General features: G+C 60.0%; 51 protein-coding genes and 1 pseudogene. 37 read left to right on the forward strand and 15 right to left on the reverse strand.

From position 1 onward, the window contains the following. The first annotated feature begins 4 nt into the window (after positions 1-4). A complete protein-coding gene (locus tag ASD36_RS09065) occupies positions 5-1579 on the forward strand; it encodes an iron ABC transporter permease (RefSeq protein ID WP_060509058.1) in 1575 nt (524 codons plus the stop codon). A gap of 3 nt (positions 1580-1582) precedes the next feature. Here the strand turns inward: ASD36_RS09065 and ASD36_RS09070 are convergent, their stop codons facing one another. Beyond that, entirely contained in the window at positions 1583-2359 is a 777-nt protein-coding gene (locus ASD36_RS09070) for a glutaredoxin (RefSeq protein WP_060508961.1), read from the reverse strand. A gap of 76 nt (positions 2360-2435) precedes the next feature. Here ASD36_RS09070 and ASD36_RS09075 point away from each other — a divergent pair, with 76 nt between their 5' ends. Then, positions 2436-2843: a MerR family DNA-binding protein gene (locus tag ASD36_RS09075; RefSeq protein WP_060506911.1), complete on the forward strand. Its 408-nt coding sequence runs from the start codon at positions 2436-2438 to the stop codon at positions 2841-2843. A gap of 8 nt (positions 2844-2851) precedes the next feature. Here the strand turns inward: ASD36_RS09075 and ASD36_RS09080 are convergent, their stop codons facing one another. The 4 genes from ASD36_RS09080 to ASD36_RS09095 all read right to left on the reverse strand — a co-directional run bounded on the left by ASD36_RS09080 (position 2852) and on the right by ASD36_RS09095 (position 6438). Further along, the gene (locus tag ASD36_RS09080) at positions 2852-3817 is read right to left on the reverse strand and encodes a hypothetical protein (protein ID WP_060508963.1); all 966 of its coding nucleotides are present in this window, start codon (positions 3815-3817) and stop codon (positions 2852-2854) included. Further along, positions 3814-4431, reverse strand: coding sequence for a PAS domain-containing protein (locus tag ASD36_RS09085; protein WP_060508964.1), 618 nt, complete (start codon positions 4429-4431; stop codon positions 3814-3816). The genes ASD36_RS09080 and ASD36_RS09085 overlap by 4 nt, the downstream gene beginning before the upstream one ends. A 4-nt stretch (positions 4432-4435) precedes the next feature. Then, entirely contained in the window at positions 4436-5542 is a 1107-nt protein-coding gene (locus ASD36_RS09090) for an aminotransferase class I/II-fold pyridoxal phosphate-dependent enzyme (RefSeq protein ID WP_060508966.1), read from the reverse strand. Positions 5543-5631: 89 nt separating this feature from the next. Next, a complete protein-coding gene (locus ASD36_RS09095; RefSeq protein ID WP_060508968.1) occupies positions 5632-6438 on the reverse strand; it encodes a class I SAM-dependent methyltransferase in 807 nt (268 codons plus the stop codon). A gap of 121 nt (positions 6439-6559) precedes the next feature. Between ASD36_RS09095 and ASD36_RS09100 the strand changes: the two genes are divergently transcribed. The 11 genes from ASD36_RS09100 to ASD36_RS09150 all read left to right on the forward strand — a co-directional run bounded on the left by ASD36_RS09100 (position 6560) and on the right by ASD36_RS09150 (position 21365). Next, entirely contained in the window at positions 6560-7693 is a 1134-nt protein-coding gene (locus ASD36_RS09100; RefSeq protein WP_060508970.1) for an ABC transporter substrate-binding protein, read from the forward strand. A gap of 3 nt (positions 7694-7696) precedes the next feature. Continuing rightward, positions 7697-8764, forward strand: a complete 1068-nt coding sequence (locus ASD36_RS09105) for an iron ABC transporter permease (RefSeq protein WP_060508972.1) — start codon at positions 7697-7699, stop codon at positions 8762-8764. Next, positions 8758-9513, forward strand: coding sequence for an ABC transporter ATP-binding protein (locus tag ASD36_RS09110; RefSeq protein ID WP_060506904.1), 756 nt, complete (start codon positions 8758-8760; stop codon positions 9511-9513). Before ASD36_RS09105 ends, ASD36_RS09110 begins: the two co-directional genes overlap by 7 nt. A 334-nt stretch (positions 9514-9847) precedes the next feature. Next, a complete protein-coding gene (locus tag ASD36_RS09115; protein ID WP_060509060.1) occupies positions 9848-11374 on the forward strand; it encodes an ABC-F family ATP-binding cassette domain-containing protein in 1527 nt (508 codons plus the stop codon). A 367-nt stretch (positions 11375-11741) separates the two neighbouring features. After that, entirely contained in the window at positions 11742-12974 is a 1233-nt protein-coding gene (locus ASD36_RS09120; RefSeq protein WP_060508974.1) for an extracellular solute-binding protein, read from the forward strand. Positions 12975-13221: 247 nt separating this feature from the next. Further along, complete coding sequence (locus ASD36_RS09125; protein WP_244489771.1) at positions 13222-14892, forward strand: ATP-binding protein; 1671 nt, start codon at positions 13222-13224, stop codon at positions 14890-14892. Continuing rightward, on the forward strand, positions 14889-16217 hold the full coding sequence (locus ASD36_RS09130; RefSeq protein WP_060508979.1) for a sigma-54 dependent transcriptional regulator: 1329 nt from the start codon (positions 14889-14891) through the stop codon (positions 16215-16217). Before ASD36_RS09125 ends, ASD36_RS09130 begins: the two co-directional genes overlap by 4 nt. 158 nt (positions 16218-16375) lie before the next feature. Beyond that, positions 16376-17695 carry an extracellular solute-binding protein gene (locus ASD36_RS09135; RefSeq protein ID WP_060508981.1) on the forward strand — a complete coding sequence of 440 codons (1320 nt, stop codon included), beginning with the start codon at positions 16376-16378 and terminating at the stop codon, positions 17693-17695. 155 nt (positions 17696-17850) lie between these two features. Further along, positions 17851-19527 carry an iron ABC transporter permease gene (locus ASD36_RS09140; protein ID WP_244489776.1) on the forward strand — a complete coding sequence of 559 codons (1677 nt, stop codon included), beginning with the start codon at positions 17851-17853 and terminating at the stop codon, positions 19525-19527. Between the two features lie 18 nt (positions 19528-19545). Then, entirely contained in the window at positions 19546-20646 is a 1101-nt protein-coding gene (locus ASD36_RS09145) for an ABC transporter ATP-binding protein (protein ID WP_060508986.1), read from the forward strand. A gap of 59 nt (positions 20647-20705) precedes the next feature. Then, a complete protein-coding gene (locus tag ASD36_RS09150; protein WP_060508988.1) occupies positions 20706-21365 on the forward strand; it encodes a histidine phosphatase family protein in 660 nt (219 codons plus the stop codon). A gap of 210 nt (positions 21366-21575) precedes the next feature. On the opposite strand, the gene ASD36_RS09155 is transcribed toward ASD36_RS09150, so the two are convergent. Next, positions 21576-22661: a LacI family DNA-binding transcriptional regulator gene (locus ASD36_RS09155; RefSeq protein WP_060508990.1), complete on the reverse strand. Its 1086-nt coding sequence runs from the start codon at positions 22659-22661 to the stop codon at positions 21576-21578. 195 nt (positions 22662-22856) lie between these two features. Here ASD36_RS09155 and ASD36_RS09160 point away from each other — a divergent pair, with 195 nt between their 5' ends. The 7 genes from ASD36_RS09160 to ASD36_RS09190 all read left to right on the forward strand — a co-directional run bounded on the left by ASD36_RS09160 (position 22857) and on the right by ASD36_RS09190 (position 30031). Beyond that, a complete protein-coding gene (locus ASD36_RS09160; protein WP_060508992.1) occupies positions 22857-23879 on the forward strand; it encodes an ABC transporter permease in 1023 nt (340 codons plus the stop codon). A gap of 29 nt (positions 23880-23908) precedes the next feature. Next, positions 23909-24919, forward strand: a complete 1011-nt coding sequence (locus ASD36_RS09165; protein ID WP_060508994.1) for a substrate-binding domain-containing protein — start codon at positions 23909-23911, stop codon at positions 24917-24919. Between the two features lie 93 nt (positions 24920-25012). Beyond that, a complete protein-coding gene (locus tag ASD36_RS09170; protein ID WP_060509062.1) occupies positions 25013-26563 on the forward strand; it encodes a sugar ABC transporter ATP-binding protein in 1551 nt (516 codons plus the stop codon). Then, positions 26560-27594: an ABC transporter permease gene (locus tag ASD36_RS09175; RefSeq protein WP_060508996.1), complete on the forward strand. Its 1035-nt coding sequence runs from the start codon at positions 26560-26562 to the stop codon at positions 27592-27594. The genes ASD36_RS09170 and ASD36_RS09175 overlap by 4 nt, the downstream gene beginning before the upstream one ends. 23 nt (positions 27595-27617) lie before the next feature. Next, complete coding sequence (locus ASD36_RS09180; protein ID WP_060508998.1) at positions 27618-28619, forward strand: dihydroxyacetone kinase subunit DhaK; 1002 nt, start codon at positions 27618-27620, stop codon at positions 28617-28619. A gap of 4 nt (positions 28620-28623) precedes the next feature. Continuing rightward, positions 28624-29271, forward strand: coding sequence for a dihydroxyacetone kinase subunit L (locus ASD36_RS09185; RefSeq protein ID WP_060508999.1), 648 nt, complete (start codon positions 28624-28626; stop codon positions 29269-29271). 292 nt (positions 29272-29563) lie between these two features. Beyond that, positions 29564-30031 (forward strand): truncated hemoglobin, encoded by a 468-nt coding sequence (locus ASD36_RS09190; RefSeq protein ID WP_060509001.1) that lies wholly within the window; start codon positions 29564-29566, stop codon positions 30029-30031. Between the two features lie 330 nt (positions 30032-30361). Here ASD36_RS09190 and ASD36_RS09195 read toward each other — a convergent pair whose 3' ends face one another. The 4 genes from ASD36_RS09195 to rpsU form a co-directional block, all read right to left on the reverse strand. Beyond that, positions 30362-31036, reverse strand: a complete 675-nt coding sequence (locus ASD36_RS09195) for a hypothetical protein (RefSeq protein ID WP_060509003.1) — start codon at positions 31034-31036, stop codon at positions 30362-30364. A 57-nt stretch (positions 31037-31093) separates the two neighbouring features. Then, positions 31094-31261 carry an AraC family transcriptional regulator gene (locus ASD36_RS30535; protein ID WP_112834629.1) on the reverse strand — a complete coding sequence of 56 codons (168 nt, stop codon included), beginning with the start codon at positions 31259-31261 and terminating at the stop codon, positions 31094-31096. 24 nt (positions 31262-31285) lie between these two features. Continuing rightward, complete coding sequence (locus ASD36_RS09200) at positions 31286-31741, reverse strand: hypothetical protein (protein ID WP_060509005.1); 456 nt, start codon at positions 31739-31741, stop codon at positions 31286-31288. Between the two features lie 121 nt (positions 31742-31862). Further along, positions 31863-32078, reverse strand: a complete 216-nt coding sequence (gene rpsU, locus ASD36_RS09205) for a 30S ribosomal protein S21 (RefSeq protein WP_060509007.1) — start codon at positions 32076-32078, stop codon at positions 31863-31865. On the opposite strand from rpsU, the gene ASD36_RS30540 reads away from it, so the two are divergent. The 5 genes from ASD36_RS30540 (at position 32013) to ASD36_RS09225 (ending at position 35934) form a co-directional block, all read left to right on the forward strand. After that, a complete protein-coding gene (locus ASD36_RS30540) occupies positions 32013-32483 on the forward strand; it encodes a hypothetical protein (RefSeq protein WP_162252444.1) in 471 nt (156 codons plus the stop codon). The two genes, rpsU and ASD36_RS30540, sit on opposite strands and share 66 nt — an antisense overlap. Next, positions 32474-33700 carry a glycine betaine/L-proline ABC transporter ATP-binding protein ProV gene (gene proV / locus ASD36_RS09210; RefSeq protein ID WP_060509009.1) on the forward strand — a complete coding sequence of 409 codons (1227 nt, stop codon included), beginning with the start codon at positions 32474-32476 and terminating at the stop codon, positions 33698-33700. The genes ASD36_RS30540 and proV overlap by 10 nt, the downstream gene beginning before the upstream one ends. A gap of 23 nt (positions 33701-33723) precedes the next feature. Beyond that, positions 33724-34608, forward strand: a complete 885-nt coding sequence (locus tag ASD36_RS09215) for a proline/glycine betaine ABC transporter permease (protein ID WP_112834628.1) — start codon at positions 33724-33726, stop codon at positions 34606-34608. 69 nt (positions 34609-34677) lie between these two features. Further along, positions 34678-35553: a glycine betaine ABC transporter substrate-binding protein gene (locus ASD36_RS09220; RefSeq protein WP_060509013.1), complete on the forward strand. Its 876-nt coding sequence runs from the start codon at positions 34678-34680 to the stop codon at positions 35551-35553. A 90-nt stretch (positions 35554-35643) separates the two neighbouring features. Continuing rightward, positions 35644-35934, forward strand: coding sequence for a helix-turn-helix transcriptional regulator (locus tag ASD36_RS09225; protein ID WP_060509015.1), 291 nt, complete (start codon positions 35644-35646; stop codon positions 35932-35934). Positions 35935-36068: 134 nt separating this feature from the next. Here the strand turns inward: ASD36_RS09225 and ASD36_RS09230 are convergent, their stop codons facing one another. Then, positions 36069-36989, reverse strand: a complete 921-nt coding sequence (locus ASD36_RS09230) for a LysR family transcriptional regulator (protein ID WP_060509017.1) — start codon at positions 36987-36989, stop codon at positions 36069-36071. A gap of 121 nt (positions 36990-37110) precedes the next feature. On the opposite strand from ASD36_RS09230, the gene ASD36_RS09235 reads away from it, so the two are divergent. The 9 genes from ASD36_RS09235 to ASD36_RS09275 all read left to right on the forward strand — a co-directional run bounded on the left by ASD36_RS09235 (position 37111) and on the right by ASD36_RS09275 (position 46964). Beyond that, the gene (locus tag ASD36_RS09235; RefSeq protein ID WP_060509064.1) at positions 37111-37740 is read left to right on the forward strand and encodes an RraA family protein; all 630 of its coding nucleotides are present in this window, start codon (positions 37111-37113) and stop codon (positions 37738-37740) included. Between the two features lie 38 nt (positions 37741-37778). Further along, a complete protein-coding gene (locus ASD36_RS09240; protein ID WP_244489772.1) occupies positions 37779-39293 on the forward strand; it encodes an ABC transporter substrate-binding protein in 1515 nt (504 codons plus the stop codon). A 114-nt stretch (positions 39294-39407) separates the two neighbouring features. Next, positions 39408-40325 (forward strand): ABC transporter permease, encoded by a 918-nt coding sequence (locus tag ASD36_RS09245; RefSeq protein ID WP_037101923.1) that lies wholly within the window; start codon positions 39408-39410, stop codon positions 40323-40325. 1 nt (position 40326) lies between these two features. After that, complete coding sequence (locus ASD36_RS09250) at positions 40327-41253, forward strand: ABC transporter permease (RefSeq protein ID WP_060509067.1); 927 nt, start codon at positions 40327-40329, stop codon at positions 41251-41253. After that, positions 41246-42877, forward strand: coding sequence for an ABC transporter ATP-binding protein (locus ASD36_RS09255; RefSeq protein ID WP_060509020.1), 1632 nt, complete (start codon positions 41246-41248; stop codon positions 42875-42877). The genes ASD36_RS09250 and ASD36_RS09255 overlap by 8 nt, the downstream gene beginning before the upstream one ends. Beyond that, positions 42874-43449 (forward strand): chromate transporter, encoded by a 576-nt coding sequence (locus ASD36_RS09260; RefSeq protein ID WP_060509022.1) that lies wholly within the window; start codon positions 42874-42876, stop codon positions 43447-43449. The genes ASD36_RS09255 and ASD36_RS09260 overlap by 4 nt, the downstream gene beginning before the upstream one ends. Then, a complete protein-coding gene (locus ASD36_RS09265) occupies positions 43442-43972 on the forward strand; it encodes a chromate transporter (RefSeq protein ID WP_060509024.1) in 531 nt (176 codons plus the stop codon). Before ASD36_RS09260 ends, ASD36_RS09265 begins: the two co-directional genes overlap by 8 nt. A gap of 833 nt (positions 43973-44805) precedes the next feature. After that, positions 44806-46278 carry a nucleobase:cation symporter-2 family protein gene (locus ASD36_RS09270; RefSeq protein WP_060509025.1) on the forward strand — a complete coding sequence of 491 codons (1473 nt, stop codon included), beginning with the start codon at positions 44806-44808 and terminating at the stop codon, positions 46276-46278. Between the two features lie 80 nt (positions 46279-46358). Then, a complete protein-coding gene (locus tag ASD36_RS09275; RefSeq protein ID WP_060509027.1) occupies positions 46359-46964 on the forward strand; it encodes a nucleoside deaminase in 606 nt (201 codons plus the stop codon). A 272-nt stretch (positions 46965-47236) separates the two neighbouring features. Here ASD36_RS09275 and ASD36_RS09280 read toward each other — a convergent pair whose 3' ends face one another. From ASD36_RS09280 to ASD36_RS09295, 4 genes are all read right to left on the reverse strand, one after another. Then, positions 47237-48256, reverse strand: coding sequence for a LacI family DNA-binding transcriptional regulator (locus ASD36_RS09280; protein ID WP_060509029.1), 1020 nt, complete (start codon positions 48254-48256; stop codon positions 47237-47239). 172 nt (positions 48257-48428) lie between these two features. Then, entirely contained in the window at positions 48429-49439 is a 1011-nt protein-coding gene (locus ASD36_RS09285; RefSeq protein ID WP_060509031.1) for a zinc-dependent alcohol dehydrogenase family protein, read from the reverse strand. An 11-nt stretch (positions 49440-49450) separates the two neighbouring features. Next, complete coding sequence (locus ASD36_RS09290) at positions 49451-50221, reverse strand: L-iditol 2-dehydrogenase (RefSeq protein ID WP_060509033.1); 771 nt, start codon at positions 50219-50221, stop codon at positions 49451-49453. Positions 50222-50358: 137 nt separating this feature from the next. Then, positions 50359-51672, reverse strand: a complete 1314-nt coding sequence (locus ASD36_RS09295) for a sugar ABC transporter substrate-binding protein (RefSeq protein ID WP_060509036.1) — start codon at positions 51670-51672, stop codon at positions 50359-50361. 288 nt (positions 51673-51960) lie between these two features. Between ASD36_RS09295 and ASD36_RS09305 the strand changes: the two genes are divergently transcribed. The 3 genes and pseudogenes from ASD36_RS09305 to ASD36_RS09315 form a co-directional block, all read left to right on the forward strand. Then, complete coding sequence (locus tag ASD36_RS09305; protein ID WP_060509040.1) at positions 51961-52953, forward strand: sugar kinase; 993 nt, start codon at positions 51961-51963, stop codon at positions 52951-52953. Further along, complete coding sequence (locus tag ASD36_RS09310; protein WP_060509041.1) at positions 52950-54227, forward strand: D-tagatose-bisphosphate aldolase, class II, non-catalytic subunit; 1278 nt, start codon at positions 52950-52952, stop codon at positions 54225-54227. Before ASD36_RS09305 ends, ASD36_RS09310 begins: the two co-directional genes overlap by 4 nt. A 118-nt stretch (positions 54228-54345) precedes the next feature. Further along, a pseudogene (locus ASD36_RS09315) lies at positions 54346-54512 on the forward strand (sugar ABC transporter permease); the annotation flags it as partial.

Below are 54512 nucleotides of genomic sequence, written 5' to 3' on the forward strand. Positions count from 1 at the left end.
GGTCATGCTGCCCATCGCCGCGCTGTTTCTGCAGGCGATCCAGGGTTCGGCCGGGCTCTGGTCGCATCTCGCGTCGACCGTCTTGCCAACCGCGCTGGTTGATACCGCCATTCTGCTTGGCGGCGTCGGTCTGATCACGGCCGTTCTCGGAACATCGACGGCCTGGCTGGTCACAGCCTATGCCTTTCCCGGCCGCCGCGTCCTCGAATGGGCGCTGCTTTTGCCGCTAGCGGTTCCCACCTACATCATCGCCTATGCCTATCTCGATATTCTGCACCCGATCGGCTCGATGCAGGGGGCGGTCCGCTGGCTGCTTGGCTATTCCAGCCCGCGGGAATTCCGCCTGCCGGATGTGCGCTCGATGACGGGCTGCATCCTGCTTCTGGGGTTCGTGCTCTATCCCTATGTCTATATCCCGACACGGGCGATGTTTCTGACCCAATCGGCCAATCTGATTGACGCCTCGCGCACGCTCGGCATTTCGCGCCGCGCCGTCTTCTGGCATGTCGCGCTGCCGCTGGCGCGCCCGGCAGTCGCCGTCGGTGTCAGCCTGGCACTGATGGAAACGCTCAACGATGTCGGCGCATCCGAATTTCTCGGCGTGCGGACGCTGACCGTCTCGATCTACACCACCTGGATTACCCGCACCGATCTGCCGGGGGCTTCCCAGATCGCGCTGTCATTGCTGATGGTCGTGGTGGCGCTGGTGGCTTTTGAAAAATGGGCAAGGGGCAAACAGCGTTACTCGACCGGCGCGCAGCGCAGCCGCGCCTTCGAACCGCGCCGCGTCTCAACGGCAAAGGGGCTGGCGCTTTTTTCCGCTGGGCTCCTGCCGATCCTCATCGGTTTTGGCGCGCCCGCGATCTACCTTGTGAACGAGGCGTGGAAACGCATCGAGTTTGCCGGGCTTTCATCACGATTCCTCAGCGAAGCCTTCAATACCATCGTGCTTGCATCGGCGGCCACGATCATCACAGTTCTATTCGGCTTGCTCGTTGCCTACGCCAGCCGCTTGCGGCCGGGGGCGGCGACGGCGTGGCTGCAGCGGCTTTCGACGCTCGGCTATGCGGCGCCCGGCACGGTTGTCGCCATTGGCGTCTTGATCGTGCTTGCCACAGTCGATGGTTTCATCGACCGCACGGCCGCCGCATGGTTCGGCGTATCGACAGGCTTGCTGTTCATCGGTTCGGGCGCCGCGCTGCTTTACGCCTATTCCGTCCGGTTCCTGGCCATATCCGCCGGCGGCATCGATGCTGGGCTGGCGCGCATCCCGGTGTCCTTCGATCACGCGTCCCGCGTCCTTGGCCAATCGGCAGCCGGCACCTTCCGCCATGTGCATCTGCCGCTGTCGAAGGCGGCGATCACGGCGGCTGGTCTACTGGTGTTCGTCGATTGCGTCAAGGAACTGCCCGCCACGCTGTTGCTGCGGCCGCTCAATGTCGAGACATTCGCGACACATCTGTACGGCGAGGCCGCGAGGGGCACCTATGAGGAGGCGTCCATCGCGGCTCTGGCCATCGTCGTCATCGGAATATTGCCGGTCATCCTGCTATCGCGGATGGGGCAGGCCCGCCACTAAGACTTACATGGTGTGGCCAATGCCGCTTCCGGTCAGGATCATCACCAGCATCCAGACCGCCATGGCGACCATCATCACGTTTTCCGTCAGCGAGACGAAGCCGAGCGGCACGTTGCTGTCGCCACCGACACAGGCGCATTTCAGCTCGCGCTTGTCGATATAGACGGCCTTGAACACCGAGACGGCCCCGATCGTGCCGATGAACAGTGCCACGGGGATCGAGATCCAGTTGAGCGCCCCGGCAATCATCAGGATACCGGCGCCCGCTTCCGCGAAAGGATAGATATAGCTGTAGCGGACCCAGCGCTTGGCAAGCAGGTCATAGTTGAGGAACATCGTTGAGAAACTCTCGATGTTCTGCAGTTTGAGGATCGCCAGCACCGCCATGGTGAAGGCGATGAACCATTCAGCCGAGCGCACGGTGAAAATGCTGCCATAGGCGGCATAACTGGTTGCCAGCGCCATCAGCGCGGTGACGGCAAACACGGCGATCACGGGCCGGTAGGTCACTGCTTTCGGATCGCGGATCGTCTTGCCGAAATACCGGCGCAGGTCGTCATAGCCACCGATACGGGCTCCGTCGATAAAGGTTTGCGGTGTCGTCTGAACACCTTGCTGCACCTTGAACGCGTCGGTCTGTTCCCGCGTCGTCAGCCAGCGATCATCAACCGTATAGCCCTGCTGTTCCAGAAGATCCTTGGCCTTCAGGCCGTAAGGGCAGGTGTGCTTGTCCATCACCATCCGGTAGAGAGTGGCGGTTTTCGATGTCTTGCCGGTCATATCGCAATCTTTCATTTCGCTTGGTTTGATCGATTGCAAGGACTATAACATCCGTACCATGATACGGAGTCAAGCGATGAAAGAGACGACGATTGCAGGGCTGGCGCGTGAGGGCGGCGTTGGCGTCGAAACGGTGCGCTACTATCAGCGGCGGGGTCTGCTCGGCACGCCGCAACGCACCGGCGGCACCGGTCTGGGCGGCGGCATCCGGCGCTACGGCGAAGACGATATCCGCCGTCTGCGATTCATCCGCACTGCCCAGACCGCTGGTTTTACGCTCGACGAGATCGGCGAGCTGCTGGCGCTGGATGCCGGCGAGGACCGGCATCGCGCTCATACATTGGCGCGGGAGCGTATCGTTGCGCTCGACGAGAAGATTGCCGAGCTGAGTGCTGCCCGTGCGTCGCTGCTCCGCCTTGCCGATGCTTGCGGCTCCACGTCAAAAGGCCCATGTCCAATCATCACGGCCTTCGACCTGGAGTGATGGGACCGTCAACGGTGTGGCGAACGCCTGTCGGCATCAAGGACCGAGTTTGCGATGGCGATATCCTGAACCGCAATGCCGGTGAGATCGACGATGGTGATATCACCGGGATGGATCCGCCCCGCGGCCTTGCCACCCAGAACAGCTCCAAGTTCGGCGCAGGTTTCGGCGGAAATGTCTCCAGCCCGGAACGCGGTGGAAAATTCGCCGTGGTCGAGAGACTGCGCCGCGCTGTCGCAGATGCGGCGGCTGGCGCGGGCCACCAGACCTGTCTCCAGTTCCTGCTTGCCGGGCGCATCGGCGCCGATTGCGGTAATGTGGGTGCCGGGCTGTATCCAGGCGTTGCGGATCAACGGCTCGCGTGAGGGCGTGGTCGTGATGATGATCTCGGCGCCACGGCAAAGGCGTTCCAGGTCGGAAGAGATGAGCACATCAATACCCTCGGCCTTGAGAGCATTCGCCGTTTCCCGCGCCTTGTCTTGCGAACGTCCCCAGATGGTGAAGGAAAACGGCGTTCCCGGCATTGCCCGCTGCAGGCAGCGGACCTGCCAGCGGGCCTGAATGCCGGTTCCGGCGATTGCCACCCGCCGCGCATCCGGACGGCACAGCGCCCGGGTGGCGATGGCGCCGCCAAGGCCGGTGCGCAGGTCGGTGAGAAAACCTTCATCGAGCAGGATCGCTTCGAGAATGCCGGTCTCGGCGGAGAAGACCAGCATCACACCGTTCGATGTCGGCAGGCCGATCGCCGGATTGCCGTAGAATCCGGCTGCGATTTTGACGGCGAAGGTGGGGTCGCCGGCAATATGACCGTATTTGATATGGCAATCGCCATCCTTGTCGGGAAACGCCAGATAACCGACTGGCGGCATCACGGCCCGGCCCTCGGACGCGGCGATATAACCTGCTTCGACGGCGGCAAGCGCATGGTCGAGATCGATCAAGGCTTCGATTTCCGGGCGAGGGAGGATGATCATTCGTCCGCCGATTGGTCCTGATTGAGATATTTGTAGACCGTTGCGCGGCCCATGCCGAGGATGCGTGAGATATAGGCGGCAGAGTTCTTGCCGCCGAAAGCGCCGTCGGCGGAGAGGTCCTTGACCACCTGCTGCTTTTGCTCGCGGGTCAGCCCGGCGATGATCAGGCCGCGTGATCCTGTCCAGTTCTGGATATATTCGTTGATGCGCTCATGCCAGTCCTCCTTGAACAGGCTGGCTGGCTTGGCATGATCGACGGGGATCGAGGCAAAGGCACTCAATGTCTGCATCACCGCATGAAAATGCGAGACATCGGCATTGATGCACATCACCGCGATCGGCCGCTCGCTTCCGTCACGCAGGATGATGCTGATCGACTTGATGCGGCGGCCGTCCCAGTTGACCTTTTCATAGGGGCCGAGAAGACGCTCGGTTGGACGGAAATCGATCTCGTGCAGCAGCGAGGGCTCGCCGATTTCGCGCCTGGAAAAATTCCCGGCGATATGCACGGCCGTCTCGGTTTCGAGATCGTGCAGCACGACCTCGACAAACGGCTGGAACAGCTGGGCGACGCCATCGCAGATGGCGGCATAGGAGGCGAGTTCAGGCTTCATCCCATCAGCCCCGCATGAAGTCCGCAAGGCGCTCGAGGCCTGCCTCCAGATGATGTTTCTGCGCGCCGATGCCGATGCGGACATAGCCGTCGAGGCCGTAGACGTCGCCGGGCACCAGCATGACGCTTTTCTGCTCCCGCACCCGATCGACCAGCACCGAGGAATTGATGTCACGGTTGTAGCGGACAAATGCCATGCCGCCGGCGCGTGGGGGCAGGTAGGAAAACAGATTGTTGTGCGCCTCGATCCAGGATGTCAGCAGAGCCCGGTTTTCCCGCAGCAGATGGCGGCTGCGGGACAGGATTTCGGCGCGCTTGGCCGGCTGCAGCACGATATTAGCGATATGTTCGCTGAGCGCCCCGGTGGTGATCGAGGTATAGTCCTTGCGCTGCCAGGTGCCGTAGATTTCCTTGGCCGGACCGGTCAGCCAGCCAAGCCGCAAGCCCGGAAGCGCCATTGCCTTGGAAAGGCCGGCGGTGACCACGGCCTTCTCGTAGAGGTCGGCGAAGCTGACGGTTTCTTCGGTGTCGAGTTCCGAGCCCTTGTAGATCTCGTCGGCATGCAGGTAGACGCCGTGTTCGCGGGCGATATCGACAAGCGCGTCCATCGTCTGGCGCGGCAACAGGCTGCCGGTCGGGTTGTTGGGATTGCACAGGCTGATCATCCTGGTTTTCGATGTCACGGCGGCGCGGACCTCGTCGAGATCCGGCAACCATCCCAGCTCCTCGCGCAGGACGATTTCCTTGACGGTGACATCAAGGGCCTTGGCCCAGCCGCGGATTTGCAGATAGTTCGGCACGAACAGCACCAGCTCGTCGCCGGGCTCCAAAAGGGTCATGACCAGAATGAAATTCGCTTCCGCCGAGCCATTGGTGACCATGACGTTGTCGCGGTCGCGACCCTTGTAGAGCCGGGCGATGGTGTCGCGCAATTCGACGCCGCCATTGGTCCAGCCGTAGCCGAGCTCCACCTCATGCAGGCCGAGCAGCTGGTCTGGCGTTAGCAGTTCCTTCAGCGAATAGGGATGGACGCCGCTGTCGGAGAGATTGAACTCCACCAGATTCTCGTAGAGCGACTGGATCCGTTCGAGCGTGAATTCCTCGATCTGCATGGCTTGACTTCTCCGTGATGGCTTTTCAGCTGTGTATCACGGAGAGCGTGGACGATAAAGTACATAATGGAAAATTTGTCTACATCGTTTTAAGCGGGCTTGATGGCCCGGATCGCATAGCGATGCTGTGTCCCGCGGGCGAGCCCTTTGAGAACGTTCCAATGTTTTGCCTGGGTGCGATGGATCTCGCCCAGACTGGTATCGATGACGATGTTTTCGAACCCGGCTTCGGCCAGCATAGCGGCCACGGCTTCGGCCCTTGCGCCTTGCGAGAAATAGACCCTGGAAATGATACTTCGATGGGTTTCCATCATGCCGGGCGGAGCATGCAGCGGATCGCTCTTCAGAAGACCGCAGCGCTGCCCCCAGCCGGCTGCCTTCATCAGCACCCGTTCGAACAGCGTCGTGTTGACGAAGTCGCCGTCGATCACCAGCAATGTCCCGCCGGGTTTCAGTACCCGCAACCATTCGGCAAAGGCATTCGCCGGATCGACCAGCGTCCAGACCAGATGCCGGTTGATGATCGCATCAAAATGATTGTCCGGCTCCATGGTGTTCTCCGCGTCGCCGATGCGGAAGGTAATGTTGCGGGTGCGGATTTTCGCCTTGTTGCGGGCGCGCTCCAGCATGGGCTCGGCCCAATCGAGGCCTGTCACCTTGAAGCCGAGATCATCCATCAGGTGCGAGACGACACCGGTGCCGCTGGCGAGATCCAGGGCGGAGCGGCCTTTCCCTTCGCCAAGATGTTTTACGATCAGCCGATGCCAGGCGGCGCGTTCTTCCTCGGAAAAGATCTCGTGTCCCGGTGATTGATCGAAGGTTTCGGCGCGCACCGACCAATAGGCCTTGATCTCGTCGCGCAGGTCATAGTTCGAGAGACGGGGCGTGTCGGTCATATTGGCCTACCTTGGATGAAGTATGAGCGAATGCTTTCTGGAATGCTTCTAAAAGATAAAACTTGACTGTCAATATCATGATAACTACGAAACGCACAGTTCCCCGATGGAGTAGATAACGATGGGTATGTTTGGCAAGGCGGCCTTGGTCGCCGTGGGTCTCTGCGCGCTTTTTTCCAGCGCGGTGCTGGCCGGTGAAAAGGTTGTCATTAAGGACATAACCGGCCGCGATGTCGAGGTCAGCGTACCCGTCGAGAATGTCATTCTCGGTGAAGGCCGGCAGATCTATTTCGTCGCCGCTCTGGACCGGGAAGCGCCGTTCAAGCGCGTCGTCGGCTGGCGGGACGACCTGTCCAAGGCTGACCCGGAAAGCTATGATGCCTATCTGGCAAAATACCCCGAAATGGCAAAGCTGCCGACATTCGGCGGCATGAAGGATGGCACGTTCGATATCGAGCAGGCCGTTTCACTGAAGCCCGATGTCATCATCATGAACCTTGATGCGAAAACATCGACCGAAGAGGCCGGCTACATTGAGAAGCTGGGCAAGGTCGGCATCCCGCTCGTCTATATCGACTTCCGCGAAAAGCCGATGGAAAACACAGAAGCCAGCATGCGTATCATGGGCAAGCTGCTCGGCCAGGAAACCAAGGCCGAGGACTTCATCAAGTTCCGCGCCGCCAGCATCGCCAAGGTGACCGACGTGCTGGCCAAGACCGACCTGGTCCGCCCGGTCGTCTTCGTCGAGCGCGCCGGCGGCTATTCCGACGATTGCTGCATGTCGTTCGGCAACGAGAATTTCGGCAAGATGGTCGAAATCGCCGGCGGCACGAATATGGCCAAGGACATCATCCCGGGCACGTTCGGCGCGGTCAATCCGGAACAGATCATCGCCTCCAATCCCGATCAGGTCATCATCACCGGCGGCAATTGGCAGGGTTATGTTCCCGGTGGCAACTGGGTCGGCGTTGGTTATGGCGCTGATCTCAAGGAAGCCCACCGTAAACTTGAGAACTTGACAATGCGTCCGGCCTTCACCGGTGTGAAGGCCGTCAAGGACGGTAATGTTCACGCCATCTGGCACCAGTTCTACAACAATCCGTACCAGTTCGTAGCGATCCAGGAGATTGCCAAGTGGCTGCACCCGGAACTGTTCAAGGACCTCGATCCGGAAGCCACATTCAAGGAACTGCATGCACGCTTCCTGCCGCTGGACTACAAGCCCGGCTATTTCGTCTCCCTGAAGGACGAATAATCGATGGCCATCGCCGCCGAACCGCTGGAAACGACAACAGGGCGCGCGCAATACCGCGCCCTGGCTTTGCGCCGGATCGTGCTGATCTGTGGCATGGTCGCAGCACTCCTCCTCAGCATGTCGATCGACATGGCGCTGGGGCCGGCCAATTACACCCTGAAAGAGGTGCTGACGTCGTTGTTTTATGCTGACGCGGTCAGCGATCAGTTGCGTGTCGTCATTTGGGATATCCGCATGCCCATCGCGCTGATGGCGGTCACCGTCGGCGCGTCGCTGTCAGTTGCCGGCGCGCAGATGCAGACTATTCTCGCCAATCCGCTGGCCAGCCCCTTTACACTCGGGATTTCCGCCGCCGCCGGATTTGGCGCGGCACTTGGCCTTGTCGGCGGCGTGGCGCTGTTTCCGGCCGCCGTGCAGTTCATGATTCCGATCAATGCTTTCCTGATGGCGATGGCAGCGGCCTTGTTCATTCATTTCGCTTCCACCATGCGTGGTGTCACGGTCGAAACCATCGTGCTGCTCGGCATCGCACTGGTCTTTACCTTCAATGCGCTGCTGTCGCTGCTCGAATACCTGGCCTCGGAACAGGCACTGGCTGCGGTGGTCTTCTGGACGATGGGCAGCCTCACCAAGGCGACCTGGCCGAAGGTCTGGATCACCGGCGCGGTGCTTCTCTTCGCACTGCCGCTGTTCGCCCGCCAGGCCTGGGCGCTGACCGCGTTGCGGCTCGGGGAAGACAAGGCGGCAAGCCTCGGTATCAATGTGCGCGGGCTGCGGCTGCAAACAATGATGACGGTCAGCCTGCTGGCTGCCATCCCGGTCTCCTTCGTCGGTACCATCGGGTTTGTCGGCCTGGTTGGCCCGCACATCGCCCGCATGCTGGTCGGCGAAGACCAGCGGTTCTTCCTGCCCGCGTCCGTGCTTTGCGGGGCGCTGCTTTTGTCGGCAACGTCGGTCGTGTCGAAGACGCTCATTCCCGGCGCCATCCTGCCGATCGGGGTGATTACCGCGCTGGTTGGCGTACCGTTCTTCTTCATCCTGATCTTCACCAATCGGAGGCGGGCATGGTAGGTCTGGCACTCAAGGGCGTCGGCGCCAAATACGGCAAGCACGTCGTGCTGTCGAACGTCGATACCGATGTCCTCAACGGCGGTGTCATGACCGCCGTCATCGGCCCGAATGCAGCGGGCAAATCCACCTTGTTCAAGCGTATCGCCGGGCTTGCCTCGGGGCCGGGCACGGTGGTCCTGTCCGATACGCTGAAAGGCCCGGAGACCATCTGCTACATGCCGCAGGACACGGGCGCCAATGCGGTTTTAACGGTTTACGAATCCGTACTTTTGGCCAGCAAGCAAGGTTCGAGCTGGAAGGTGCGCGACAGCGAGCTTCTGGAAATCGACCGTATCCTGCAGGCCCTGAGGATCGACGACCTTGCGTTTCGCGGTCTCGGCGAACTGTCCGGCGGCCAGCGGCAACTCGTTTCCATCGCGCAGGCTCTTGTCCGCAAGCCGGAAATCCTCCTGATGGATGAACCGACCTCGGCACTCGACCTGTTTCGCCAGATCGAAGTGCTGGGATTCATGCGGTCGCTGGCGGCAAAATCCGGCATGTCGGTGCTGATCGCCCTGCACGATCTCAATCATGCGCTGCGCTATTGCGACAATACTATCGTCATCGCCAACGGTGCGATGGTGGCTAGCGGCCCGACGGGCGATGTCATCACCGGAACGATGTTGCGCGATATCTACCGGGTCGAGGCGCGGGTCGAGACGTGCTCTCACGGCAAGCCCGTCGTCATCGTCGATCACTCCATCCTCTGACCGGTTCAATTTTCAACGCCTGCATCGCGGCACGATTGCGAATTCTAGAATCGGGTGTTATGAGAGACGCCTATCGAGAAAGGAGGGCTGCGCAATGATTACATTTTTCCGGCACCATCGCCAGCGTGGCCCCGTCAACGCCCTGCAAATGCGTTTGCAGGGCTGACCAAAGTCCGTTTCTCTTAAAAACCGCCTTCTGGTCTGCCCTTCGTGGCCCTGTAGCGCCGAGCCTATGGTTCGAGCGCCTGCGTTTTTCTACCCGCCGCGCGCATCGCATCGATGATGGCTTGAGAGCCCTCGATGGATGTCTGTGCGGCAAGACCAGAGACTGATCATGACCCTTATCAATATCCGCAATCTCGGCATCGTGCTGGGCAACCCGCTGTTTTCCAAACTCAACCTCGTCGTCAATGCTGGCGACCGCATCGGCCTCGTTGCCGCTAATGGCCGCGGAAAGTCGACACTGTTTCGCTGCATTTCCGGCATGCTCGAGGCCAACGAGGGAGAGATCACCAAATCGCGCGGCCTGACGGTCGGCTATGTTGAACAGAACGTCCCGTCTCGCCTGTTCGATCTGCCCTTCTATGCGGCCGTTCTGGACGCGCTATCGGCTGATCAGCAGGAAAGCGAGAGCTGGCGTGTCGATGTGGTGCTGGAGGAACTCGATGTGCCGGAGGCCCTTCGGCAGAGGCCTTTGAACCAGTTGAGTGGCGGATGGCAGCGTATTGCCATGCTCGCCCGTGTCTGGGTGACCGAGCCTGATGTCCTAATGCTCGACGAGCCGACCAACCATCTCGACCTCGGCAAGATCGCCATGCTCGAAGCCTGGCTGAATGCGCTGCCGCGCGACGTGCCGGTGGTCATCGCCAGCCATGACCGCGCCTTCCTCGATGCGGTCACCAACCGCACGCTCTTTCTGCGGGCGGAACAATCGCAGATCTTTCCGTTGCCCTATAGCCGGGCGCGGATGGCACTGGACGAGGCTGATGCTGCCGATGCGCGCCGCTATCAACGCGACATCAAGGTCGCCGATCAGTTGCGCAAGCAGGCGGCCAAGCTCAACAATATCGGCATCAACTCCGGCAGCGATCTGCTGGTGGTCAAGACCAAGCAGTTGAAGCAGCGGGCGGACAAGCTCGAGGATGCCGCCAAGCCCGCGCATCTGGAGCGCTCAGCCGGGGCGATCAGGCTCGCCAATCGCGGCACCCATGCCAAGGTGCTGATCACGCTGGAGGACGCGCCGGTTCAAACCCCGGATGGCACCGTGCTGTTCAGGACCGGTAAACAGTTCGTCTGCCAGGGCGACCGGATCGTTCTGCTCGGCGCCAATGGCGCCGGAAAGACCCGCCTTGTTTCGATGTTGCGCAAGGCAATCGAACAGCCTGATGTGGCGCAGGAGGGCATCAAGGCGACGCCGTCGCTAGTGCTCGGCTATGGCGATCAGGCATTGGCCGACCTGCGCGACAGCGACACGCCGATGGGAACGGTCATCCGCCGTTTTGATATCGGCGACCAGCGGGCGCGGGCGCTTTTGGCCGGAGCCGGCATGTCCGTCGAGCTTCAGGGCCGGCCAATAAGCCAGCTGTCCGGTGGCCAGAAGGCACGGCTCGGCATGCTGATCCTGCGGCTGACCAATCCCAATTTTTACCTGCTCGACGAACCGACCAACCATCTGGATATCGACGGTCAGGAAGCGCTGGAAGGGGAACTGATGGCGCATCAGGCGAGCTGCCTGTTCGTCTCGCACGACCGCAGCTTTGTTCGCGCGGTCGGTAACCGGTTCTGGCTGATCGACAAGAAGAAGCTGATCGAGGTCGACAGTCCGGAAGGCTTCTTCGCCGAGGCGGCCAGACAAAACTAGGAATTCTCCCGGCGCGTCACATATCTTTCGTTCGGATGCTGTGTTGCGTGCCGGGTTAAGGTCACAATCTGTAGCCAGCCGTTGGCTTGCCGCGCTACAGACGGTGAGGATACGCCGATTTCTTTGAGATCGCAGGCCGCAACTCCTCTGTCGAACAGAAGGAGCGATTGCTGCCCTTTTCATGTTAGTAGGAGGTTGGGTCGGAATAAGGACATCCGAGTCATGACGGGCATTGTCTTCCGCTTCGAGGTGATCCAGTGGAAGGTATATCGGTTGGAGGACCTTCAAGATTCGATCCGGCGCTAAAACAATTCTGCTGATTTTCCTGGGGCTATTGTGGGCGTTTCCCAGTGCCGCGGCAGCGCAGTTGTCGATAATTACCTCCTACCCGCCATCCTTCTACGAGCCGTTCCGCAAAGCCTTCGAAGCGCATCATCCCGATATCCGGCTGACGATCGTCCAACGCAATACCGGCAGCGCCAGCCGGTTCATTATCGACAAATCGGATGTCGCGGCGGACATCTTTTGGGCATCGGCGACCGACGCCTTCGAGCTACTGAAACGCAAGGGGGCATTGCGCGCAATCAAGCCAAGGCAGACCGGCGCGCCAGTGAAGGTTCTGGGCTACCCGCTCAATGATCCGGACAGTTTTTATCTCGGCTTTGCGCTCTCCGGCTACGGCCTTGTCTATAATCCCGCCTATCTCGCACAATACTCCTTGCCGGTGCCACAAAGCTGGCAGGACCTGCTGAAGCCGGTCTATGCCAGCCATATCGGCATTACCTCGCCATCGCGTTCCGGGACGACGCACCTCATCGTGGAGGCCTTGTTGCAGGCCTATGGCTGGGAACGGGGCTGGGCGCTTCTGTCAGAAATTGGCGGCAATCTCTCGACCGTTACGGCGCGCAGCTTCGGTGTCGCCTCGGGTGTTGCGCAACGCCGTTTCGGTATCGGCGTCACTATCGACTTCCTGGCCAATGCACCGGATGTTTCGGGCGGACAGAACGTTTTCGTGCTCACGCCTGACCCAATCTACGTGCCTGCCAGTATAGCGATCCTGTCGCGCGCGAAAAACATCGAAGCCGCCGAGCGCTTCGTCGACTTCCTGTTCTCCCCGGAAGGACAGGGCATCCTTCTTCACCCCGCCATCGGCCGAATTCCTGTCCGCGCCGAATTGAATGCAGCACTTCTGCCCGAGGAAAACACCGGCGGGCTTTTGACCGCGCGCGATTTCAACGCGCGCCTTTCTGCCGAACGCTACGGCATCGTCAACCTGATCTTCGACGACTATATTGTGCGCCGCCGTGCGACGCTGGCTCGTCTTTGGGCGCGTCTGCGGCTGCTGGAGGGGGAGAGCAGTGATGATGCGGCGCGGCGCGGCACGCTCGCGACTGTGCGTAAGCTGCTCGTTACGCCGCCGCTTTCGGCAGACATTGCGCAAAAACTCCCGGATGCTCTGAAGGGCGAATGGCCGCGCGGCATAAGCCGTACGACCGAACAACAGGCCTTGGCCCGCGATATTCGCGGCTTCGTGGAGCAGAACCTGGCGCAGGCCGAAAGTCTCCTTGTCTCGGTCTCGACCCCTTCCGGCCGGCGATGATAGAAACCGCACGATGAATCAACGCGATAGATCACGACAGAGATGGCCGAACCGGTGGCGCTTTGGCATCGGGGCACGTCTTGGTGCGGCTTTCGTGTTGATCGTCGGGCTCGCTGTTGGTGCGAGCCTCGTCGGCTGGTTTTCCTATCGGGAACTGTCCGGCGAGCTTTCGCGCATAGCCGAAGTGCAGATGCCCCAGCTCGCCTTCGCATCGCGGCTTTCCAAGGCCGGCGCAGATATCGGCTCGGTGACCGCAGCGCTGACAGGGGCTGAAACACGTGCGGAATATGACGAGACCCGGCGCGTCTATGCAGGGCGGCTCGCCGCCCTGCAAGCGCTTCTGGAAAGCCACGATCCGGAACCCTCCGTGCAGGCGCTGTCGCCGCTGGCCGTGGCGATCAACGACAACCTCGCTCAGATTGACCTTGCAGCCGGCAAACGTTTTACGTTGACCGAAGCGATGCGCGCCGACGTCGACGAATTGCGCTGGGTACAGGCCGATCTGATCGAGGAGGCCGACCCGCTCGTTGACGACATCCGCTTCAACATCGAAGCCGAGACCCGCAATGGCCGAAGCACAGCCGCGCTCGCCGAGCAGCGGCGCAGTGAGGCCTTGTTGACAGCAGTCTCCCAGGCGAACCTTGCAACAGGTTTGATCGCGCGCCTCGTCAGCAGCGCCACTGCCGAAGAGGTGCAGGAGGCCAATGCTTTCCTCGGCGACAGTGCGGACGAACTCGCGGCACGGCTGACGACATTGGAGGGCTGGCCGGACAGTCTCACCGTGCGCCAGCTCGCCAGGCGCATTCTGCAACAGTCCGATCCGGCGACGGGCACGCCGAACCGGAAAAGATCCGAAATGCGCGAGGCCGGGCGGCTCGCGGAACTGGCGCAGGAAAATGGACGGCTGGTCGGTGAACTTGGCAAGCGCATCGAAGCGGAGGTGGTGGCGATCCAAGCCAGCGCCGGTTTGGCGGCACAACGCGCGGCGGCGGCGATCGATATCGGGCGCAAACTGCTCGCCGCAATCGCCGTGCTGGCGGTCGTCGTCGCGCTCGTCATCGGCATCTTCTATGTCCATCGCAGCCTGCTCGTGCGTATCGACCAGCTCGCCCATGCAGCAACCGCGATCAGCGAGGGCAATCCAGCCGTTGCCATCCCGGCGGGGGGTGACGACGAACTGGCCGATCTCGCGCGCGCGCTGACACTCTTCCGGCAGACCCGCGACGAGCTGGTGCAGTCGGCCAAGCTTGCCGCGCTGGGGCAGATGGCCGCCGGCATCGGCCATGAACTGAACCAGCCGCTTGCGGCGATCCGGGCGCATATCCACAGCGGTTCCACGCTCATTGCTCGCGGCAAAAGCGAGCAGGCGCTCAACAACCTGGAAAAGATCCGCGCGCTGACGGGCCGCATGGCTGATCAAATCAGCCATATCCGGCGCTTCGCGCGCCGGCCGGATTCCAAGCTCCACCCCGTTGATCTCGCGGCCGTCGTCAATGAGGCACTCAGCTTGCTTGAACACCGGTTCGAGGAGGAGGGCGTTACACTCTCGCTGTCACTCTCACCAGACGTGCCAAAAGTCATGGCAGAGCCGGTGCGGCTTGAACAGGTCGTGGTAAACCTCGTCGCGAATGCGCTCGATGCCGTTGCCGAGCGGCCGGAACGGGTGGTTCGCGTGATGGCGGTGCCAAGCGATGACGGCGCGCTGCTAACGATCTCTGATACAGGAGCGGGTATTTCGCCAAACGACCGCGATGCGGTGTTCGATCCGTTCTTTACCACCAAGCCGGTCGGCACGGGCCTCGGCCTTGGCCTTTCCATTTCTTACAACATCATCAAGGATTTTGGTGCGGGTATCGCTGTGCTGGACACTGGGCCGGCCGGCACGCGCTTCGCCGTGTCCCTGAAAGGAGCGGAATGACCGCCGAAATCATTCTTATCGACGACGACGTCAATGTGCTCGACGCCTGCCGTGAGGTGCTGGAACTTGAAGGCTTTGGGGTGTCGCCGCACGCTTCGGTCGCCTCCGCCCTAAACGATCTTCGGGCTGATAGCGAAACGGTGATCGTCTCCGACGTCCGTATGCCGACGCAGGACGGTTTCGATCTGCTGGCATGCGTCCGCGCGATCGATCGGGACATTCCAATCGTGCTGATGTCCGGCCATGGCGATATTCCCATGGCGTTGCGTGCCATGCGGGATGGCGCCTGGGATTTTCTGGAAAAACCTGCCGATCCGGTACATCTCATCGAGACGGTGCGCCGGGCGCTTGACCATCGCCGGTTGCTCATCGAAAACCGCCGTCTGCGGCTCTCCATCGCGGCCGATGGCTGGGAGGCGCGGCTGATTGGCCATTCGGCGCCGATGGTCGTGCTGCGTGAGCGGCTGAAACGCATAGCCGGCGCGGCAACCGACATCCTCGTTCTTGGCGATACAGGTACCGGCAAGGAGGTGACCGCGCGAGCGCTTCATGATTTCAGTGGTCGCAAGGGTCGTTTCGTTGCCGTCAATTGCGGTGCGATCCCCGAGACGATGTTGGAGTCCGAACTTTTTGGCCACGAAGCGGGCGCGTTTACTGGCGCGCGGGAAAAGCGCGTCGGCAAGATTGAACATGCGCATGGTGGCACGCTGTTTCTCGACGAGATCGAATCCATGCCGCTGTCTGCGCAGGTGCGCCTGTTGCGTGTGCTTCAAGAGCGGGTGATCGAGCGGCTCGGCTCCAACGACGAGGTGCCTGTCGATCTTCAGGTCGTCGCGGCGACGAAGGCCGATTTGCATCAGCTTGGCCGGCAGGGAAAATTCCGCGAGGATCTAGCCTACCGGCTCGACATTGCCCGCATCGAAATCCCGCCCTTGTCGGCGCGGCGTGGGGATATCGGACTGCTTTTCCACCATTTTCTTGACCTCGCTTCCCGGCGGCAGGGCCGCGCGGCGCCGCGCGTTGAGGCAACATTCATTGCCGATCTCGATCGGCGGAACTGGCCCGGCAATGTGCGGGAGTTGCGCAACGTCGCGGAGCGCTATGTGCTCGGCCTTGAAGACATACCGGCCGGTGTTGGCGTCAAGGCTGGCGAAACGCTGGAGGCGCGTATGGACCAAGTGGAGCGTGCGATCCTGCTGGACAGTCTTGCCGAGCAGGATGGCCGCATCGGCGCGACAGCCGATGCGCTCGGCATCTCGCGCAAGACTCTATACCTCAAGATGCGCAAGCATGGTCTTGGCGGGGACAACGAAGAGGGGGAGTAACGTTACCGTTCTGACCCCGCCGACAGGACCGATGTTACCTTTCTTTCCCATTTCTGACGCAAGAAACCCGGTTTTCCGGCATTCGGCCAACTGGCACGGGGCTTGCTACGTTCTGGTAACCGCTGAATTTTCGGCGGTGCCATTGGGAGGAGACCAATATGCTCAAGACCATTGCTGCGGCGATGTTGATGTCGGCCGCCGTTTTTACGGTTGCCTATGCTCAGGACGGTGGAAAGGTCACCGTCATCACGTCCTTCTCCAAGGACGTCACTGATCCGTTCAAGGCCGGTTTCGAGGCCGCCAATCCCGGTTTTACGCTCGACGTACAGAACAAAAGCACCAGTGCCGGCGTCAAGTTCGTCGATGAGACGAAAGTCAACAACCAGGTCGACCTGTTCTGGGCATCTGCGCCAGACGCCTTCGAGAACCTGAAGGGCCGCAATCTGCTGGCCAAGTTCACACCCTCCGTCACCGGCCTGCCGGAGAAGGTTGGTTCCTATCCGGTCAATGATCCGCAGGGCTATTATTTCGGCTTCGCCGCATCCGGCTACGGTATCATGTCGAACGACCGCTATCTGGAGGCCAACAACCTGCCGCAGCCACGCGAGTGGGGCGATCTGCTGAAGGCGGAATATCACGACCATATCGCCATCGCAGCCCCCTCGCGTTCCGGCACGACACATTTGACGATCGAAACGATCCTTCAGGGCGAAGGCTGGGCGAAGGGTTGGGCGACGCTGACCGGTATCGGTGGCAACCTCCAGCAGGTCACCGAGCGCTCGTTCGGTGTTCCGGATGCGGTCAATTCCGGCCAGACGGGTATCGGCATCGTGATCGATTTCTTTGCCTTCTCGGCTCAGGCGAGCGGTTTTCCTGTCAGCTTCAGCTATCCGTCGGTGACGACCGTGGTGCCGGCCAATGTCGGGATCATCACCAATGCACCGAACCAGAAAGGCGCCGAGGCTTTCGTGAACTACCTCTTGTCGGAAAAGGGCCAGGCCGTGCTGCTGGAACCGGCGATCCGCCGTCTGCCTATCAATCCGGCGCTCTACGCCAAGGCTCCTGAAGGCTTTCCCAACCCCTTCGAAGATCCGCGCTTCCAGTCGATGATCACCTTTGATTCCGACATCTCCAAGAAGCGCACCGATGTCGTCGACACCCTCTTCGACCAGCTGATCACCTTCCAGCTGGATAACTTGCGCGGCGCGACGAAAGCGATCCACGAGGCCGACAAGGCGCTGGCAGCCAACGACCAGGCCGATGCCCGTGTGCTGATTGCGGAAGCGCGCCAGTTGATTTCCGCCATGCCGGTCACGGCGGACGAGGCGGCAAGCGATGAGACCCGCGCAGCCTTCACCGGTGGCGAGCAGAAGACCGCGCGCCAAGCGGAGCTTGAGCAGAAATGGGCCGCTTTCGCCAGCGAGAAATACGCCGCTGCCAAGGCGAAGGCCGAGCAGGCACTCGACCTGATCGACTGACGATAGCGCCCCCGGGCCGTCCGTGACAAAGCGGGCGGCCTCTTCCAATCCCATGTTCTCGCTGCCCCTGGCGCCGCTCGGCCGCCGGGCCGGCCGACCTCATTCCGGAGACTGCCGTCATGGCTTTCGCACTCTCATCCAACCCGATCCGGCGCATGACCGCCCGGCCCGGGCAGGTTCTGGCGGTGACGCTGATCGCGTTGTTCCTCGCGATCTTCCTCATTATTCCCGCGGGCACCGTCATCTACATCGCATTCACGGAGAAGGGCACCGGCGCGCTCACCGCGGTGAATTTCATCGACTTCTTCAACACCGATCTTTTCCGCCGCTCATTCTTCAACTCGGTTTACGTGTCGGCCATGTCTGTGGTCTGGGCGACAGTCATTGCGCTGCCGCTCGCCGTCCTGACGACACGCTTCGATTTTCGCGGCTCGCTGGTCATTCAGACACTCGGCTTCGTGCCGCTCATCATGCCCCCCTTCGTCGGTGCGGTGGCGATGCAGCTGCTGTTTGGCCGCAATGGCACTGTCAACCTGCTGTTGAACGACTGGCTCGGCATCCGCATTCCTTTCATGGAAGGACTGAACGGCGTCATCTTCGTGCAGTCGCTGCACTATTTCCCTTTCATTCTCATCAATCTGTCGACCAGCCTGCGCAATATCGACCGGTCGATGGAGGAAGCCGCGCAAAACCTTGGCTCGTCCGGCCTCCGGCTTTTCCGCCGCATCGTATTCCCGCTAGCCATGCCTGGCTATCTCGCCGGCGCTTCGCTCGTCTTCGTCAAGGTCTTCGATGACCTCGCCACGCCGCTGCTCCTGAACGTCAAGGACATGCTGGCACCGCAGGCCTATCTGCGCGTCACCTCTGTCGGTCTGACCGACCCGATGGGTTACGTCATCTCGGTCATCCTCATCGTCGTCTCGATCTTCGCCATGTGGCTTTCCGCTGTCGCGATGCGCGGCAAGGATTATTCCACGACGCAACGTGGCGGCGGTGGTCTGGTGCGCCGCAAGCTTGGCTTCGGCGAAAGCGTCATCGCCTACGGTATTGTCGGTCTCATCCTGCTGCTGGTGCTATCGCCGCATATCGGCTTGCTGCTGCTATCCTTCGCCACGGTTTGGTCATTCAGCCCGCTGCCGGACGCTGTCACGGTCGCCCATTACAGCCGGGTGTTCGGTGAAAGCTCGATCTATATCAAGAACACATTGATCTATGCTTCGCTTGCGGGCCTGATCGACGTGGTGGTTGGAGGGGCTATTGCCTATCTTGTGCTGCGCACCAAGATTATCGGACGGCGCTGGCTCGACTGGGCTGCGACGTCGGCGCTCGCCATTCCGGGCGTCGTCCTCGGCATCGGCTATCTGCGCACATTCTACGGTGTCACGTTGCCGGATGGCACGCCGCTCGCCACGCTCTGGATCATGGTCGTTCTGGCACTGGCCATCCGCCGTCTGCCCTATGCGCTGCGCGCCTGCTACGCTGCCCTGCAGCAAGTCTCTGAATCGCTCGAGGAAGCGGCAGAAAATCTTGGCGCGACCAAGCAGCGGACCATCCGCCGTATCGTGCTGCCGCTGATGACGGGCGGCCTTCTCGCCGGTTTCGTCACCAGCTTCTCCACCGCCGCAGTCGAACTGTCGGCAACGCTGATGCTGATACAGAGCAACTCCGACGCGCCGCTCGCCTATGGCCTCTACGTTTTCATGCAATCGCCCGCAGGGCGCGGCCCGGGTGCGGCACTCGGCGTCATCGCGGTCGTCATGGTCGCACTTTGCACGCTGCTGTCGCACTACGTCATCGAACGCCGGCAAAAGGCGCTGGGAATGGCGAAATAGGATTTGGGAGGAACAACAATGACAATCACTATCAACAATACCGAATTGGCCGTAAGCCCAGCAAAGGCGATCAGCATCCAGAACGTGAATCTCTGCTATGGTTCGCTGCATGTGCTGAAAGATATCAATCTCGAAATCCAGCCCGGCGAGTTCTTTGCCTTTCTTGGCCCGTCGGGCTGTGGCAAGACGACGTTGCTCCGCCTCATCGCCGGCTTCAACAATGCGCAGAACGGGCGTGTGGTGGTCGGTGGGCAGGACGTGCTTGAGATGCCGCCATGGAAGCGCGACATCGGCATGGTGTTCCAGTCCTATGCGCTCTGGCCGCACATGACAGTCGCCCGCAACGTCGCCTTCGGCCTTGAGGAACGGCGCCTGCCGCGCGCCGAGCTGGAAAAGCGCGTGGCGGCGGCGCTTGCACTCGTCGGCCTTTCGCATCTTGCGGAGCGCCGGCCCTCGCAACTTTCCGGTGGCCAGCAACAACGCGTGGCACTCGCCCGAACCATCGCGATCGAACCGAAAGTGCTGCTGCTCGACGAACCGCTGTCGAACCTCGATGCGAAGATGCGCGTCGAGGTTCGCCGGGAACTGCGCGAACTCCAGCAACGGCTGAAGCTCACCACCATCTTCGTCACGCACGACCAGGAAGAGGCGAATACCGTCTGCGACCGCATCGCCGTCTTCAACGAGGGGAGCATCCAGCAGGTCGGCACGCCGATGCATCTCTATGAGAAGCCGGCCAACCTTTTTGTCGCCAATTTCCTCGGTACAGCCAACATTCTGGACGGCAAGGTGAGTGGCGCAGGCTCCACGCGCAGCTTCGAGGTTGAGGGCGGCGGCAGCATCCCAGTGCCGGAGGGCGTGGAAGTTCCAGCCGGCTCGAAGCTCGTCTTCCGTCCGCAATATGCGACAATCGGCACGGTCGAGCCCGGCGCGGTGCCACTCAACGGCACAATAGCACACCGCGAGTTTCTCGGCGCGACGGTGCGCTACGGCGTCGAGGTAGGAACAGGGACGGTGCTCGTCGATGCTCCCTTCCATTCCGGTGATGCGTTGCTTGCTCCGGGCAGCCGGACGGTGCTGGGTATCAAGCCAGGCTCCGTCCTCTGGCTCGCTGATTGATTGGCAAGACCTTCGCCGTCTGGCGGCGAGGGTCTTTTTCGCATTAAGGTTCGACTGATATGACATCTTCTCTTCCACCTCTGCTTGTCATCCGCCACGGCGAGACACAATGGAATGTCGCTGGCCGGCTCCAGGGCCGCCGCGACACGCCGCTCACCGCCAATGGCACGCGCCAGGCACTCGCTGTGGCTGCGCGGCTCGCTGAAACCGTGAGCAGCCTTGAGGATGCGGCCTTCTGGGTCAGTCCACTTGGCCGCGCAAGGCAGACGGCCTCCATCCTCGCCGACGTCTGGTCTCTTCCCTTCGAGCAGTTTTCCGAGGTGCCCATGCTCGCGGAACGTGGTTATGGCGTCTGGGAGGGATGGGCGCATACCGATATCGAGCGGAACTTCCCGGAGCAGTATAGTGCCCATGCCGCAGACCCTTGGGACTATTGCATGCCGGAGGGGGAAAGCCGGACTGCGCTTACCGCACGGCTGCGCTCATGGCTTGCAACACTCGACGGCACCCGGCCACATATCGCAGTTACCCACAGCGGCTGCCTGCGCGCATTGCGTGGCATTTATACAAACGCCTCGCGCATCGACATTCTGGCATACAGCGAGCCGCAGACGGCTGCATTTCTCTTGACTGAGGGGAATGAGGTTCTGCTCGGGGTCGCTCCAGCCCTGCTGCGTGCAATAGGATGCGAGAATGAAGGCCGAACGGTATGGATATGAGCCGTTCTGGCATTCACAGAGCGCGTTTCGGCATGCAAGTTTATCGCGCCCGACCTTCGCCGCAAAGCATGTATTGCGCTTCAACCACGCCACCACCAATCTTGAAGATGCTCAAGCAACGGGGCAACGTTTAAATAACCGAACCTTTGCTATGTCAGCCCCTTCGAAAAGGACACCGCAATGTAAGGAAAGCGACCGGCGATCTGGGCATCACCCGTCCGGTTGCCGTACTTTCCGTCGGGGGCGGTCCTGGGTGGTCTTGGATACGTTGTGCTCGTGGCTTGCACGCAGAACCAGCTCCGCGCCGACGAGGATTTTGACCGGCGGCTGCGGTTCGGCGGCTGCGATCAGATCGTCGAGCACCGTGACGGCGAGGTAACCAATCTTGCGTTTCGATACGTCGATTGTCGTCAGGCCAGGTTCCATGGTCGCGCTCTGCGGCAAATTGTCGAAGCCGATGATCGAGACGTCCCGCGGGATGGAGATACCGTGCTCACGTAGGGCGCGGATGAAGCCATAGGCGATGATGTCGTTGGTGCAGAAATAACATTCCGCAAGATCGAGCCCGGTTGAGAGCAGCGCGCGCGTGTCGAGATAAGCCCCCTCAAAGGTCGATTCCACCGAGAGAATGTCGGCTGCGTTCACCGGCAGGCCCAGCCGTGCCATGTTTTTGAAAAAGGCTTCCCGCCGCAGGCGGAAGTTGGTGGTATCAACATGCGAGGCGACGAAGCCGATGCGCTCGAAGCCCTGCATCCGGAAGCGGGACAGCGCCTTGTAAACGGCATCCTCGTTATTCATGTCCACGAAGTTGGCATCGAGCACGTCGTAGAACGTATCGATAAAAACCGTGGGTAAGCCGAGGCCCTGGATGAGCCGGATATCGGCTTCAGTCAACTCTGTGCCCAGTGCGATGACGCCCGATATCGGCGCACCAGCCAGCGATTCCGCCACGGCGCTTATCGGCTGTCCCTCGAAACTTACGACTTCCAGCGTGTAGTTGCGTCGCGTCGCCTCGGCCGACATGCCATCGATATAATCGGAGATGAAGACGCTATGGTCGCGATTGACGGTGTGGCCGTGCTTGGCGATCTTCAGGAAGCGGAGCGTCTCGCCCGGCTCCGCTGTGCTTCGCGACGCGCGCGGCACGTAGTTGAGGTTTGCCACTGCCTCCAGTACGCGTGCTCGTGTTACCCCGGAAATCTCTCCCTTGCCGTTCAGCACGAGCGAAACCGTCGCGGGTGATACACCTGCAGCCTCTGCGATATCCCTGATGGTCAGTTTTCCTGGTTTTTTCATGCGGAGACAGGCTGCCCTTATGCTGCGGCTGCGAACAATTTTACTAAACGATTTAATTCACGTTTGCGAGACCTAAGGCAATCAGATGCCTTGCGCAACCGATATACGGCCCAAATAGGGCTTGTCAGTGTGAATTTCCTTTGATACCGTTTTAGTAAAGGAAGAGTTTGTTTAGTAAACAAATGGGAGGGGATCATGCAGAAAACCGGCGGACAGCTGGCAATGCTGCTTGTCATAAACGGGCTTTTGCTGATTGCGGGTTCGCTGATTTCCAGTGGCTCGTTCCTTTCCATTTTCAATCTTCAGTCAATGGCAAGCCAAGTGCCCGAAATCGGCCTTTTGGCCATCGGTGTCATGCTGGCCATGTGCGCTGGCAATGGCGGCATTGACCTGTCGGGTATCGCACTCGCCAATCTCTCGGGCGTCATGTCCGCCGTCATCATGTCGTCCTTCCTGTCGGCGACAGACAACGGGATGGCTTTCAGCCTCGCCTTCATCGCAGGCGCGATCCTCGTGGGTCTTGCTGGTGGCGTCATCAACGGCCTTCTCATCTCCCGGCTGAACATCACGCCGATCCTCTGCACGCTCGGCACGCAGATGGCCTTCATGGGGCTTGCGGTCGTGGTCTCCGGCGGCAAGGCCGTGATGGTTGGCACCCCGGCGCTACTTTCCAGCATCGGCAACGATATGATTGCCGCGGTCCCGATCAGCTTCCTGATCTTCGTGGTGGTCGCCGGCATGGTTGCCGCGCTGCTGCGGTTTACCCCTTATGGCCTGTGGCTGATGCTGATGGGGACGAACCCCAAAGCCGCGGTTTATGCGGGCTTTCCGAAGAACGGCGTGATCGTCGCCACCTATGCGATGTCAGGCATGCTTTCCGGTGTTGCTGGCATCATCATCGCAGCGCGCAACGTCAATGTGAAGTTTGACTACGGCAGTTCTTATCTGCTCATCGCCATCCTTATCACCGTGATGGCCGGCGTGAAGCCCGAGGGCGGCTATGGGCGCGTCGTCTGCGTCGTACTCAGCGCCATAGCCCTGCAGCTCATGTCGAGCCTGCTCAACTTCGGCGGCCTTTCCAACTTTGTGCGCGATTTCGCCTGGGGGCTGCTGCTGCTCACGTTTCTGGCCGTCGGCCGCTACGACATCGCTGGCTTCCTGTCGCTGGGTCGCCGCTCGCAAAACCCTTCGGTGCCTGTCCCTCAAACGCCGAAGTGAAGAAGGAGGGAAAATTCGTGGAGGAGAACATGAAGTCATTTTCGAAAAAGCTTTTGGCTGGAACCACGGTCGCGGCCGTGGCCCTGGTGGGGTCGATCGGCACGCTGGTCGCCCAGGAAAAGCCCGTCATCGCCACCGTGGTCAAGATCAGCGGTATTCCGTGGTTTGACCGCATGAACACCGGCGTGGTCGCCTATCAGGAAGCCAATTCTGATGTCGTTGCAACCCAAAGCGGCCCGGCAACCGCGGATTCTGCGCAGCAGTTGCAGATCGTCAACGACCTTGTTGCCAAGGGCGTCAACGCGCTTGCTGTCGTGCCGATGGATCCGGCAGTTCTGGAAGGCACATTCCAGCGCGCCATGGAGCGCGGTATCGTGGTCGTCACGCATGAAGCGGACAATCAGGTGAATACCAATGCCGACGTCGAAGCTTTCGACAATGCCGACTACGGCGCGGCACTGAATGAGCGCCTGGCCGAATGCATGAGCAAGGAAGGTAAGTGGACTTCCTTCGTGGGGTCGCTCGGTAGCCGCACGCACATGCAGTGGGTCGGTGCGGGCGAGGAGAACGCCAAGAAATATGCGGGCATGACGCTCGTCGATCCGAACAATGAGTCTTTCGACGATGCTAACGGCACCTATGAAAAGGCCAAGGAAATCCTGCGCAAGCACCCGGATATCAAAGGCTTCCAGACCTCGGCCGGCAACGATGTCTTGGGCGTCGGCCGTGCGATCGACGAAGCGGGCCTCAGCGGCAAGGTTTGCCTCGTTGGTACCGGTCTGCCGAACCCGTCCGCCGACCTTCTGGAATCCGGCGCCATTACGGCGATCGGCTTCTGGGATCCGCAAAAGGCTGGCATGGCAATGAACGCGGTTGCCAAGCTGCTGCTGGAGAAGAAGGAAGTGACCGACGGCATGGATCTTGGTGTCGCAGGCTATAACAAGGTCTCGGTCAAGCAGGGCGCCGGCAAGGGTCTGCTGATCCTCGGCAATGGCATGGTCCTCGCCGACAAGGCGACCTACAAGGAACACCTGTTTTAGTTCAGAAAACAGCCAACCGGCCGGGGCATGCCTCCGGCCGGAACCTCCGGCGCGACGATGCGCCGGTCAGCATTTTCGAGGACAATTTCCGTGGTGGCACAAGCACACACCGCGCAGCAATCGGCGGCGCTTCTTGAACTTAGGAACATCCAGAAATGGTTCGGCGGCGTCCATGCCTTGCGCGGCATCGATCTGACGCTGCAGCCGGGCGAAGCATATCATCTTCTTGGTGAGAACGGCTGCGGCAAGAGCACCGTCATCAAGATCATGTCTGGCGCCCATCCGCCGACCTCGGGCGAGATCGTGCTTGGTGGTCAGACTTTTTCATCGCTGACGCCGATCCAATCGCTCGCCGCCGGTATCGAGACCGTCTATCAGGACCTGTCGCTGCTGCCCAATCTAACGGTCGCCGAGAACGTAGCCCTGAACGAGCAGCTGGTAAACGCCAACGGCCGGCTTGCCCGCCTCTTCGACCGCAAGCGGTTAAGGGAAACGGCAGCGCGGGCGCTTGCCGCCGTAGGCCTTCCTACCGACCGCGCCTTTCTGAACACCATTGTTTCCGACCTACCTCTTGCGTCCTGCCAGCTCGTCGCCATCGCACGGGCGATCGCAACCCGCGCCAAGCTCGTCATCATGGACGAGCCGACGACCTCGCTCACGCGTCGCGAGGTCGACAATCTCATTCGTGTCGTCGAGCGCCTGCGCTCCGAAAACGTCGCCGTGCTCTTCGTCACCCACAAGCTGGATGAATGCTACCGCATCGGCGGACACGCCGTTGTCTTTCGCGATGGCCAGTGCGTCGCGCAAGGGCCGATCGAGAATTACAGCAAGAAGGAGTTGGCCGAGTTGATGACCGGCCGATCGATCGACGCGCAGCGCTATCGCACGAGCAAACCATCCGAGGTCGTCCTGCTCAAGGTGGATCATCTGGTCACCGATGGCGTACGGGGGACGAGCTTTTCCGTGAAGAAGGGCGAAATCCTCGGCATCACCGGCCTTGCCGACTCCGGCCGCAACGAGCTCGCCATGGCCCTGACCGGCGTCGTGCCTGCGGCCGGTGGCACCATGACGCTGGATAACAAAATCATCTCCGTGCGCTCGCCCGCCCGGGCAATCGAGCAGGGGATCGGCTATGTGCCCGAGGACCGGCTTGCCGAAGGTCTCTTCCTCGACAAGTCGATCTTCGAAAACGAGATTGCGCTTATCGTTTCGCGTCTTGCCAATTCCTTTGGCGTGGTCGATCGGGACAAGGGACGCGAGATTGCAGCCCGCCTTTCCGAAGAGATGCGGCTCAACACCAAGAACCTTGACCTGGCGGTCGGAGCGCTCTCGGGTGGCAACCAGCAGCGCGTGCTCATCGGCCGCTGGCTGAGCATCGCACCAAAGTTGCTCGTTCTGCACGGCCCAACAGTCGGTGTTGATGTCGGCTCGAAGGACACGATCTACCGCGTCATCCAGGCACTCGCAGAATCGGGGATGGGCCTCATCCTTGTCAGCGACGACTTGCCCGAGCTCCTGCAAAACACGGATCGCATCCTCGTCATGAACAGCGGACGCATCGTCGCAGAACTGGATGCGGCGCAGGCAACCGAAGACCAGCTTTACAAGGCTATGCTGGCAAACACGACGGAGACTGTGCAATGAACGCATCGCGAACCGGCGAACTCGACGGTGGCGCAGGCCCGTCGCGCTCCTTCAGCTTCGGTGAACTCGTGCGCCGCCGCCCGGAGACGATCACCTTCCTTCTGCTGGTGGCTATCTGCACGAGTGTTGCCATCGCCAATCCGGCCTTTCTGCAGCCGTCGACGCTCATCGACATCGGCCGCGCCAGCGTGGTGATGGGGCTTTTTGCGCTGGGCGTCTTCATCATCCTGGCGGCGGGCGGTATCGACGTGTCGTTCACGGCGATCGCGGCTTTCACGATGTATTCAATGACGGTCCTGGTGCAGAGCTACCTGCCCAACTTGCCGATTGTCGTCATCATTCTCATGGCAACGCTCGGCGGCGCGGCGCTGGGTATCGTCAACGGCCTGCTTGTTCACCACCTGAAGGTTCCCTCGCTGATCGTTACGATCGGCACACAGTATCTCTTCCGCGGCTTCCTGCTTTCGTTTATCGGCACGGTTTGGATCATGTCGCTGCCGCCGCAGATGGGTGCCTTCGGCCGGATGCCGCTGTTCCAGATCGAATCTGGCAACGGCGCGCTCATCACGCTGCCATTCTACTTTCTGGTCCTGCCCATTGCAGCGGGCGTGACCTGGTGGATACTCAATCGCACCTTGATGGGGCGCGCCATCTTCGCCGTCGGCGGCAACGCGGACATTGCTAGCCGTCTCGGCTACAGCCTGCGCACCGTTCATGTTTTCCTGTTCGGCTATGCGGGTGCACTCGCGGGTTTAGCCGGCATCATCCACGTCTGCGCCAATCGCCAGGCCAACCCCTTCGATCTGGTCGGCACGGAAATCAACGTCATCGCCGCCGTCGTGCTCGGTGGTGCCCGGATCACCGGCGGCACAGGCACCGTTCTGGGCACCATTCTCGGCGTGCTCCTGATCGTCGTCATCAACAGTGTGCTCGTCATGGTCGGTATTCCCAGTACCTGGCAGAGGCTTGTCGTCGGCAGCTTTATCCTGCTGGCCGCGGCCTTCTTCGTCACGCGTCAGCGCAGAAAATAACCACTCATTCCCGGAGAAAACCCATGAAGAAGTTCCTGAACGATCCCGTCAGTTTCGTCGATGAAATGCTGGAAGGCATCTACAAGGCCCACCCGGCCGTCACCTTTACGGCCGGTGACCTGCGTTGCCTCGTCACGGCGAAGATCAAGCCGGGCAAAGTCGGCATCGCCACCGGCGGCGGCTCCGGTCATCTGCCAACCTTCCTCGGCTTTGTCGGCGATGGCATGCTTGACGGTGCCGCAGTCGGCGGCGTTTTCCAGTCGCCCAGTGCCGAGCAGATGTACCAGGTGACCAAGCATATCGATCAGGGTGCTGGCGTCCTTTACATCTACGGCAATTACACCGGCGACATCATCAATTTCGACATGGCGGCGGAATTGACCGATCTCGATGGCATCGCGGTCAGGCAGGTCGTCGGCAATGACGACGTTGCCTCCTCGGTGGTCGGTGAAGAACACAAGCGCCGCGGCGTTGCAGGCATTTTCTTCATCTACAAGGCTGCTGGCGCGGCCGCCGCCGAAGGCCTTTCGCTCGACGAGGTTACGCGCCTTGCCGACAAGGCGCGCCTACGCACCCGCACTATGGGCGTCGCCCTTTCAAGCTGCGTCGTTCCGGAAATCGGCCATGCCACCTTCTCGATCGGCGAAGACGAGATGGAGATCGGCATGGGCATCCACGGCGAGCCCGGCATCAGCCGCAAGAAACTGGCGCCTGCCGATGCGGTCGTCGACGAGATGATGGACCGCATCTTTGCGGAAACGGACTACAAGCAGGGTGATACTGTTGCCGTGCTGATGAACGGCCTCGGCGGTACGCCGCTGGAAGAGCTCTACATCCTCTTCCGCCGCGTCTCGCAGCTTCTCGAAGCGCGTGGCGTCACGGCCAAGCATGTCTGGATCGGCGAGTTCGCCACCTCGATGGAGATGGCCGGCGCCTCGATCTCTATCCTTCACCTCGACGATGAGCTGGACCGTCTCGTCGCCGCCCCGGCAAATACACCGTTTTTCCAGCACATCGCGGGGTGATGCCATGATGCTTCAGACATTGAACGCAGCAAACCTCATTGACCTCTTCAGGACCTGGAAGGAGCTCTTTGCCAATCAGCGCGAGTTCCTCATCGCACTCGACGGCAAGGTCGGTGACAGCGATCTCGGCATTACCATGAGCAAGGCCTTCGCCGCTGCGGCAGAAGTCCTCGAAGCTGAAGGCGAAGCAGCAGGCATCGCCAAGCTTCTCCGTACCGCCGGAGCGACAATGGCGCGGACCGCACCATCCACCATGGGCACTTTGACGGCGACCGGCTTCCTCCGCGCAAGCAAGGTCGTGGAAGGCAAGGAGACGTTGAATACCGCTGATATGGCCGCATTCTGGCGCGCCTACCGTGATGGGGTCGCCGAACGTGGAAAGGCAAAGGTTGGCGACAAGACCTTGTTGGATGTGCTCGACCCGATCGCGACGACGCTGGAAGCGCAGGCCGCTGCAGGTGCGCCGCTTTCGGCTGCATTGAACGTTACGGCGGATGCCGCCGAAAATGCACTGGAGGTCACCAAGTCCATGGTTGCGCAGCATGGCAAGGCGGCGGCATTCCAGGAAAAGACCGTTGGACTGCAGGACGCCGGTGCGACGGTCGGAGCTTTCATGATCCGCCGCATGGCAGATTTTGTTGCGGGCCGATAGTTTTGGATTGTCCGCCCAGGCCAGTTTGGTGCTGCTGGATTCTTGACGCGTAGAGGCATCCGAATACCTGAACAATATCTATGCCTACGGGGGCGGCCCGCTCTATCGGCGTTTACATGGGAGATTGGTAACCGGGAAGGGATTGGTAAATCGATCCGGCAAACGGGAGTGAAAATCGGAACGGGAGCACGCTTCAACGACGTCACGGCGTCCTCCTGATGTTGACCGCTTGGTACGGCGGCCGCAATGACTATGTTGAGCTGCACCGATGGCACAAATACTGGGCGATAAAATGGACGACAAACTGCAGGGTGGCGCTGCCCATAGCGCGGCAATCCGCGAGCGCGCGCAAGCCGAGATGAAATCTATCGGCATCGATGACGTCTTAATTGGTGTGCTGGTTGATGCGTTTTATGCGCGGGTGCTTCCGCATCCGCAACTCGGGCCAGTCTTTGACGCGAGACTGGCGGGGCGCTGGCCTGAGCATTTGGAGAAAATGAAGAGCTTCTGGTCGGCCGTCGCATTCCGGAGTGGCGCCTATGGCGGAAAGCCGGTTCAAGCCCATCTTGGTGTCGCAAACATGACGCCAGAGCTTTTTCCGCAATGGCTGGAGCTGTTTTCTGCCACGCTCGACGACGTCGTTCCGACTGCGGAAGCCAGAGCCTGGTTTATGACAACCGCTGACCGCATTGCGAGAAGCCTGACGCTCTCGCTTTTCTATAACCCGGCGCTCGATGACCCGGCACTGAACCGGAAATGACGATCCGCAGCCCTAACTGTCGCAAAGATGGCCTGGTTGGGGGGGAGGGAAATCCGGTTGCATCCGCTCGATCAGCAGATACCGCTTGAACTGCGAGACTGCATCGAGCCCGTCAATATCCGGGCGGGGCGGTGAGATCGGCGCCACCAAGCGTGAGGCAACACACGGCGCGGCCTTCGTTGAAGTGCTTGCCAAGCTTTTCATCAGCACTATTTTTGCCTCATGGGCGCAATGCACATCTTCCTTCCAGATGCCTGAAAAGCATTGTCGATCAGCAAGTTTCTGGCGGGAGCTATGGGGCCAGCAGCGAGTGCGTCCGCGAACTTCGCGCTATGGCGCAGCGCCGTGCACTCTGGACAATCGGCGCAGAGACCCATTTTCGTGGACATGGCGGCCAGATCCGCCGGCGCCGGCGAGTGAAACGATCGCGTCAGCCACTGTCTCGGCGGGAATGGCTCCGTAACGCGAGAGAGGTCCGAACAGGAGCGGCGTAAGTGCTGCGAATACCTTCTGGCCGATCTCCTCCCATGCCCGCCGTTCGCTACGGCTGCCGATGAGGAAGCCGGGACGGATCAGATCCACCCGCTCGAAGCCGAGACCGATGACCGCCCGCTCAATAGCGCCTTTGGTCTGGAGATAGAAGCCGGGTCCGCCTGCGCCGGCTGAGGTCACCAGGATGAACTGACGCGCGCCGAGCGCCCGTACGCCCTTCGCGACAGCGAGAACATAGTCGTGGTCTACACGGAACATTGCAGGCTGCGACCCCGCCGTGCGGATGGTCGTGCCAAGGCAGGAGATGGCGATGCTTATGTCTTCAGGCACGAGGCGTTTCAGCAGCGCCTCTGGCGCTTCGCAGAGATCCTCGAAATCGACCGCTTGGCCGGATGCGGACGATCCCTGCCGGACGAGGCTGACAAGTCCGGTGTCGGTACGCCCGGAGATCCGGGCGCTCACGAGGCTGCCTACCAACCCGGTACTGCCGGCAATAAGAACGCGTTGGGTCATGCAGGAAGTTCCTTTGTTCCATGGATGGGTAACCGGTCTGCTCCGTGGTCAGTCCTGTCAACGAACGCCGATGCCATTCGTCACGGTAGCCGTGTTCAAGTGCATCTTGCGCCAGCGGTTCGGCGGCATGCCCTCCCGCTCGCGGAAAGCGCGATAGAAGGACGTGCTATCCTGATAGCCGGGCAGGCGGGCCACTTCATCGATGCCGGTTGCGGGGCCGATCAAGAGGTGGCGGCCGTCGCAGCTGGCTCAGCCTTGCGGTGCATCGGCTACGAACTTGCCTTCATACCGGACGCGAAAGTTGCGGCGTTCGGTCTCTTCCCGGAAGCACAGGAAAATCAGCTCAAGATCATTTTGGTTGTCGTCACGTCCGAGCAGGCAGAGAGTGACAACTGCTGTTTCCAGATAACCACCGCACAACTTGATTGCTGCATTTCTGATTTCGTTGATGCCGAGATCGTTGCGGCTGTCGCTACGCTGGTACGACAGCCAAAAACGTGTCTTCTGCCAGGTCGAGCGCAAGGCATCCGTCACCTGCTCTCTAAAGTCCGCGGCGTTCATGGCTGGCGTCCAGGAGACGGTAAGCTCATGGTCGTTGCCGTATACATTGAAGTACCCGTCGAAATCGCTTCCGCTCGACAGTCGTTGCTCAATCATCTCGAAAGCTGTGGCGTCGGTGATGGAATTTCTGAAAAATATAGCCATGGAACGCCAAAAATGCGGGACGGTAGAGGAAGGCTATGACGATCGGCGCTATGAACGGCGGCGTCACAACCGGAGAAAGACGGCTTTCGCTAAAGAATACCGCTCATAAAGCCGATTTCTTTCAGGGGCTGGTAATGAGGTCCTCTCGCTGAAGCCGCTTTCGAGCAAGCTTGCGCTGGCGGCTGATGGCCTCGGATTTCTGGCGCGCTTTCTTCACTGGCGGCTTCTCAAAGGCTTCCCGCAAACGCATTTCGGGGAATGCACCTTCGCGTTGAAGCTTCTTCTTCAAGACGCGAAACGCTTGATCAATATTGTTGTCGCAAACCGATACCTGCATTTGAAACCTTTTGAAGCTTGCAGTTCCGCACGGGGCAGGGGCAATCTATCGTTTTCGCCGGATTTTGCTAGCGGTGGCACCACGATTTTCCGCGATCAAAAGCGCAAGGATATGTCACTCTTTGCGCCACCAGGATTGCATTGCGCCGATCATTTGGATGATAAAATATTCCCAATTGCAGGTGAATTGGAAGTCAATAGAGAATTATTTTCTTTTTTTGTGGACATTTTTGTGGGTGCGTGCCATACAATAGCCAAATTGCGACGTGGCATCGTGTTTGCGAACTTCAAACGCCGGACGATGCGCACAGTCTACCACTGCGGCGGAATACCCGCCGCCGGGATCGAACAGAACGAAGGAGCGCGCCCTGCTTCCGGAGCCGGGCCTAATAAAATATGGCTTTAAAGAATGACCCGTCGAACCTGGATCGCCCGGTCAAAATCAGCATTAGAAATGTTTTCAAAGTTTTTGGCGAGCGGCCTGAAAAGGCCCTTGAACATCTGAAATCTGGCAAGACCAAATCGGAAATCCACGCGTCGACCGGCTGTTCACTCGGGGTCAACAACGCTAGCTTCGACATCCACGCTGGTGAGATTTTCGTCATCATGGGTCTCTCGGGTTCGGGCAAATCCACCATGCTTCGCCTGCTGAATCGCCTCATCGAGCCGACCGCCGGAACGATCGAGATCGACGGTCAGAACGTCACGCAGATGAGGCGAAGCGAGTTGATTGCGCTTCGCCGGCGTGAGATCAGCATGGTTTTCCAGTCCTTCGCGCTTCTTCCCAACCGTACCGTGATCGACAACGCCGCTTTTGGCCTCGAAGTCGCAGGCGTGGGCGAGATCGAGCGCAAGCAAAGGGCGCGCGCCGCGTTGAAGGCCGTTGGCCTGCAGGGTCATGACGACAGCCGGACCGACCAGTTGTCGGGTGGCATGAAGCAGCGCGTCGGGCTTGCGCGGGCGCTTGCGAGCGAACCTACCATTCTCTTGATGGACGAAGCCTTCTCCGCGCTCGACCCACTGATCCGCGCAGAAATGCAGGACGAACTGGTGCGGCTTCAGGCCGAGCAAAGCCGCACAATCGTTTTCGTCAGCCACGATCTTGATGAGGCGATGCGGATCGGCGACCGCATCTGCATCATGCAGAACGGCGAGGTCGTCCAGGTCGGCACACCTGATGACATCGTGCTGAGGCCAGCCAACGACTATGTTCGCTCGTTTTTCCGCAATGTCGACGTATCACAGGTCTTCCGTGCCGGTGACGTTGCGCGCAACACCCAAGTCACCATTATCGAACGGCAGGGCGTTTCTGCGGCGGCGGCTCTCGATCGCATGGAACATTTCGACAGGGAGGTCGCCATCATCCTCGGCCGCGACAAGACCTATCATGGAATGATCAGCCGCAGTTCTCTTCTGAAGGCCACGAAGGATGGTGCAAGCGACCCCTACCGGCGCGCTTTCCTGACCGGCATTGAGCCGATCCCGGCCGCCGAAAGCCTTTCCAATGTGCTTGGCAAGGTCGCCTCAACCGCATGGCCGGTCCCTGTGATCGATGAAGGCAATCGCTATCTCGGCTCCATCAGCAAATCCGCGCTTCTCGAAACGCTCGATCGCACCAGCTGATCCAACCCGTCCGGAGTATTTCTATGACATTCGACCTTGGTGACGGCGTCGACAGCGTCGTCAATTATATCCTCGACAATCTCAGCCCGGTACTGGATCTGATCGCTCTTGCGATCGGAACCGTGACAGATGCAATCCAAAGCCTGCTTCTGGCTACACCCTTCCCACTTGGCCTTGCAATCTTGGTGCTCTTGGCGCTTTGGCGTGTCGGCATCGGCTTTGCGTTGTTTACCACGCTTTCGCTGCTGCTCGTCGATCATATGGACCTATGGCCGCCGATGATGGAAACGCTGTCGCTGGTCCTTGCCTCGACGCTGGTCGCCATGCTGATCGGTTTGCCGCTTGGCATAGCAATGGCGCGCAGCGACCGTGTGTCGTCGATCGTGCGGCCGATTCTCGACCTCATGCAGACCATGCCGGCCTTTGTCTATCTGATCCCGGCAGCGATGTTTTTCGGGCTCGGAGCCGTGCCAGGTACGATCGCAACCGTCATCTTTTCCATGCCACCCGTCGTGCGCCTGACCAATCTCGGCATCCGCCAGGTGCATGTGGAGTTTGTCGAGGCAGGCCAGGCCTTCGGCTGCACGCAGATGCAACTCCTGTTCAAGGTGCAACTGCCCAATGCGATGCCGTCGATCATGGCCGGTATCAACCAGACGATCATGCTGTCGCTGTCGATGGTGGTCATCGCCTCGATGATTGGCGCCGGCGGCATCGGCAACACTGTATTGACCGGAATCCAGCGCCTCGACGTTGGAACCGGCTTTGAAGGCGGCATCGCCGTCGTCATCCTCGCCGTGATCCTCGACCGGATCACGCAGAGCCTGGGGAAACAGCGCGCTGGGGTTTGGCGTGTTCTTTTTCACCGGGCAGCGCATCGTCGGGCGGTTTCCACCGCCGCGGCCTGAGCCGCACGCACTGCGCTGAAAAATGGCGGTACCCGTCCGCCGGGTGCCAACCTTCCAAAAGGAGCAAAGATGTTCAAGACACTCGCTACAATGAGCCTTGCGGCCGGAATTTTCACCGGCACGTTCGGTCCGACCCTGGCGGATGACAAGACGCCGGTGAAGATCGGTTGGGCCGCCTGGTCCGATGCCGAATTCGTCACCAAGCTTGCCGCGAAACTTATAGAGGACGAACTCGGCCATAAGGTCCAGCTCGTCCAGACCGACGTTGCACCTTTATATCAAGGTGTCAGTCGAGGCGATATCGACGTCATGATGATGGCTTGGTTGCCGCAGACCCATGCCGACTATTTTGCCAAAGTGAAGGACAAGGTGGCGACGCTTGGAACCGTTTATGACGGCGCGAAACTCGGCTGGGTTGTTCCAAAATATATACCCGAAGATGCCATCGCCTCGATCGAGGATCTCAAGAAGGATGACGTAAAGGCAAAACTCAAGGGCCGGGTTGACGGCATCGATCCCGGGGCGGGCCTAACGCGCCTCTCGGAGATGACCGTCAAGGATTATGAGCTGGACGGCTACAAGCTGCAGATTTCCAGCGAAGCCGGAATGCTGACGACGGTCGACCGGGCTATCCGCAAGCAGGAATGGTTCGTCGCAACGTCCTGGAGTCCGCATTGGATGTTTGGCAAGTACGAACTTCGCTACCTTGCCGATCCGAAGGGCTCACTTGGGGCCGCAGAGCATGTTGATGTGCTGGCGCGAAAGGATTTTGAAAAGGACAATCCGAAGGTCGCGCGCTTCCTGTCGCGAATGAAACTGCCAATCGGCGATCTTGAAGCCGCGATGTTCAGCGCGCAGGAGACCTCCTACGAGAAGGCCGTCGATCAATACATTGCAGACCATCCGGAACAGGTGAAGGCCTGGCTGAACGAGCAGGAAGGCTAACCGTCCCTGTCACCATCCGGCGCAAACGGGCAGGCATGCTTCGCGAAGGCCCGTGGAGCGTGCCCCCCAGAAAAGAAAGGACCTACGCGAATGTATCTTTATGACACTCTCAAGTCTCCAGCCCTTACCGAAAGCGCAGACGATACCATCGGCGGCCGTATTTCACTTGCGCGTGATGCGCTCGGCATTTCCGTGGAAGAGATTTCCGCCGTTGCCGGTGTCACTGTGGACACTTGGACCAACTGGGAAAATGACCGCTCCGAGCCGCGCGCCAATCGTCTCGACATGCTCGCGCGCATCCTCCAGGTCAACATTATGTGGCTTCTGGGTGGCGGCAACCAGACGGCTGAGGCAGGCGCTAGCGCGGAGTTGCCACGCTAAAAGCCCATTGTTGGTTTGCGCCATGAAAGCAGCGCGGTTCATGCCCGGCAAGCCGGGCTGGCAATAGAGAGAAGGAGAGTTCTAAAGGCGGCGTGCCCAGGAGGAGGATAGCTCCCTCACAGGACCCGAGCTGTTTAATCCATCACGGCGTCCATGGGCTTTTTAAGGTCCTTGGTAAAGTCGCAAAGGTCCCGGCTTATTTCGGCAATCTCTTCGAAGAAGGCACCGTTATAGTCGTTCCGGTAGGTGATGAAATATTCGAGTTTCGGCAGCTCGAATTCGGACTTCATCACGTGAAGGCGCCCATCATCGACATATCGGCTGAAAAACGCTTTCGGCAGGATGGTGATGCCGAGGCCATAGGCGGCAAGCTCGGCCAGCGCTGCCATATTGTTGCAGGAAATCGTCTTGCCGAAGGGTAGGCGGGGGTTGTCGATCACATCGTGAAGAATGGGCCGCAGCATCGAGCCCGCCGATTGAATGAGAAGAGGGTATCGCAGCATCTCCTCCTTCGTCAGCACCTCGGTCCCGTTGTAGATTTTCGGGCTGCACATCCAGACCAGTTCGATTTCCCCCAACCGCATGTTGATGAACTGCGGGTGCTGGCTGATGCGTGGACATATCACGAAGTCGATCTTGCGCTCGGTCAGGCGGTCGAGAAGACCAGCAGTAAGATCAATTTCGGGTTCCAGCGAAATTCCCGGATACCTGTCGAGAATGGTTGCCATCAATTCCGGCAACCATGACAAGGCCACGAGGTCCGTTACGCCCAGCCGGAACCGGAAGGGCGGCGCGTTCGACGTGCGCGCGGTGAGCGTCAAACGGTCGTACAGCCGCAGCATCTGCTCGGCGATATCGCGGATGTCGCGTCCCTTGCTGGTCAGAACGGATTGCCGGCTGCTGCGATCGAACAGCGGCGCGGAGAAGCGGCCTTCAAGTTCGCCGATACGTTTGGAAATCGTCGATTGGGTCACGTTCAGGTAGGAGCCGGCCGCCTCGAAGCTGCCAAGCGTCGCGACCCAATAAAGGGCTTCCATCTGTTTCAGAGTGAACATCGGTTCTCATGAACTAAAGCGATTTAACTGCAGTAGAAAATATCGCTTTTTTGCATTGCTTGGCAAGCGTAACCTTTTCTCGAGGTGAGCAGCCGAGGAGATGGCTGCCAAGGAGGATTATATGACGATAGTAGAGTACCCGGTGATCGCGCAGATCGCGCCAGAACTGATTTCCGAATTTCGCGGTGTCGCCACCTCCATCATCAGTGACAACATGGCACGTCTGCCGGGCGCAACTGGGATCCTACCTTATCACAAGGGCGGCCAACTGGTCGGCACGGCATTGACCGTCAAGACCCGCAATGGCGACAATCTGGCCATCCACGCCGCCCTGAAGATTGCCCGGCGCGGCGACGTGATTGTCGTTGATGGCGGAGGCGATATCAGCCAGGCGCTGATCGGCGAAATCATTCTCGCGCATGCGGAATCGATCGGCGTGGCCGGGTTCGTTCTTGATGGCGCGATCCGCGACGTCGCGGCGATCCGGGCTTCCGACTTGCCCTGCTATGCCCGCGGAATCACCCACAAAGGTCCTTACAAGAACGGCCCGGGCTCCCTCAACGTGCCGGTTTCCATTGGTGGCCTGGTGGTGCATCCGGGTGACCTCATCGTTGGAGACGACGACGGGATCGTGGCGCTTGCACCGCAAGCTGCCCGGGACCTTTTGCCGGCAATCCGGGCCCAGGAGGAACGGGAGCGTATAAAAATCGCCGGGTTCAAGGAAGCGCGACTGCAACTCGTAAAGTCTTGATCCTTATCAAAATTCCATCGACAATGAGGAGAACGTCGTTGAATTTCTGGAAAACCATAGCGGTGGTCACATCGGCCACTTTGATTGCTCCGCTGAACCCCGCATCCGCCCAGGACGCCACCGCAGTGGCGATCGTCCTGCCAGCCGGGCCGGATCGCCTCGATCCATGCGAGACGCCGCGTTCGGTGATCGGCCGTATCATCAAGCAGAACGTTGTCGAGACATTGGTCGAGCTTGATTATGACAAGCATACGACCCTGCCGCGCCTCGCGGAAAGCTGGGAACAGACCGCACCGACTGAATGGGTCTTCAAGCTGCGCCAGGGCATCACGTTCCATGACGGTACGCCGTTCGATGCGAAAGCGGTCATTCACTCGCTGGAACGCACCAATGATCCGGCGCTCACCTGCATCACGCGGACCAAATATCTGGATGGTACCGATATCAAGGCAACTGAGGTCGACGCGCATACGGTGAAATTCGCCACCAAGACCGCTGTTCCCATCCTGCCGACATTGCTGGCGCAGTTGACGATCTCGTCGGTGAAGACGCCGAAGGGTGAATACACAGCCGACCCGATCGGCACAGGTCCCTACAAGTTCGATCACTGGACGCAGGGCGAAAATGTCGGCCTTGTGCGCAACGACGCCTATTGGGGCGAAAAACCGGTGATCGACAAGGCGACCTATGTCTGGCGCTCCGAATCGTCAGTCGCGGCAGCGATGGTCGAAACCGGCGAAGCCGATCTTGCCTTCTCGATAGCGCCGCAGGATGCAACCAACCCGGAAACCGACAAGGTGTATCCGAACTCCGATAGCGCCCTGTTCCGGCTTTCCGTGGATATCCCACCGCTCAACGACGTTCGCGTCCGCAAGGCCATCAATCTGGCGATCGACCGACAGGCTTTCCTCGGCAGTATTATCAGCGACAAGGCCGAGCTTGCCATGCAGCAGGTCGGGCCAAGCGTGTTGGGTTTCAATGCCAACCTGAAGCCGTGGCCCTACGATCCGGAACAGGCCAAGGTATTGTTGGCTGAAGCGAAAGCCTCTGGCGTCGATGTGGATCGTGAAATCCGGATGATCGGCCGCCCTGCGATGTTTGCCAACAGCAACGAGTTCGTGGAAGCGGCGGCAGAAATGCTGCGCAGCGTCGGTCTCAACATCAAGCTCGACAATCTGGAGATGACGCAGTGGCTGAAGATGGCGAACAAGCCTTTTGCCGAGGATCGTCAGCCCAATATCTTCCTGACGATGCACGACAACAATAGCGGCGACGCAGCCTTCACCGCATTCTTCAAGTACCATTCAAACGGCCGCCAGAGCGAGCTGCACGATGCTGACCTCGATGCCCTGATCGTCGATGCCGGCACGCAATCCGGCGCCAAACGCGCGGAGCAATATAACGAGGTGTTCCGCCGTATCTATGAGGATATCGTCGCCGACGTGCCGCTCTTTCACATGGTCAACTACATGCGGGTGGGAAAACGGCTGGATTTTACCCCGACGATCGCCAACGCCGTCGAACTGCAGCTCGCGCGGCTCAAGCTGAAATAACATGCAAGGGTGGCGAGCGGTGAACGCTCGCCGCCAATCTCAATGGGTGCCGAACCGCCGGCTTGATGCCGGTGACGTTCAATCCCCGATCCACATCCGGCGGAGGAGGCTGATATGGGTTCATTCATTTTTAAACGGTCATTGCAGAGCGTCTTTTCGCTGCTTGTGCTGATCGTTCTGGTCTTCTTTCTGGCGCGCATGACCGGTTCGCCTGCCGATCTCTATCTGCCGCAGGATGCGTCCGCCGAGATTCGTCACCAGTTCAATGAGCAGTTCGGCTTCAACGATCCGCTCTATGTCCAGTTCGGTCATTTTCTCTGGGGATTGCTGCATTTCGACATGGGGCAGTCCCTGCAGTTCTCGCGCCCTGCCGTAGATGTCGTGCTGCAGGCCTTTCCGACCACGCTGACGCTCGCGGCCATCACGATGCCGCTGGTCATCCTCGTTTCGGTGATCACCGGTTCGCTGGCTGCATTTCGTCCCGGCGGCGTCTTTGACCGCCTCGCCAGCTTCATTTCGCTCATCGGCGCCAGCACGCCCAATTTCTGGGTCGCCATTGTCGGCGTGCTGGTCTTTGCCGTGACACTCCGGGTCTTGCCGACATCGGGCACCGGGACGCCATTGCACTGGATTCTGCCCGTCGCCGTCCTGATGCTGCGGCCGACCGGCGTTCTGGTCCAAGTCGTGCGCACGTCGATGATGACGGCGCTGTCCTCCGCCTACATCAAGACGGCTCGTGCCAAAGGCGTCGGCTCGCGGGCGATCGTCTTCGTCCATGCGCTTCGAAATGCGCTTCTGCCGGTGATCACCGTGGCCAGCGACCAGGCTGCCGGTATCGTCAACGGCGCCGTCATCGTCGAAACCGTGTTCGGATTTCCAGGGATCGGCAAGCTGATGATCGATTCCGTCATGCTTCGGGATTTTGCTGTCATCCAGGCTGCTGTCCTGGTCACTGCCCTTGCCGTCTTCGTCATCAACATCATTGTGGATATCACCTATGCACTCGTCGATCCACGCATCCGGTACAGCTGAGATGGCCGCGCCCGTTTCACTTACCGTCCAGCCCACCGGGTCATCGGGAGGCTTCAAGGAAATCCTCGGTCTGCTCTGGCAGGACAAGGTCGCCACGGTTTCGGCTGCCCTGCTCGTCATCGTGCTTGCCTGTGTTCTTCTTGGCCCCTGGCTGCTTGCCGACCAGGCACGCGCCGTCAATCTCATGGCCCGCAACGCACCACCATTCTCGATCAGCAAGGGCTGGATGTTCTTCCTTGGCGCCGATGCGCTCGGCCGCAGCCTGCTGGCCCGCATTGTCGTCGCCAGCCAGAACACCATAGTCATCGCCGCAAGTGCTGTGCTGCTTTCGATGATGATCGGCGGCATTCTCGGGCTCGTCGCCGGATATAAAGGCGGATGGGTCAGTGCCCTGCTTCTGCGTCTTGCCGATGCGATCATGAGCTTTCCGTCAATGCTTCTGGCAGTCATCGTGCTGTTCGTGTTCGATCCCGGCATCACGAATGTCATTCTCGTGCTTGCCGTTTCTCGCATACCGATCTTCCTCAGGACCGTTCGCGCCGAAGTGCTGGAAATCAAGGAGCGGATGTTCGTCACCGCCGCGCGAGCGATGGGAGCCCGGACGGACCGGATTCTTCTCAGGCATATCGCCCCCATGGTCCTGCCGACGGTGATCAATCTCGCAGCGCTGGAAATCGCCTTCGTCATGTTGGTGGAGTCCGGCCTAAGCTTTCTGGGCATCGGCATTCAGCCGCCAGAAGTAACCTGGGGCCTGATGGTCGCGGACGGCCGCAACTATCTGGGGTCGGCCTGGTGGCTGGCTTTCTGGCCGGGTGTGGCGATCATGCTCGTCACCATGGCCCTCAATCTCCTTTCAAACTGGCTTCGCGTCGTGACCGATCCGGTCGAGCGCTGGCGCCTCCAGACATCGGTAGGCAGACATGACTGATCAGCCACTTCTCGAAATCAAAAACCTGAGCATCAGCTTTCCCAGCCGCCGCGGCGTTGTTCATGCCGTCGACGACGTGAGCTGGTCGGTCAAACCCGGCGAAACGCTTGCCATTCTCGGCGAGAGCGGATCAGGCAAGAGCGTTAGCGCTTCCGCGGTTCTCGATCTCGTCGACGCGCCACCAGCCGTGATCTCCAGTGGACAGATCCTGTATCGCGGCCGCGATTTGCTGAAGGTGCCGCGTGACGAACGCCAGGCCATCAATGGCCGCAAGATATCCATGATCTTTCAGGATCCCCTGGCCGCGCTCAACCCGGTCTATCCGATCGGCTGGCAGGTGGCGGAAACCCTACGGGTCCACGGCGTCGACAGCAAGACCGCGCATGCACGCGCCATCGAACTGCTTCACAAGGTGGGGATCGACGATCCGGAGCGGCGGGCGCGGCAATATCCTCATCAGTTTTCCGGAGGCCAGCGGCAACGCATCATGATCGCTTCGGCGATCGCGCTCGAACCGGACCTGCTGATAGCCGATGAACCGACCAGCGCCCTTGACGTGACCGTCCAGGCGCAGGTCCTCGACCTTCTGAAGTCCTTGCAGGCAGAAAACGGGATGGGCCTTGTTCTCATCACGCATGATCTCGGCGTTGTCGAAAAGGTCGCCGATCGTGTCGTGGTCATGCAGAACGGCCGGGTCGTGGAGACCGGGGCTGCACGCGCCATTATGACATCGCCGTCTCACCCCTACACGCGCAAGCTTCTCGATGCGATGCCCGGGCGGCATGGCTTCGAAACTCAGGCAGTGGCGAGCGAAACGCGCCGCACAATCCTGGAGGTTCAGGACGTGTCGCGCATCTACGGTGTCCAGCCGGGCAAAGCGAAGGATGCAGGACCGAAAGCAATTCGCGCGGTCGATAATGCAAACTTCGTGCTGCGCAGCGGAGAGACATTGGGCATCGTCGGCGAGTCCGGCTCGGGAAAATCGACACTGGCACGTATGCTTCTCGGCCTCGAGCCACCAACCAGCGGCACGATCCGTTTCGACGGCAAGGACATGAACGGCATGTCGGCGTCAGAGGCCTTCAAGGTGCGGCGCCGGATGCAGTTCGTTTTCCAGGATCCGACGGCATCGCTCAATCCGCGGATGACCATCGGACAGATCGTTTCCGAACCGTGGGCTATCCATGCAGGTGTCCTGCCGAAGAAGGAATGGCGGGGAAGGGTGATCGAGCTTCTGGAACGCGTTGGCTTGAAGCCGGATCATATCGACCGCCATCCGCATCAGTTTTCCGGCGGTCAGCGGCAGCGCATCGCCATTGCCCGGGCGCTGGCGCTTCAGCCAGAAGTCATCGTCTGCGACGAGGCCGTCTCCGCGCTTGACGTTTCGGTGCAGGCACAGGTCATCGATCTGTTGAAAACGCTGCGTCGCGATTTCGGTCTGTCTTATATTTTCATCGCCCACGATCTGGCTCTCGTGCGGGATTTTGCAACCTCCGTCATCGTCATGTATCGGGGCCAGATCGTCGAGCAAGGGCCGACAACCAATATCTACACCGCCCCGCGGCACGACTATACCAAGCGGCTGCTGGCCGCGAGCGAGGTCCATTTGCCGGATGCGGCATGAGACCGATGCCGCGTGACGCACCTCTTCGGCCGGCATCGCTCGCCGGCCTGTTTCTTGTTTGCCTGAAGATCGGCCTGCTCAGCTTCGGCGGCGGCCTGTCAGGTTGGCTCTACCGCGAGTTCGTCGAGCAGAAACGCTGGATCGATGCCGACGACTTTACCAGCAGCCTGGCGATTTCGCAGATGCTCCCCGGCGCCAACGTCATCAACCTCGTCGTCTGTATGGGAGAGCAGTTGCGCGGGCCTGCCGGGGCGGTTGCCGGTGCATTCGGCTTCCTCATCGGTCCGTTTTTCGCGGCCATCGGCCTCAGCGTGCTGATCGATTCGATCGCCAATGTCGGACCGTTGGAGGCGGCGTTGGCCGGGGTCGCCGCAGCCGCGACCGGCCTACTCATCGTGATATGCTGGCACGGTGTCCGCCGCGCATCCCGTCATCTTCCGGGGCTGGCTGTGGTTTTGGCCGTCGCCGTGACGGTCGGGGTTCTGGACTGGCCGCTTATGGCCGTTGTCGCCGTCGCCGCTCCCGTCAGCATTGCTCTCAGCTGGAACCGCGCGGGGAAGCCCGATGCGTGACGATCCGCTGCTTGGCCTGGTCATGGTCTTCGTGCCGTTTTCGCTGATTTCCATCGGAGGCGGTGCCAGCATCATCGCCGGGATGGAAAATCAGGTTGTGACGGCCCGGGGCTGGTTAAACGCCCAGCAATTTCTGGAACTCTTTGCCATCTCGCGCGCCGCGCCCGGACCCGGCGTAATGCTTGCCACGCTTGTCGGCTGGAAGCTGGCTGGCTGGTTGGGGGCTATCGTCGCCTCGCTCGCACTCTTCGTCCCGTCGTCGCTGCTCTGCTACACGGTGTTCAGGGTATCGAACGCGCATCGCGACAAACGATGGCATCGCGCCATGCGTGAGGGGCTTGCTCCTGTCGGGACCGGATTGATCATCGCAGGAGTGATTTCCATCTTCGGGTTGATGGGCACCTGGCAAGCTGGAACGATCGCGGTTGCCGCCGCCGGCGTGCTGAGTTTCCTCCCCCGTGTCCCGACACTTGTCATCATATCCATCGGCGGAATGGCATCCTTGATGATCTACAATTTCTGAAGCGGTTGAAAACACGTGGGCCGCTCTGATCCCATCAAGACCTCCACCTTTACTGGCATAAGGTTTCCAGCCGCCGTTTTTCTGACGGAGATCTCTGTCGATTTTCCTGAAGGTGTTTCGCTTTTTCCTGAGAAGATGTCATTGATGATGTGCCGTTTGTAACTGGCGGCGCCCTGATTTGGTTGAGTATTGGTGGAACCGCGAGCCGCATTGACACAGGGCGGGTGGAGAGATCCCGGTGATCACGCGGCATGGTAGCCATGGCGTGTGCTTGACAGGTTCCGTTAAAAGAATGCAAGGTTAGTGATAGTGCAGGTCTAGACCTCACAAGAAATGCCCCGCTCAACGAATGTTGATGACGATCCGGAGTTCGCACCTCCTGGAACAGGGTCCTAGCGAAACTGGCCAAAAGCCAGTTCAACTATGGAGCTGACAGGGCATGGATACCAATACTCTCTTTCATGATGGACTTCGCTATGGCTGTGCTTGGGAAACCCCATCCGCACAGTGTCTGTTCGACCGCAGGTCCCGCGACACCCACAGCGCGCAGCAGGCGGACATCAGGGCAAGGACGCCAGGAAATCGTCGCGCGGCAGTGACCCGACTGACCGGCACGCGCCCTCCGAACCGATTCAGCACGTTCGTCTCTAGAACCCGGCGGCATGTTCTTCGAATGCGCCTTGGCCGTTATGTCCGCAACTGGCAGCGTTATCCGCTTCAGGCATGAGCTTGGCTCCGGCATAGCCCTGTGCCCCGATGGCTATGCCGAAATGCCTGATCGGCAGGGGTGCAACCCAAAGCGAAAAGCTTGCAAAGGTACGGAGGAGTTTACCTTGGCATATAAGAAAGAGGAAAGTGCATCCCACACGCGTCCGGAAGATGAAAGGCTCAGCGTTGGAGCCAATCTCGCCTATGGGCTTCAACATGTTTTGACGATGTATGGGGGCATCGTTGCTGTACCGCTCATTCTCGGACAGGCGGCCGGGCTCGACACGAACGACGTCGGCCTGCTGGTCACGGCGTCGCTTTTTGCCGGTGGCCTTGCCACCATCCTTCAGACGATCGGCCTGCCATTCTTCGGCAGCCGCCTGCCGCTGGTGCAGGGTGTCTCGTTCTCGGGCGTCGCGACGATGATCGCGATCTCCGGCAACGGCGGCATTCGGTCCATTCTCGGGGCGGTCATCGTGGCGTCAGTGATCGGCCTGCTGATCACGCCGGTGTTTTCGAGGATCACCCGTTTCTTCCCGCCGCTCGTCACCGGGATAGTCATCACGACCATCGGCCTGACGCTGATGCCGGTCGCCGCGTTCTGGGCGATGGGCGGCAACAGCAGCGCGCCGGATTTTGGAAGCCCCGGCAACATCCAGCTCGCCGCAGCGACCCTTGCCATCGTGCTGCTGCTCAGCAAGCTTGGAAGCGCCTCGATTTCGCGGCTGTCCATCCTGCTTGCGATCGTGATCGGCACCGGGATTGCCTATGTCGCCGGAATGACCGACTTCTCGCAGGTGGCGAACGGCCAATTCTTTGCCCTTCCGGCGATCTTCCACTTCGGTTACCCGACCTTCGAACTTGCGGCGATTATCTCCATGTTCATCGTGATCATGGTGACACTCGTCGAGACGTCGGCGGATATTCTGGCCGTCGGCGAGATCGTCGAGACCAAGGTCGATTCCCGGCGTCTCGGGGATGGCCTTCGGGCCGATATGCTGTCGAGCATCATCGCCCCCGTCTTTGGGTCATTCACACAGAGCGCGTTCGCCCAGAATGTCGGACTGGTTGCCGTGACCGGCGTGAAGAGCCGGTATGTGGTGGCGACAGGGGGGCTCTTCCTGGTTGCCCTCGGCCTCTTGCCGGTGATGGGCCGCGTCGTCGCTGCGGTCCCAAGCTCCGTCCTCGGCGGCGCCGGGATCGTGCTTTTCGGCACGGTGGCAGCAAGCGGCATCCGCACCCTCTCGAAGGTAGACTATAACAACAACATGAACCTGGTGATCGTGGCAACGTCCATCGGGTTTGGCATGATCCCGATAGCGTCTCCAGGTTTCTACGAGCATTTCCCGGCCTGGTTTGCCACGATATTCCATTCCGGTATCAGTTCCGCCGCGTTGATGGCAATCGCCCTCAACCTGCTGTTCAACCACATCAAATCCGGAAACTCTGATCAGCAGTCCGTGTTCGTCGCGGGGGTCGAGCGGAGCATCCGCTACCAGGATATCGCCCGGCTTCACGATGGCGACTACTTCCTCAACGGCAAGCTCTATGACGCCAAAGGCGCCGAGATCCCGATGATCCTTGAAGCCGCCCACTAAACCACTTGCGCGGTAAACGGTCCGGCTCCAGCCAGGCGCTGACCCGGACCACAATTTTCCACCTTATAAAAGGAGATAGAATGTCAGAAGAATACGAAACACAACGCCTGCTCGATGCCTTGTTCGGCACGATGGAAGCCGGGATTATCCCGACCACGGAACTTGGTGTTGCTGCGGGTAACAAGGTCTTTGGCGCGGCACTGCTGCGCAAATCGGACCTCTCCACGGTTCTCGTGGAAACCAACAACGAGACAGAAAACCCGCTGTGGCATGGCGAGGTGCATGCCTTGAAGCGGTTCTATGAGATGCCGCAATGCGACCGGCCGGATTCGAAGGATCTCATCTTCCTGTCGACCCATGAGCCGTGCTCGATGTGTCTTTCGGCAATCACTTGGGCCGGCTTCGACAATTTCTTCTACTTCTTCAGCCACGAGGATTCCCGCGACGCTTTTGCCATTCCGCATGACCTGAAGATCTTGAAGGAGGTCTTCACTCTGGAGCCCGGCGGCTATAACCGGACAAACGCCTTCTGGAACGGGAAATCAATCCACGCGCTGATAGATCAGGCGCCGGAGCCGCACCGTTCGCATCTGAATGAACGGGCTGCCGCCATTAGCCGCAAATATGACGACCTCTCTGTCATCTACCAAGCGGGCAAGGACGGCAACGCGATCCCCCTCAGCTGATCTTTGTTTTCGCGTGGGCGCGTTGCCGGCGGGCTTTTCTTCTGGCGGCGCGTCGAACGGTTTCATAGTGGTTCGGGTAGCCAGACAGGCGCCTGCCCGATTTTAGGGGAAGTGAGCGATCCGGCGCCCCAGTTCTTGATATGCACTCTCAATGCCGGTCGAGGGCTATCTGGAACAGGGGGAACTGGCCTCATTGTTCACGGATGATGGCAGAGCCGTAACGCCGACCTGTGCGGCATAAGTTGGTCAGCGTCTCTCTTGCTGAGGAACCTCTAGGCCGATTTCCGTAGCATCAATTCAGCCTTGAGCAGGATGCGGTCCTGGCTGAGCAGGACGTCGTCGCCCTGTGCGTCCTCGCCGAGTTGCTTGAAAAGCAGCCCGATGGCAAGCCTGCCGATTTCCTTGTAGTTCTGGGCGACGGTTGTAATCGGCGGGCAGGTGTATTGCGAAAGGGGATGGTCATCATGACCAGCGACACGGATGTCGCAACCTGGGCCGTGGCCGACTTTGAGGCCTTTTTGCCAAGCCGCGGCCAGCACGCCAAATGCCAGACGGTCGTTGGCGCAAACGATTGTCTTGGTTGGTAGATGCGAAAGCGTATCGAACAGGGACGAGGCCTCTTCCATCGCGAAACGTTCGAAGTCCCATGTCGCGACGGTGGAAAGCGTGATCAGTTCAGGCGTCAGGCCGAACCCCTTCATCGCTTCGACATAGGCATTCCGTCTCTCGATCGCGTTGATGTTGACTTCCGGCATGCCGAAATAACACGGAGGCTCGCCCGACCGGCAGAGATAATCGACAATCAGGCCAAAGCTCTGGCGGTTGTCCGTACCGACAAACGCGGCCTTGTCATCCAGCGGCGTGTCCACGTAAACGAGGGGGATGTCTCTTCCGAGTTGCTCAAGCGTCGAGCTACCGGTTTGCCGGCCGATGGGCGCAATGATCGCTCCCGCTACGTTCATCGATCGAAAAGTCTTGATTGCTTCCTCTTCGATCTCTGGCTTTCCATCCGAAGAGAGCACGAATGCCAGAAAGCCCGCTTCGTTGGCCATGATCTCAATGCGTCTGGTCAGTGCCATGAAGAATGGATCGAGGGTATTGGGAATGACGATGCCGATAATGTTGCTGCGCCGGCGGTTGAGATTGACCGCAAACATGTTGGGCCGGAAACCGGACTTCTTGAGTGCCTCTTCGATGGTATCGCGAGTTTTGCGTCGCACCGAGGTGGGATCGTTGAAATACTTCGATACGGTAGGGCGCGACAGGCCGACGAACTCCGAGAAGTCCTCCATTGTCTTAATCGCTTTGGCCAATCGTCATACTCCGTCGAGTTATAGGCAAACGTCTCTCTACCAAGGCCGATGAAAAGAGCCCGCAAGATCGGCTCCGGTCATCGATCCTTGGTCTTAACCGTTCGGTCTGCTTTAGAAAAGCGGGAATGAGCGATCTCATTCCGGCGGTGCCTCAGCCGTCGAAATACTGCACTTTCATGGTCGCGGGATCGCTTGGCTTGGCCAGGAAACATGGCACCATGTCCGCAAGCGGCAACCTGTGTGTCACGAGCTGAGACATTCTGGTCCTGTCACCGGCAAGCACCGACAAGGCCTGCGGGATGTTGCGGTTGAGAGAATGGGAACCAACCAGTTTCAGCTGCCGCCTGAAAATCTCAAACGGTGAAACGGACACCCGGGTTTCCGGAGCGCAGACACCGAACACCAAGCCGGTACCACCATCGGCCACCAGATCCGGCATTCCTTCCACGACGCTTGGAATGCCCGTCGCGTCGGCCACTAGGTCGAAGCTCTGCTTGCGCGACAGCAATTCCCCGGAACCGGAGCTGACGGGCGCGAAACCAAGATCGGCAGCGAATGCCAGGCGATCCTCGTTGATATCTGCAAAGGTGACCGTATCTGCCCCGGCAGATTTCAACGCGAGGCCGAGCAGCAGCCCGATCGGTCCTGCACCAAACACCAGTGCCTGCGAAGGCGCGCTTGCCTTGTCCGTGATGCCTGCGGCCCCGAGCCCGTTTAACACGCATGCCAAAGGTTCAGCCAAGGCCGCGAGATCGTACGGCATGTCGCCGATATCGTGCAGGTGGTCGGCGCGCACGATGCTGAACTCGGAAAATCCGCCGTCATGGGAAACCCCATAGGCCTTGAGATCGCGGCAGAGATTGGTCAAACCTTTCTGGCAAGCCGGGCATGTGCCGCAGGGGAGATTCGGGTCTACGGCGACACGGCATCCGGCGCGCACGCACGTGACGCCGGATGCGACCTCCAGAACCTCTCCAGCAAACTCGTGGCCGGGGATCAGCGGAAAAGCGCCCGCGCCATAGCGCGCGTGGAGGACGTCGATGTCCGTATGGCAAAGCCCCGCCGCCTTGACGCGAATGAGCGCATGGCCCGGGGGGATGGAGCCGACACGGACCTCCACCAGGGTCGCCTTTCCCTTTTCGACAAACTGGATCGCCTTCATGATTATGCTCCTCAGCTCATCCAGTTTCCGCCATCGACATTGTAGGTCTGCGCCAGAATATAATTGCTGTCCGCTGACGCGAGAAAAACCGCAAGCCCCTTGATGTCGTCCGGCGTGGCGAAACGGCCGATCGGCACGGACTGGGCGACCTGCGCCTTTTTCTCGCCGGGTGCGAGGCCCTCCCACTCCGCGAACTTGGCATCAACGATGTCCCAATGCTCGCCATCGACGACACCAGGTGCGATCGCATTGACATTGATGCCGTGCTTGACGAGCGCAAGGGCTGCCGACTGGGTGGCAGAGATGATGGCCGCCTTGGATGCGCAGTAGAGTGTGACAAGCGCTTCGCCACGGCGTCCGGCCTGGCTTGCCATATTGATGATCTTGCCGCCGCGGCCTCGGGCAATCATGACGTTGGAAACTGCTTTCATCATGAACAGCGGCCCTTTGAGATTGACGTCGAAAACCCGGTCGTAGCTGCTTTCGGTGATGCCCTGGATCGGCGCCATGTCGAAGATGGCGGCGTTGTTGACGAGAATATCGATACCTCCGAAGCGCTGATCGACGTCGGCGACGGTCGCATCGATGCTCGCAAGGTCGGTGACATCAAGCCTGATGGCCGTGGCAGCTGGACCGATTGCGGCTGCAGCCTCCAAGGCCCGATCGATATTGATGTCGGCAATGATGACTTTGGCGCCCTCGGCGGCAAAGGCCTCGGCGAAGCCCAAACCGATACCGCGTGCACCACCCGTGATCAGCGCAATCTTGTTCTGCAGTCTCATGAAGGTTTCCTCCGCGGTTAAGACGTTCGCCACCGCATAATGTTGTCTTGGAAGGTCTTTGAGGGGGGGCGAAGGGAGCCCGGAACCATCTCCGGGCTCCCTCCGGGAGGGGCTGCGCTCAAAGCGCAGCCTTTGGCTTACTTGATATAGCCGGCGCGCGTCATCTCGCGCTCCGCCTGGGTCTGGGATGCGTTGAGTGCATCCTCGACGGATTGCTGTCCCGAAAGTGCTGAGCTGATCTGCTGGCCGACGAATGTTCCAAGTGCCTGGAACTCCGGAATGGCCACGAATTGAACACCGGTATAGGGAACCGGATCCTTCGTGGGCTTTGCCGGATCGGCGGACATGATGGCTTTCAGAACAGTGTCCGCAAACGGGGCTGCCTGCTGGTATTCCGGCAGGGCGTAAGTCGATTTGCGGGTGCCCGGAGGAACCGCAACCCAGCCTTCGGACTCACCGACCATCTTCACGTATTCTTTCGAGGTCGCCCATTTGAGGAACGACTTGGCCACATCGGCTTTCTGCGACGTTGCCGGTATCGCGAGGTCCCAGGACCAGGACCAGCTAGAGCCGTTCGGTGTTACCGCAACCGGCGAACGTGTAAAGGCGATCTTGTCGGCGACCTGGCTCTGCTTGGGGTCGAAGACGCGGCCGGCAGCCGAGGTGGCGTCGATCCACATCGCGCATTTTCCGCTGGCAAAGAGCGTCTGGTTTTCGTTGAACCCATTTGCCGTTGCGCCGGGCGGGCCGTATTCGTTCAGAATCTGAACATAGTCGGTCACGGCGTTCTTCCATGGCTCGGAATTCAGCTGGGGCTTCCAGTCCATGTCGAACCAGCGTCCGCCATAGCTGTTCACCATCGTGCCGAGGAACGCCATGTTCTCGCCCCACCCCGGCTTGCCGCGAAGGCAAATGCCGTACTGCTGATTGGCCTTGTCCGTCAGCTTGGCCGCAAATTCCTTGATCTGCTCGTAGGATGGCTGTTCCGGCATTGTAAGGCCGGCGGCCGCAAAGAGGTCCTTGCGATAGAGCGTAAACGAGCTTTCGGTATAAAACGGAACGGCATAAAGCTTGCCATCCACAGTCAGGCCAGCCTTGATCGGCTCAAGCAGATCGGCATAGTCGTAATCATCGCCGAGGTCATCGACGGGCGTCAGCCAACCCTGCTTGCCCCAGATCGGAGCCTCGTATCCACCGATTGTCATGACGTCGAACTGGCCGCCTTTTGTGGCGATGTCCGTAGTCACGCGTTCGCGCAGAACGTTTTCTTCAAGCACGATCCAGTTGATCTTGTTGCCGGTTTCCTTCTCCCAGGCTCCCGACAGCTTCTGCATGATGATCATGTCGCCATTGTTCACGGTAGCGACATTGATCTCCTCCGCGCTGGCCATGCCTGCCAGCAGACCAGTGCCCACGACTGAAGCTGAAAGTATACGTGCGTATTTACCCATGACATTCTCCTCCTTTACGAACGTTTTCGCATACAATTACATGCGTAAAGTTTTTATCTGGCAATTGATTTCGCTTGTCAAGCTGATGAGCCGGAAAGCGCGCAAAAATGATGCAGGCGTCTATTTGGCAATCATTCTCTGGTGGGTTTTCGGAGTTTTTGCCTTCTTAATTACTCGAAAATTTGTTTACGCGTGTAAAATATAATATTGACAGTCGCGATTCCCGCCGGTAAGTCACTCGCCTGTGAGGTGATGCGGCTTGGTGCTGTGCGCTGGGGAGATGTGGGAATGGATAAGCGTTGCATGGCGGCCTCGGAGGCACTCGGCCCGACGATTACGATCGGTGAAATCCTTGTGGAGATCATGGCGACAACTGTTGGTGCCGGCTTTCGGGAAGCCCAGCCCCTCATCGGGCCTTTCCCAAGTGGAGCGCCTGCGATCTTCATCGATCAGGTCGCAAAGCTCGGCGGCGCGTGCGGTATCGTCTCGGCGGTCGGCGATGATGATTTCGGCCGCCTGAATATCGACCGGCTCGAATGCGACGGCGTCGATGTCTCTGCGATCGCCGTTTTGCCAGATTTACCTACAGGAAGCGCCTTCGTTCGCTACAGGCCGGATGGCGCCCGTGATTTCGTCTTCAATATTGGAAAGTCCGCTTCCGGCGCAACGGCCATGACCGGGCAGGCGCGTGGTCTGATCGCGCGGGCTGGGCACGTACACGTCATGGGCTCGGCTTTTGCCATCCCCGGCATCGCTCCCATCATCCTTGAGGCTGTTTCGGTTGTGAAGGCGAGGGGCGGTACCGTGTCGTTCGATCCGAATGTCCGAAAAGAGCTGATGATCGGCGGCGGCGAGGCGAAGAAGCAATTCGACGACGTGCTTGCGGTAACCGACCTGCTGCTGCCGTCCGGGGAGGAGCTTGCCATCGCCGCCGGTGTCGACGGCGAGGCGGAGGCTATCGAGAGCCTGCTTTCGCGCGGTATTTCCGAGGTCGTCCTGAAGCGTGGGCGGCAGGGATCCTCTCACTACAGCCGAGCCCACGGTTCGGTCGATTGTCAGGCTTTCGCGGTTGAAGAAGTCGATCCGACCGGGGCAGGAGACTGCTTTGGCGCTACCTATCTCACCTGCCGCCGCAAGGGTCACGCGCCGCAACAGGCGCTGCGCTATGCCAACGCGGCCGGGGCTCGCAACGTAACCAGGCAGGGCCCGATGGAGGGCACGTCATCCATGGCGGAGCTCGACGCTTTCATATCAGCCAACCAGGGAAGGACGCCAGCATGAGCAACTGTCTTTTGGACTTGGCCAAGGCGAGACGGGATGGTCGGCCGCGTGGAATAACCTCGGTCTGCTCTGCGCATCCGACCGTGCTGCGGGCTGCCGTTCGCCTCGCAAAAAAGACGCAGCAGCCCGTGCTGATCGAGGCGACCTGCAACCAGGTCAACCATCTCGGCGGCTATACCGGCATGACGCCGTCCGATTTCGCCGGTCTGGTCAAGCAGATCGCCGCCGAAGAGGGGCTGGACCGCGGCCTGCTGATTTTCGGGGGCGACCATCTCGGCCCAAACCCCTGGCGAAGTGAAGACCCAGCAGCCGCCATGGAAAAGGCCAAGGCGATGGTCGAGGCCTATGTGGCGGCCGGGTTCAGCAAAATTCATCTGGACGCCTCGATGGGATGCGCGGGAGAGCCCGCTGCTCTTGACGATCGTAAGATCGCGGTCCGGGCGGCAGCGTTGTGCGCGGTGGCCGAGGAAACGGCCCGTTCCAAGGGCCTTCCCATGCCGGTGTATATTCTGGGGACGGAAGTTCCCGTTCCGGGTGGCGCGGATCACATACTTGATACGGTGGAACCTACATCGCCGGACGCCGCTGTCTCGACCATTGCGATCCATCGCGACGTGTTCGAAAAGGCTGGTCTTGCCGATGCGTTCGCCCGCACGATTGCATTCGTTGTCCAGCCGGGGGTCGAATTCGGAAGCGATAACGTGATCGAGTACAACCCTGCCAAAGCGGCGAGCCTGGCGAATGTTCTCGAAAACTACGGCACGCTCGTCTTTGAGGCCCATTCGACGGACTACCAGCCGGAGGCAGCGCTTGCAGCCCTTGTGCGGGACGGGTTCCCGATCCTGAAGGTTGGTCCAGGCGTCACCTTCGCCTATCGCGAAGCCTTGTATGCACTCGATTTGATCGCCACGGAACTGGTGCCTGGCTACGGTGAACGATCATTGTTCCACACGATGGAAGATGTGATGACTGCGCATCCGAAAGACTGGCAGGGGCATTATCACGGTGACGAACGAGGGCTGCGGCTTCAGCGCCATTACAGCTACAGCGACCGGATCAGATACTACTGGAACAGGCCTCAATCGGCGAACGGAGTCCAAGCGCTCGTAAGCGCTCTGGCCGATGTGGCGATCCCTGAAACCCTTCTTCATCAGTATTTACCACAATTTGATGTCGAGGATATTCGCGGCTTTTCCGCCGAAGATATTCTGATCGCGTCAGTGGACCGGGTGCTTGGCAGTTACGATCGCGCCGTGCACCAATCGCCTGGCTGATAAAGCTTCGTCACCGTATAACGGACGAATTGGGCGGCTGACCGTTTTCGGGCAGCAGACGGAAAAGCGCGCCCGTCATCGGGTGCGCTCGCAAGCTGAATGGAAGAGGACCGGGTGAATGGCAACACAACAGACCAAGACGCTTGCGCGCTGGATGATGGCCCCGTCCGTTGGGCTTCTGCTGGTCTGGATGATCGTGCCTTTGGCGATGACGCTGTGGTTCTCGTTCCAGAATTACAACCTGCTCAACCCCGGCAATGTCAGTTTCGCTGGCCTGTTCAACTA

Origin of the sequence: Rhizobium sp. Root1334 (genome assembly GCF_001426665.1) — a bacterium.
In the GTDB taxonomy this organism is placed as follows: Bacteria; Pseudomonadota; Alphaproteobacteria; order Rhizobiales; family Rhizobiaceae; genus Pararhizobium.

What these genes read in the sequence shown, in the direction of transcription:
- ASD36_RS09275 (WP_060509027.1), top strand. Translation starts at nt 46,359, where the DNA reads ATGTCAGAAGAATACGAAACACAACGCCTGCTCGATGCCTTGTTCGGC.
- ASD36_RS09145 (WP_060508986.1), top strand. Translation starts at nt 19,546, where the DNA reads ATGACAATCACTATCAACAATACCGAATTGGCCGTAAGCCCAGCAAAG.
- ASD36_RS09295 (WP_060509036.1), bottom strand. Translation starts at nt 51,672, where the DNA reads ATGGGTAAATACGCACGTATACTTTCAGCTTCAGTCGTGGGCACTGGT.
- ASD36_RS09235 (WP_060509064.1), top strand. Translation starts at nt 37,111, where the DNA reads ATGACGATAGTAGAGTACCCGGTGATCGCGCAGATCGCGCCAGAACTG.
- ASD36_RS09155 (WP_060508990.1), bottom strand. Translation starts at nt 22,661, where the DNA reads ATGAAAAAACCAGGAAAACTGACCATCAGGGATATCGCAGAGGCTGCA.
- ASD36_RS09070 (WP_060508961.1), bottom strand. Translation starts at nt 2,359, where the DNA reads ATGACCGGCAAGACATCGAAAACCGCCACTCTCTACCGGATGGTGATG.
- ASD36_RS09230 (WP_060509017.1), bottom strand. Translation starts at nt 36,989, where the DNA reads ATGTTCACTCTGAAACAGATGGAAGCCCTTTATTGGGTCGCGACGCTT.
- proV (WP_060509009.1), top strand. Translation starts at nt 32,474, where the DNA reads ATGGCTTTAAAGAATGACCCGTCGAACCTGGATCGCCCGGTCAAAATC.
- ASD36_RS09150 (WP_060508988.1), top strand. Translation starts at nt 20,706, where the DNA reads ATGACATCTTCTCTTCCACCTCTGCTTGTCATCCGCCACGGCGAGACA.
- ASD36_RS09140 (WP_244489776.1), top strand. Translation starts at nt 17,851, where the DNA reads ATGACCGCCCGGCCCGGGCAGGTTCTGGCGGTGACGCTGATCGCGTTG.
- ASD36_RS09165 (WP_060508994.1), top strand. Translation starts at nt 23,909, where the DNA reads ATGAAGTCATTTTCGAAAAAGCTTTTGGCTGGAACCACGGTCGCGGCC.
- ASD36_RS09285 (WP_060509031.1), bottom strand. Translation starts at nt 49,439, where the DNA reads ATGAAGGCGATCCAGTTTGTCGAAAAGGGAAAGGCGACCCTGGTGGAG.
- ASD36_RS09255 (WP_060509020.1), top strand. Translation starts at nt 41,246, where the DNA reads ATGACTGATCAGCCACTTCTCGAAATCAAAAACCTGAGCATCAGCTTT.
- ASD36_RS09185 (WP_060508999.1), top strand. Translation starts at nt 28,624, where the DNA reads ATGATGCTTCAGACATTGAACGCAGCAAACCTCATTGACCTCTTCAGG.
- ASD36_RS09305 (WP_060509040.1), top strand. Translation starts at nt 51,961, where the DNA reads ATGGATAAGCGTTGCATGGCGGCCTCGGAGGCACTCGGCCCGACGATT.
- ASD36_RS09100 (WP_060508970.1), top strand. Translation starts at nt 6,560, where the DNA reads ATGGGTATGTTTGGCAAGGCGGCCTTGGTCGCCGTGGGTCTCTGCGCG.
- ASD36_RS09135 (WP_060508981.1), top strand. Translation starts at nt 16,376, where the DNA reads ATGCTCAAGACCATTGCTGCGGCGATGTTGATGTCGGCCGCCGTTTTT.
- ASD36_RS09160 (WP_060508992.1), top strand. Translation starts at nt 22,857, where the DNA reads ATGCAGAAAACCGGCGGACAGCTGGCAATGCTGCTTGTCATAAACGGG.
- ASD36_RS09245 (WP_037101923.1), top strand. Translation starts at nt 39,408, where the DNA reads ATGGGTTCATTCATTTTTAAACGGTCATTGCAGAGCGTCTTTTCGCTG.
- ASD36_RS09260 (WP_060509022.1), top strand. Translation starts at nt 42,874, where the DNA reads ATGAGACCGATGCCGCGTGACGCACCTCTTCGGCCGGCATCGCTCGCC.
- ASD36_RS09190 (WP_060509001.1), top strand. Translation starts at nt 29,564, where the DNA reads ATGGACGACAAACTGCAGGGTGGCGCTGCCCATAGCGCGGCAATCCGC.
- ASD36_RS09105 (WP_060508972.1), top strand. Translation starts at nt 7,697, where the DNA reads ATGGCCATCGCCGCCGAACCGCTGGAAACGACAACAGGGCGCGCGCAA.
- ASD36_RS09095 (WP_060508968.1), bottom strand. Translation starts at nt 6,438, where the DNA reads ATGACCGACACGCCCCGTCTCTCGAACTATGACCTGCGCGACGAGATC.
- ASD36_RS09180 (WP_060508998.1), top strand. Translation starts at nt 27,618, where the DNA reads ATGAAGAAGTTCCTGAACGATCCCGTCAGTTTCGTCGATGAAATGCTG.
- ASD36_RS09250 (WP_060509067.1), top strand. Translation starts at nt 40,327, where the DNA reads ATGGCCGCGCCCGTTTCACTTACCGTCCAGCCCACCGGGTCATCGGGA.
- ASD36_RS09065 (WP_060509058.1), top strand. Translation starts at nt 5, where the DNA reads ATGCTGCCCATCGCCGCGCTGTTTCTGCAGGCGATCCAGGGTTCGGCC.
- ASD36_RS09110 (WP_060506904.1), top strand. Translation starts at nt 8,758, where the DNA reads ATGGTAGGTCTGGCACTCAAGGGCGTCGGCGCCAAATACGGCAAGCAC.
- ASD36_RS09265 (WP_060509024.1), top strand. Translation starts at nt 43,442, where the DNA reads ATGCGTGACGATCCGCTGCTTGGCCTGGTCATGGTCTTCGTGCCGTTT.
- ASD36_RS09175 (WP_060508996.1), top strand. Translation starts at nt 26,560, where the DNA reads ATGAACGCATCGCGAACCGGCGAACTCGACGGTGGCGCAGGCCCGTCG.
- ASD36_RS09130 (WP_060508979.1), top strand. Translation starts at nt 14,889, where the DNA reads ATGACCGCCGAAATCATTCTTATCGACGACGACGTCAATGTGCTCGAC.
- ASD36_RS09195 (WP_060509003.1), bottom strand. Translation starts at nt 31,036, where the DNA reads ATGACCCAACGCGTTCTTATTGCCGGCAGTACCGGGTTGGTAGGCAGC.
- ASD36_RS09090 (WP_060508966.1), bottom strand. Translation starts at nt 5,542, where the DNA reads ATGCAGATCGAGGAATTCACGCTCGAACGGATCCAGTCGCTCTACGAG.
- ASD36_RS09200 (WP_060509005.1), bottom strand. Translation starts at nt 31,741, where the DNA reads ATGGCTATATTTTTCAGAAATTCCATCACCGACGCCACAGCTTTCGAG.
- ASD36_RS09080 (WP_060508963.1), bottom strand. Translation starts at nt 3,817, where the DNA reads ATGATCATCCTCCCTCGCCCGGAAATCGAAGCCTTGATCGATCTCGAC.
- ASD36_RS09225 (WP_060509015.1), top strand. Translation starts at nt 35,644, where the DNA reads ATGTATCTTTATGACACTCTCAAGTCTCCAGCCCTTACCGAAAGCGCA.
- ASD36_RS09085 (WP_060508964.1), bottom strand. Translation starts at nt 4,431, where the DNA reads ATGAAGCCTGAACTCGCCTCCTATGCCGCCATCTGCGATGGCGTCGCC.
- ASD36_RS09280 (WP_060509029.1), bottom strand. Translation starts at nt 48,256, where the DNA reads ATGGAGGACTTCTCGGAGTTCGTCGGCCTGTCGCGCCCTACCGTATCG.
- ASD36_RS09115 (WP_060509060.1), top strand. Translation starts at nt 9,848, where the DNA reads ATGACCCTTATCAATATCCGCAATCTCGGCATCGTGCTGGGCAACCCG.
- rpsU (WP_060509007.1), bottom strand. Translation starts at nt 32,078, where the DNA reads ATGCAGGTATCGGTTTGCGACAACAATATTGATCAAGCGTTTCGCGTC.
- ASD36_RS09220 (WP_060509013.1), top strand. Translation starts at nt 34,678, where the DNA reads ATGTTCAAGACACTCGCTACAATGAGCCTTGCGGCCGGAATTTTCACC.
- ASD36_RS09215 (WP_112834628.1), top strand. Translation starts at nt 33,724, where the DNA reads ATGACATTCGACCTTGGTGACGGCGTCGACAGCGTCGTCAATTATATC.
- ASD36_RS09075 (WP_060506911.1), top strand. Translation starts at nt 2,436, where the DNA reads ATGAAAGAGACGACGATTGCAGGGCTGGCGCGTGAGGGCGGCGTTGGC.
- ASD36_RS09310 (WP_060509041.1), top strand. Translation starts at nt 52,950, where the DNA reads ATGAGCAACTGTCTTTTGGACTTGGCCAAGGCGAGACGGGATGGTCGG.
- ASD36_RS09290 (WP_060509033.1), bottom strand. Translation starts at nt 50,221, where the DNA reads ATGAGACTGCAGAACAAGATTGCGCTGATCACGGGTGGTGCACGCGGT.